At 60.2% G+C, this 56,078-nt stretch carries 57 protein-coding genes (2 of these 57 cut by a window edge); 38 read left to right on the forward strand and 19 right to left on the reverse strand.

Annotated features, from left to right (window positions below):
- Positions 1-39, reverse strand: partial view of a metalloprotease TldD gene (gene tldD, locus ACR0NZ_RS10875; RefSeq protein WP_267363048.1) — the beginning only. It extends 1,383 nt beyond the left edge of the window; the window shows 39 of its 1,422 coding nt (coding positions 1-39); its start codon is at positions 37-39; its stop codon lies beyond the left edge, outside the window.
- A gap of 176 nt (positions 40-215) precedes the next feature.
- Here tldD and coxB point away from each other — a divergent pair, with 176 nt between their 5' ends.
- The 11 genes from coxB (at position 216) to ACR0NZ_RS10930 (ending at position 10,174) form a co-directional block, all read left to right on the forward strand.
- Positions 216-1,127, forward strand: a complete 912-nt coding sequence (gene coxB / locus ACR0NZ_RS10880; protein ID WP_480473697.1) for a cytochrome c oxidase subunit II — start codon at positions 216-218, stop codon at positions 1,125-1,127.
- A gap of 88 nt (positions 1,128-1,215) precedes the next feature.
- Positions 1,216-2,166: a heme o synthase gene (cyoE, locus tag ACR0NZ_RS10885; protein ID WP_480518862.1), complete on the forward strand. Its 951-nt coding sequence runs from the start codon at positions 1,216-1,218 to the stop codon at positions 2,164-2,166.
- Positions 2,163-2,324, forward strand: coding sequence for a hypothetical protein (locus ACR0NZ_RS10890; protein ID WP_267363054.1), 162 nt, complete (start codon positions 2,163-2,165; stop codon positions 2,322-2,324). The genes cyoE and ACR0NZ_RS10890 overlap by 4 nt, the downstream gene beginning before the upstream one ends.
- Entirely contained in the window at positions 2,324-2,899 is a 576-nt protein-coding gene (locus ACR0NZ_RS10895; protein ID WP_480484379.1) for a cytochrome c oxidase assembly protein, read from the forward strand. Before ACR0NZ_RS10890 ends, ACR0NZ_RS10895 begins: the two co-directional genes overlap by 1 nt.
- Positions 2,900-2,921: 22 nt before the next feature.
- Entirely contained in the window at positions 2,922-3,737 is an 816-nt protein-coding gene (locus ACR0NZ_RS10900) for a cytochrome c oxidase subunit 3 (protein WP_480518864.1), read from the forward strand.
- 156 nt (positions 3,738-3,893) lie between these two features.
- Positions 3,894-4,571, forward strand: a complete 678-nt coding sequence (locus ACR0NZ_RS10905; RefSeq protein ID WP_480518866.1) for an SURF1 family protein — start codon at positions 3,894-3,896, stop codon at positions 4,569-4,571.
- Positions 4,568-5,956: a threonine synthase gene (gene thrC, locus ACR0NZ_RS10910; RefSeq protein WP_480518868.1), complete on the forward strand. Its 1,389-nt coding sequence runs from the start codon at positions 4,568-4,570 to the stop codon at positions 5,954-5,956. The genes ACR0NZ_RS10905 and thrC overlap by 4 nt, the downstream gene beginning before the upstream one ends.
- Entirely contained in the window at positions 5,953-7,215 is a 1,263-nt protein-coding gene (locus tag ACR0NZ_RS10915) for a M16 family metallopeptidase (protein WP_480473691.1), read from the forward strand. Before thrC ends, ACR0NZ_RS10915 begins: the two co-directional genes overlap by 4 nt.
- A complete protein-coding gene (locus ACR0NZ_RS10920) occupies positions 7,215-7,799 on the forward strand; it encodes a GNAT family N-acetyltransferase (RefSeq protein ID WP_209505614.1) in 585 nt (194 codons plus the stop codon). The genes ACR0NZ_RS10915 and ACR0NZ_RS10920 overlap by 1 nt, the downstream gene beginning before the upstream one ends.
- 102 nt (positions 7,800-7,901) lie before the next feature.
- On the forward strand, positions 7,902-8,720 hold the full coding sequence (locus ACR0NZ_RS10925; RefSeq protein ID WP_480495162.1) for an MBL fold metallo-hydrolase: 819 nt from the start codon (positions 7,902-7,904) through the stop codon (positions 8,718-8,720).
- A gap of 38 nt (positions 8,721-8,758) precedes the next feature.
- Positions 8,759-10,174, forward strand: a complete 1,416-nt coding sequence (locus ACR0NZ_RS10930; protein WP_480518871.1) for an FAD-binding oxidoreductase — start codon at positions 8,759-8,761, stop codon at positions 10,172-10,174.
- A gap of 42 nt (positions 10,175-10,216) precedes the next feature.
- On the opposite strand, the gene ACR0NZ_RS10935 is transcribed toward ACR0NZ_RS10930, so the two are convergent.
- Entirely contained in the window at positions 10,217-10,756 is a 540-nt protein-coding gene (locus ACR0NZ_RS10935; RefSeq protein ID WP_480473688.1) for an adenine phosphoribosyltransferase, read from the reverse strand.
- Positions 10,757-11,081: 325 nt separating this feature from the next.
- On the opposite strand from ACR0NZ_RS10935, the gene ACR0NZ_RS10940 reads away from it, so the two are divergent.
- Complete coding sequence (locus tag ACR0NZ_RS10940; RefSeq protein ID WP_209505622.1) at positions 11,082-11,255, forward strand: hypothetical protein; 174 nt, start codon at positions 11,082-11,084, stop codon at positions 11,253-11,255.
- Between the two features lie 8 nt (positions 11,256-11,263).
- Here ACR0NZ_RS10940 and ACR0NZ_RS10945 read toward each other — a convergent pair whose 3' ends face one another.
- The gene (locus ACR0NZ_RS10945) at positions 11,264-11,893 is read right to left on the reverse strand and encodes a LysE family translocator (RefSeq protein ID WP_480518873.1); all 630 of its coding nucleotides are present in this window, start codon (positions 11,891-11,893) and stop codon (positions 11,264-11,266) included.
- 251 nt (positions 11,894-12,144) lie between these two features.
- On the opposite strand from ACR0NZ_RS10945, the gene ACR0NZ_RS10950 reads away from it, so the two are divergent.
- A complete protein-coding gene (locus tag ACR0NZ_RS10950) occupies positions 12,145-12,993 on the forward strand; it encodes an alpha/beta hydrolase (RefSeq protein WP_480518875.1) in 849 nt (282 codons plus the stop codon).
- A gap of 2 nt (positions 12,994-12,995) precedes the next feature.
- Here the strand turns inward: ACR0NZ_RS10950 and ACR0NZ_RS10955 are convergent, their stop codons facing one another.
- On the reverse strand, positions 12,996-13,868 hold the full coding sequence (locus tag ACR0NZ_RS10955; RefSeq protein ID WP_480518877.1) for an S-methyl-5'-thioadenosine phosphorylase: 873 nt from the start codon (positions 13,866-13,868) through the stop codon (positions 12,996-12,998).
- Between the two features lie 66 nt (positions 13,869-13,934).
- Positions 13,935-14,495: an invasion associated locus B family protein gene (locus ACR0NZ_RS10960; RefSeq protein WP_480518879.1), complete on the reverse strand. Its 561-nt coding sequence runs from the start codon at positions 14,493-14,495 to the stop codon at positions 13,935-13,937.
- Positions 14,496-14,660: 165 nt separating this feature from the next.
- On the opposite strand from ACR0NZ_RS10960, the gene ACR0NZ_RS10965 reads away from it, so the two are divergent.
- Positions 14,661-16,295, forward strand: coding sequence for a SulP family inorganic anion transporter (locus ACR0NZ_RS10965; protein ID WP_480518881.1), 1,635 nt, complete (start codon positions 14,661-14,663; stop codon positions 16,293-16,295).
- A 135-nt stretch (positions 16,296-16,430) separates the two neighbouring features.
- On the opposite strand, the gene ACR0NZ_RS10970 is transcribed toward ACR0NZ_RS10965, so the two are convergent.
- Complete coding sequence (locus ACR0NZ_RS10970) at positions 16,431-17,036, reverse strand: flavin reductase family protein (protein ID WP_480473679.1); 606 nt, start codon at positions 17,034-17,036, stop codon at positions 16,431-16,433.
- 72 nt (positions 17,037-17,108) lie between these two features.
- Here ACR0NZ_RS10970 and ACR0NZ_RS10975 point away from each other — a divergent pair, with 72 nt between their 5' ends.
- From ACR0NZ_RS10975 to ACR0NZ_RS10995, 5 genes are all read left to right on the forward strand, one after another.
- Complete coding sequence (locus ACR0NZ_RS10975) at positions 17,109-17,603, forward strand: GNAT family N-acetyltransferase (RefSeq protein ID WP_480518883.1); 495 nt, start codon at positions 17,109-17,111, stop codon at positions 17,601-17,603.
- A 52-nt stretch (positions 17,604-17,655) separates the two neighbouring features.
- Positions 17,656-18,399: an EcsC family protein gene (locus tag ACR0NZ_RS10980; protein WP_480473676.1), complete on the forward strand. Its 744-nt coding sequence runs from the start codon at positions 17,656-17,658 to the stop codon at positions 18,397-18,399.
- Between the two features lie 140 nt (positions 18,400-18,539).
- Complete coding sequence (locus tag ACR0NZ_RS10985; RefSeq protein WP_480518885.1) at positions 18,540-19,001, forward strand: NUDIX hydrolase; 462 nt, start codon at positions 18,540-18,542, stop codon at positions 18,999-19,001.
- 72 nt (positions 19,002-19,073) lie between these two features.
- Positions 19,074-19,529, forward strand: a complete 456-nt coding sequence (locus ACR0NZ_RS10990) for a DUF1178 family protein (protein WP_480518887.1) — start codon at positions 19,074-19,076, stop codon at positions 19,527-19,529.
- A gap of 3 nt (positions 19,530-19,532) precedes the next feature.
- Positions 19,533-20,171: an SDR family NAD(P)-dependent oxidoreductase gene (locus ACR0NZ_RS10995; RefSeq protein WP_480518889.1), complete on the forward strand. Its 639-nt coding sequence runs from the start codon at positions 19,533-19,535 to the stop codon at positions 20,169-20,171.
- On the opposite strand, the gene ACR0NZ_RS11000 is transcribed toward ACR0NZ_RS10995, so the two are convergent.
- Entirely contained in the window at positions 20,165-20,521 is a 357-nt protein-coding gene (locus ACR0NZ_RS11000) for a hypothetical protein (RefSeq protein ID WP_480473671.1), read from the reverse strand. The two genes, ACR0NZ_RS10995 and ACR0NZ_RS11000, sit on opposite strands and share 7 nt — an antisense overlap.
- Before the next feature lie 165 nt (positions 20,522-20,686).
- Between ACR0NZ_RS11000 and ACR0NZ_RS11005 the strand changes: the two genes are divergently transcribed.
- The 6 genes from ACR0NZ_RS11005 (at position 20,687) to ACR0NZ_RS11030 (ending at position 29,497) form a co-directional block, all read left to right on the forward strand.
- Positions 20,687-21,925, forward strand: a complete 1,239-nt coding sequence (locus ACR0NZ_RS11005; protein WP_480473670.1) for an aspartate kinase — start codon at positions 20,687-20,689, stop codon at positions 21,923-21,925.
- Positions 21,926-21,971: 46 nt separating this feature from the next.
- Positions 21,972-24,215 carry a phosphoenolpyruvate--protein phosphotransferase gene (ptsP, locus tag ACR0NZ_RS11010; RefSeq protein ID WP_480518891.1) on the forward strand — a complete coding sequence of 748 codons (2,244 nt, stop codon included), beginning with the start codon at positions 21,972-21,974 and terminating at the stop codon, positions 24,213-24,215.
- A 149-nt stretch (positions 24,216-24,364) separates the two neighbouring features.
- Positions 24,365-25,810 (forward strand): glucose-6-phosphate dehydrogenase, encoded by a 1,446-nt coding sequence (gene zwf / locus ACR0NZ_RS11015; protein ID WP_480473668.1) that lies wholly within the window; start codon positions 24,365-24,367, stop codon positions 25,808-25,810.
- Between the two features lie 2 nt (positions 25,811-25,812).
- Positions 25,813-27,618 carry a phosphogluconate dehydratase gene (gene edd, locus ACR0NZ_RS11020; RefSeq protein ID WP_480495142.1) on the forward strand — a complete coding sequence of 602 codons (1,806 nt, stop codon included), beginning with the start codon at positions 25,813-25,815 and terminating at the stop codon, positions 27,616-27,618.
- A gap of 4 nt (positions 27,619-27,622) precedes the next feature.
- Positions 27,623-28,255, forward strand: a complete 633-nt coding sequence (locus tag ACR0NZ_RS11025) for a bifunctional 4-hydroxy-2-oxoglutarate aldolase/2-dehydro-3-deoxy-phosphogluconate aldolase (protein WP_480518893.1) — start codon at positions 27,623-27,625, stop codon at positions 28,253-28,255.
- A 51-nt stretch (positions 28,256-28,306) separates the two neighbouring features.
- Positions 28,307-29,497: a pyridoxal-phosphate-dependent aminotransferase family protein gene (locus ACR0NZ_RS11030; RefSeq protein ID WP_480518895.1), complete on the forward strand. Its 1,191-nt coding sequence runs from the start codon at positions 28,307-28,309 to the stop codon at positions 29,495-29,497.
- 126 nt (positions 29,498-29,623) lie between these two features.
- Here ACR0NZ_RS11030 and ACR0NZ_RS11035 read toward each other — a convergent pair whose 3' ends face one another.
- Positions 29,624-30,739: a pyridoxal phosphate-dependent aminotransferase gene (locus ACR0NZ_RS11035; RefSeq protein WP_480518898.1), complete on the reverse strand. Its 1,116-nt coding sequence runs from the start codon at positions 30,737-30,739 to the stop codon at positions 29,624-29,626.
- A gap of 90 nt (positions 30,740-30,829) precedes the next feature.
- Here ACR0NZ_RS11035 and ACR0NZ_RS11040 point away from each other — a divergent pair, with 90 nt between their 5' ends.
- Complete coding sequence (locus ACR0NZ_RS11040) at positions 30,830-31,900, forward strand: SMP-30/gluconolactonase/LRE family protein (RefSeq protein WP_480518900.1); 1,071 nt, start codon at positions 30,830-30,832, stop codon at positions 31,898-31,900.
- 66 nt (positions 31,901-31,966) lie between these two features.
- Positions 31,967-32,749, forward strand: coding sequence for a crotonase/enoyl-CoA hydratase family protein (locus ACR0NZ_RS11045; RefSeq protein WP_209505660.1), 783 nt, complete (start codon positions 31,967-31,969; stop codon positions 32,747-32,749).
- 140 nt (positions 32,750-32,889) lie between these two features.
- Here the strand turns inward: ACR0NZ_RS11045 and ACR0NZ_RS11050 are convergent, their stop codons facing one another.
- The 3 genes from ACR0NZ_RS11050 to ACR0NZ_RS11060 form a co-directional block, all read right to left on the reverse strand.
- Positions 32,890-34,053: a benzoate/H(+) symporter BenE family transporter gene (locus tag ACR0NZ_RS11050; protein ID WP_480518902.1), complete on the reverse strand. Its 1,164-nt coding sequence runs from the start codon at positions 34,051-34,053 to the stop codon at positions 32,890-32,892.
- A gap of 135 nt (positions 34,054-34,188) precedes the next feature.
- Positions 34,189-37,353 carry a valine--tRNA ligase gene (locus ACR0NZ_RS11055; protein WP_480518904.1) on the reverse strand — a complete coding sequence of 1,055 codons (3,165 nt, stop codon included), beginning with the start codon at positions 37,351-37,353 and terminating at the stop codon, positions 34,189-34,191.
- Between the two features lie 94 nt (positions 37,354-37,447).
- The gene (locus ACR0NZ_RS11060) at positions 37,448-38,347 is read right to left on the reverse strand and encodes a phytanoyl-CoA dioxygenase family protein (protein ID WP_480518906.1); all 900 of its coding nucleotides are present in this window, start codon (positions 38,345-38,347) and stop codon (positions 37,448-37,450) included.
- 164 nt (positions 38,348-38,511) lie between these two features.
- Here ACR0NZ_RS11060 and ACR0NZ_RS11065 point away from each other — a divergent pair, with 164 nt between their 5' ends.
- The 3 genes from ACR0NZ_RS11065 (at position 38,512) to ACR0NZ_RS11075 (ending at position 42,606) form a co-directional block, all read left to right on the forward strand.
- Complete coding sequence (locus ACR0NZ_RS11065; protein ID WP_480518908.1) at positions 38,512-40,803, forward strand: xanthine dehydrogenase family protein molybdopterin-binding subunit; 2,292 nt, start codon at positions 38,512-38,514, stop codon at positions 40,801-40,803.
- Entirely contained in the window at positions 40,781-41,857 is a 1,077-nt protein-coding gene (locus tag ACR0NZ_RS11070) for a DUF2235 domain-containing protein (RefSeq protein WP_209505670.1), read from the forward strand. The genes ACR0NZ_RS11065 and ACR0NZ_RS11070 overlap by 23 nt, the downstream gene beginning before the upstream one ends.
- A 131-nt stretch (positions 41,858-41,988) precedes the next feature.
- A complete protein-coding gene (locus tag ACR0NZ_RS11075; RefSeq protein WP_480518910.1) occupies positions 41,989-42,606 on the forward strand; it encodes a GNAT family N-acetyltransferase in 618 nt (205 codons plus the stop codon).
- A 95-nt stretch (positions 42,607-42,701) separates the two neighbouring features.
- On the opposite strand, the gene ACR0NZ_RS11080 is transcribed toward ACR0NZ_RS11075, so the two are convergent.
- Positions 42,702-44,063 carry an IS1182 family transposase gene (locus ACR0NZ_RS11080; RefSeq protein ID WP_480518912.1) on the reverse strand — a complete coding sequence of 454 codons (1,362 nt, stop codon included), beginning with the start codon at positions 44,061-44,063 and terminating at the stop codon, positions 42,702-42,704.
- A gap of 198 nt (positions 44,064-44,261) precedes the next feature.
- On the opposite strand from ACR0NZ_RS11080, the gene ACR0NZ_RS11085 reads away from it, so the two are divergent.
- Positions 44,262-44,936 carry a class I SAM-dependent methyltransferase gene (locus ACR0NZ_RS11085; protein ID WP_480518914.1) on the forward strand — a complete coding sequence of 225 codons (675 nt, stop codon included), beginning with the start codon at positions 44,262-44,264 and terminating at the stop codon, positions 44,934-44,936.
- A gap of 210 nt (positions 44,937-45,146) precedes the next feature.
- On the opposite strand, the gene ACR0NZ_RS11090 is transcribed toward ACR0NZ_RS11085, so the two are convergent.
- Complete coding sequence (locus tag ACR0NZ_RS11090) at positions 45,147-45,716, reverse strand: GcrA family cell cycle regulator (protein ID WP_267363457.1); 570 nt, start codon at positions 45,714-45,716, stop codon at positions 45,147-45,149.
- Between the two features lie 126 nt (positions 45,717-45,842).
- Between ACR0NZ_RS11090 and ACR0NZ_RS11095 the strand changes: the two genes are divergently transcribed.
- The gene (locus ACR0NZ_RS11095; RefSeq protein WP_480518916.1) at positions 45,843-46,646 is read left to right on the forward strand and encodes an ABC transporter permease; all 804 of its coding nucleotides are present in this window, start codon (positions 45,843-45,845) and stop codon (positions 46,644-46,646) included.
- On the opposite strand, the gene ACR0NZ_RS11100 is transcribed toward ACR0NZ_RS11095, so the two are convergent.
- The 3 genes from ACR0NZ_RS11100 to ACR0NZ_RS11110 form a co-directional block, all read right to left on the reverse strand.
- Positions 46,643-47,878 carry an MFS transporter gene (locus tag ACR0NZ_RS11100; protein ID WP_480519001.1) on the reverse strand — a complete coding sequence of 412 codons (1,236 nt, stop codon included), beginning with the start codon at positions 47,876-47,878 and terminating at the stop codon, positions 46,643-46,645. The two genes, ACR0NZ_RS11095 and ACR0NZ_RS11100, sit on opposite strands and share 4 nt — an antisense overlap.
- Before the next feature lie 106 nt (positions 47,879-47,984).
- Entirely contained in the window at positions 47,985-48,869 is an 885-nt protein-coding gene (locus ACR0NZ_RS11105; RefSeq protein ID WP_480473653.1) for a DMT family transporter, read from the reverse strand.
- Between the two features lie 52 nt (positions 48,870-48,921).
- Positions 48,922-49,287 carry a MerR family transcriptional regulator gene (locus tag ACR0NZ_RS11110; protein ID WP_480518918.1) on the reverse strand — a complete coding sequence of 122 codons (366 nt, stop codon included), beginning with the start codon at positions 49,285-49,287 and terminating at the stop codon, positions 48,922-48,924.
- A gap of 74 nt (positions 49,288-49,361) precedes the next feature.
- On the opposite strand from ACR0NZ_RS11110, the gene ACR0NZ_RS11115 reads away from it, so the two are divergent.
- From ACR0NZ_RS11115 to ACR0NZ_RS11130, 4 genes are all read left to right on the forward strand, one after another.
- Complete coding sequence (locus tag ACR0NZ_RS11115) at positions 49,362-49,619, forward strand: zinc ribbon domain-containing protein (protein WP_480495119.1); 258 nt, start codon at positions 49,362-49,364, stop codon at positions 49,617-49,619.
- Between the two features lie 245 nt (positions 49,620-49,864).
- Positions 49,865-51,052 (forward strand): acetylornithine transaminase, encoded by a 1,188-nt coding sequence (locus ACR0NZ_RS11120; protein WP_480473651.1) that lies wholly within the window; start codon positions 49,865-49,867, stop codon positions 51,050-51,052.
- 75 nt (positions 51,053-51,127) lie between these two features.
- Positions 51,128-52,054 (forward strand): ornithine carbamoyltransferase, encoded by a 927-nt coding sequence (argF, locus tag ACR0NZ_RS11125; protein WP_480518920.1) that lies wholly within the window; start codon positions 51,128-51,130, stop codon positions 52,052-52,054.
- Between the two features lie 58 nt (positions 52,055-52,112).
- Positions 52,113-52,457, forward strand: coding sequence for a 5-carboxymethyl-2-hydroxymuconate Delta-isomerase (locus ACR0NZ_RS11130; RefSeq protein WP_480518922.1), 345 nt, complete (start codon positions 52,113-52,115; stop codon positions 52,455-52,457).
- 28 nt (positions 52,458-52,485) lie between these two features.
- Here the strand turns inward: ACR0NZ_RS11130 and ACR0NZ_RS11135 are convergent, their stop codons facing one another.
- Together ACR0NZ_RS11135 and ACR0NZ_RS11140 are read right to left on the reverse strand one after the other, a co-directional pair.
- Positions 52,486-53,082, reverse strand: coding sequence for a ferric reductase-like transmembrane domain-containing protein (locus tag ACR0NZ_RS11135; protein ID WP_480518924.1), 597 nt, complete (start codon positions 53,080-53,082; stop codon positions 52,486-52,488).
- A gap of 3 nt (positions 53,083-53,085) precedes the next feature.
- Positions 53,086-53,574, reverse strand: coding sequence for a peptidase associated/transthyretin-like domain-containing protein (locus ACR0NZ_RS11140; RefSeq protein ID WP_480518926.1), 489 nt, complete (start codon positions 53,572-53,574; stop codon positions 53,086-53,088).
- A gap of 273 nt (positions 53,575-53,847) precedes the next feature.
- Here ACR0NZ_RS11140 and ACR0NZ_RS11145 point away from each other — a divergent pair, with 273 nt between their 5' ends.
- Together ACR0NZ_RS11145 and ACR0NZ_RS11150 are read left to right on the forward strand one after the other, a co-directional pair.
- A complete protein-coding gene (locus ACR0NZ_RS11145; protein WP_480518928.1) occupies positions 53,848-54,843 on the forward strand; it encodes a pirin family protein in 996 nt (331 codons plus the stop codon).
- Between the two features lie 45 nt (positions 54,844-54,888).
- Positions 54,889-55,863, forward strand: coding sequence for a 2-dehydropantoate 2-reductase (locus ACR0NZ_RS11150; RefSeq protein ID WP_480518930.1), 975 nt, complete (start codon positions 54,889-54,891; stop codon positions 55,861-55,863).
- A 9-nt stretch (positions 55,864-55,872) separates the two neighbouring features.
- Here ACR0NZ_RS11150 and ACR0NZ_RS11155 read toward each other — a convergent pair whose 3' ends face one another.
- Positions 55,873-56,078, reverse strand: the final stretch of a protein-coding gene (locus ACR0NZ_RS11155; protein WP_480473642.1) for an inorganic phosphate transporter. The gene runs 1,273 nt beyond the window's last position; 206 of the gene's 1,479 nt are visible here — the last part of the coding sequence; its start codon lies beyond the right edge, outside the window; the stop codon is at positions 55,873-55,875.

Consider the following 56,078-nt stretch of genomic DNA (forward strand, 5'->3'; position numbering starts at 1 on the left):
CAGGGCGCTCTCAAAGGGGCGAAACGGGGCTTCAGGCATGGGTAGCGACCTTTCGGGTTTGATCCAGATCAAAAATAGCGTCTGTTTGACGCAAGCATTTTGCTTTATCTACCCGCTGGAATATGGTTTTTAACGCGGCCAAAGACAACGGGAGAGGTGCGACCGATTCACACCTTTCCGTCAGGGACGCAAAGATCAAACGATCAGGACAGAACATGAAGAATGCTTTGATGCTTTCAGGGTTTATGACAGCCCTCTCCAGCCTACCCGCCATGGCTCAGGAGCTTGAGATTATTGGCAAGCCGGTAGACGGCGGCATGGGCTTTCAGCCCGCGGCCACCAGCCTTGCCACAGGAATCCAGAAGCTGGACAGCATGATTCTTGTGATCATCACCGCGGTCTGTCTGCTGGTTGCAGCTTTGCTGGTCTATTGCATCGTGCGCTACAATCAGCGCGCAAATCCGACCCCGGCACGTTTCTCGCACTATACCCCTGTTGAAATCGCCTGGACCCTGGGTCCGATCTTGATTCTGGTGTTTATTGGCGCGTTCTCGTTGCCAGTTCTTTTCAAACAGCAGGAAATCCCGGAAGGTGACATCACCATCAAAGTCGTCGGCAACCAGTGGTACTGGACCTACGAATATGTTGATCACGATTTCGCATTCGACAGCTATCTGCTGGGCCATCCGGCGACCCTGGACGAGGGCGCACGCCCCGCAGATGCGGATGTAACGCCGTTTGTTCTGGATGACGCAATGCGCGCCAAGCTGATCGATGCAGGCTACAGCGATGATGAATGGCTGCTGGCCACGGACACCGCAGTAGTCGTTCCGGTCGGCAAGGTCATCGTGATGCAGGTGACTGCATCCGACGTGATCCACTCGTGGACCATCCCGGCCTTTGGCGTAAAGCAGGACGGTGTGCCCGGACGTCTGGCCGAGCTGTGGTTTCAGGCCGACAAGGAAGGCATCTATTTTGGTCAGTGTTCGGAACTGTGTGGCAAGGACCACGCCTATATGCCGATTACCGTCAAGGTCGTAAGCCAGGAAGTCTATGACGAATGGCTGCAGGGCGCGATCGAAGAATACGCGGGCCTGCCGCAAAGCTATCAGGTCGCCTCGAACTGAGCGCGATAGGGGCGGGTTGAACCCCGTCTGACACAAAACTCAGACTGCGCGGGCGATCCGCGCAGTTTTCGCCCCAAAAGGACCGGAAATGACCGACGCAAGCATCAATGCCAGCACAGTGACCGCCCGGGCGGACGAGGCCGGCTTTGGCGATTACTTCGCCCTGCTGAAGCCGCGCGTGATGTCGCTGGTCGTGTTCACGGCATTGGTCGGTTTGTTGGCGGCGCCTGTTCCTGTCCATCCCTTCGTCGGTTTTTGCGCCATCCTGTTCATCGCTATCGGCGGCGGAGCATCAGGCGCGCTGAACATGTGGTGGGACGCGGATATCGACCGTGTCATGAAGCGCACCAAGTCCCGCCCGATCCCTTCTGGCAAGGTCGAGGAAGGCGAGGCGCTGGCCGTTGGTCTGGCTCTGTCGGGTCTGTCGGTGATCATGCTGGGCCTTGCGACCAACTGGTTCGCAGGCGCGTTTCTGGCCTTCACCATCTTCTTCTATGTTGTCGTCTACACGATGTGGCTGAAGCGTTCGACGCCGCAGAACATCGTGATCGGTGGCGCAGCTGGCGCGTTCCCTCCGGTGATTGGCTGGGTGGCCGCCACGGGATCGATGTCGGTCGAGCCTTGGCTGATGTTTGCCCTGACCTTCATGTGGACGCCGCCGCATTTCTGGGCGCTGGCCCTGTTCATGCGCTCGGACTATGACGACGCGGGCGTGCCGATGCTGACCGTCACCCACGGTCGCCGGGCGACACGTGTCCATATCCTAGTCTATACAGCACTGCTGGCCCTGCTGGCCGTCGGAACTGCATTTTCGGGCATTGGCGGCCCGATCTATCTGACCGTTGCATTGGTTCTGAACATCCTGTTCCTGCGGGGCGCGTGGAAAATCTCGCGCCGGACCGAGGACGATTCCGAGGCCGATAACTTCAAGGTTGAACGCGGTTTCTTCAAGCTGTCGCTGCTGTATCTGTTCCTGCATTTCGGTGCCGTTCTGGCCGAAGCCTTGCTAAAACCCTATGGTCTGGGGGGATGGTCATGAGCCTTCGCAAAGACCACGAGCTGCATCAGCGCCGGTTCAGCCGCAATCTGGGTGTGGGCCTGACGCTGGCTGCCTTTATCGTGATTATCTTTGGCCTGACCATCGTCAAGGTCTCGGGCACTGATTTCAACAGGGCGACGCAAGAGGTTCAGAACTGATGGCGTTGTCCGGTCCTCAGAAAACGGTTGTCCAGACCGTCGGCGTGGTTGTCCTGATGGGCAGTCTCGCCTGGGCATCGGTGCCGTTTTACAACTGGTTCTGCCGGGTGACCGGATTTGGCGGCACCACTGGTGTTGCCGAAACCGCCCCCGATACCATTCTGGATCGCACAGTTACCATCCGCTTTGACGCGTCCAAGGCCAAGGATATGGAATGGGAGTTCAAGCCGGTCGTGCGCGAGATGGATGTGCGCATCGGCGAAACCGGCCTCGCCTTTTACGAGGCCTATAACCCGACAGACCGCCCCATTGCCGGGCAGGCGTCTTACAACGTGGCCCCCTATTCTGCGGGTGGGTATTTCCAGAAGATTGCCTGTTTCTGCTTTGAAGAACAGGTGCTGCAACCTGGCGAACGCGTTGAGATGCCAGTGACGTTCTTCGTCGACCCGGAAATGGTCGAGGATCTTGAAGCCAAGTATGTTCATACGATCACGCTGTCGTATACATTCTACGAAATTGACCTGCCCGAGGGCTATGCCGCCCTCGATGCGCAGGCAGATACAAACACGAACTAACGCCTGTAGGTGAGGGACGCTGATGGCACACGCTAAAAACCACGATTATCACATTCTGGCCCCGTCGATCTGGCCTCTGATCGGCGCCGTCGGCGGCTTTGTCATGCTGTTCGGAGCCGTTCTCTGGATGCAAGGCATCACGCCCTTCATGTTCTGGGCCGGTCTGGCAGCGGTGCTTTATACGATGTTCGCCTGGTGGTCGGATGTGGTCGCAGAAAGCCGTCAGGGCGATCACACGCCTGTTGTCCGCATCGGTCTGCGTTACGGCTTCATCCTGTTCGTCATGTCCGAGGTGATGTTCTTTTTCGCCTGGTTCTGGTCGTTCTTCAAACATCGCATGTACCCGATGTACGACTATACAGGCACCGAATACATCCAGCCGGATATTCATGCGGTTGACCCGTTCCACCTGCCGCTGATCAACACTCTGGTCCTGTTGCTGTCAGGCTGTGCGATCACCTGGGCGCACCATGCACTGGTGCATGACAATGACCGCAAGGCGCTGATCAATGGTCTGGCCATTGGCATTGTGCTGGGCATCGCCTTTACCTTCTTGCAGGGCTATGAATACGCCGAACTGCTCAAGCATGAAGGCTGGGAATTCGGCGGCGACCAGTTCTATTCCAACTTCTTCATGGCAACGGGTTTCCACGGCGCACATGTGATCATCGGGACGATCTTCCTGACCGTCTGCCTGATCCGCGCGCTGAAGGGTGACTTCACCCCGGAAAAACACGTCGGGTTCGAAGCTGCGGCTTGGTACTGGCACTTCGTCGACGTTGTCTGGCTGTTCCTGTTCTTTGCCGTCTACATCTGGGGCCAGGCTCCGCTGATGTAGCGCCGGTCAGGCCGATCAATTGCAAAAGCCGCCCCAAGGGGCGGCTTTTTCTCTATGCGGGGCGCAAGATTGCGCCCCATACAATTGCGTGGTTGCAATTCAGCCCGCACGCCCCTTAACAAGACGCCGGTTCCTGAAAAGAAGTTTGGTCCTGACATGCGCCGTATCCTGTTTCTGCTGATCTTCGGCCTCGCCGGTTTGGGCGTGCTTCTGTCGCTGGGCATCTGGCAGGTGCAGCGCCTGGCGTGGAAGCAGGACGTTCTGGCCGAGATCGAAGATCGGATCTCGGCCACGCCGGTTTCCCTGCCGCCGCAGGTTTCGGTGGATCAAGACAAATACCTGCCGGTAACGGCGTCGGGCGAGATGGAGCCTGCGGAGATCCATGTTCTTGTATCGCTCAAACAGGTCGGTGCGGGGTACCGCATCATTCAGCCGTTTCGCACCGGGGGCCGGACCATTCTGATTGACCGGGGTTTCATCCCGACCACGGCCAAACAGACCGGGCGGCGCAACGGGCAGATGGAGATCACCGGCAATCTGCACTGGCCGGACGAGGTTGACAATTACACGCCCGCACCTGATCTCGATGCCAATATCTGGTTCGCCCGCGATGTGCCCACGCTTGCGGCTGCACTGGGCGCGGAGCCTGTTCTGCTGATCGCCCGTTCGCAAACCGATCCGAATGTGACACCGCTGCCGGTGGACACGGCGGGCATACCAAACGATCACCTGCAATATGCAATCACCTGGTTTGGTCTGGCTCTGGTCTGGGCCGCGATGACCGGGTACTTCCTGTGGCGCAGCCGTGCCAATTCTGAAAGTGACGCGACATGAAATATATCTCGACCCGCGGGCAGGCGCCCGAACTGACGTTTGAAGAGGCGATGTTGACCGGGCTTGCCCACGACGGTGGCCTGTATCTGCCCGCCGAAATCCCGGTGATGTCGCAGGACGAGATCGCGGCGCTGGCCGGATTACCCTATGAAGAAATCGCATTCCGCGTGATGTGGCCCTATGTCAGCGGCTCATTCGCCGAGGCTGAGTTCAAGGCGATCATCGCCCGTGCTTACGAAGGCTTCGGCCACGATGCCCGCGCGCCATTGAAACAGCTGAACGAGAACCACTTCCTGCTGGAACTGTTCCACGGCCCCACACTGGCCTTCAAGGACTTTGCCATGCAGCTGATCGGCCAGTTGTTCCAGGTGGCGCTGAAACGCCGTGGTGACCGTGTGACCATCGTCGGCGCGACCAGTGGGGATACCGGTTCAGCAGCGATCGAGGCGTTCCGCGGGCTGGACGCGGTGGATGTGTTCATCCTGTTCCCGCATGGCCGCGTGTCCGAGGTGCAGCGTCGACAAATGACGACGCCTGCGGACAGCAATGTACATGCTCTGGCCGTGGATGGCGATTTCGACGATTGTCAGGCTGCGCTGAAAGACATGTTCAACGATTTCGACTTCCGCGATGGCGTGAAACTGGCGGGTGTGAACTCGATCAACTTTGCCCGCGTCTTGGCGCAGATCGTTTATTACTTCTCGGCCGCCGTCAGTCTCGGCGCGCCGCATCGCAAGGTCAGCTTCACGGTGCCAACCGGCAACTTTGGCGACATCTTCGCAGGCTATCTGGCCAAGCGTATGGGGCTGCCGATTGACCGCCTTGTGGTGGCGACCAACCAGAACGACATTCTGCATCGCTGCCTGACAGGCGAGGGGTATTTCAAGGGTGAAACCATCCCTTCGATCAGCCCGTCGATGGATATTCAGGTCAGCTCGAATTTCGAACGCGCGCTCTATTATGCCTATGGTGAAGATGGCGGGGCCGTCGCACAATTGATGGATGAGCTGAAAAAGGGTGGTTTCAATATCAGCCAGGGTGCGATGGAAGCGCTGCGTGAGTATTTCGATTCGGGCCGTGTGTCCGAAGAGGAAACGTTGGCCACGATCAAATCCACGCTGGCGCACAGTGCCGAACTGGTCTGCCCGCACACCGCCGTGGGCATCAAGGTTGCCGAAGAGCACCGCGCGGCAGACGTTCCGATGATCACGCTGGCCACCGCGCACCCGGCGAAATTCCCGGCCGCGGTCGAGAAGGCGAGTGGCGAACATCCGCCTCTTCCCTCCCGCATGTCTGATCTGTATGAACGTCCGGAACGGGTGACCCGCATCGCCAATGATCTGGTTGCCCTTGAGGATCATATAAAAAGGCACATCGCTGAGTGACTGTCAGACAAGACCAACTGAAGAACGGGTTTCGTATCGTCAGTGAGCACATGCCGGGGCTGCAATCAGCGGCCATCGGCATCTGGGTAACCGCCGGTGGGCGGCATGAGCGGATCGAGCAGAACGGCATCGCGCATTTCCTTGAGCATATGGCGTTCAAGGGAACCGAGCGCCGTTCGGCCTTGCAGATTGCCGAGGCGATCGAGGATGTGGGCGGCTATATCAACGCCTATACCTCGCGCGAGGTGACGGCGTATTATGCACGCGTTCTGAAGGACGACGTAGCGCTGGCGATGGATGTCATCGGCGACATCGTTCTGAACCCGGTTTTCGATCCGCGCGAGATCGAGGTCGAGCGGGGCGTGATCCTTCAGGAAATCGGTCAGGCCCATGACACGCCCGACGATGTGATCTTTGACTGGCTGCAGGAGCAGAGCTATCACGACCAGCCCCTGGGCCGGACGATCCTGGGCCCAACGGAGCGGGTGAGTGCCTTCTCGCGTGAGGATCTGTCGGGCTTTGTGACGGAACATTATGGCCCCGAACAGATGATCCTGTCTGCAGCAGGTGCTGTGGATCACGATATGCTGATGAAACTGGCCGAAGAGATGTTTGGCCATCTGCAATCCCGTAAGGGTCTGATCCCCGAGGTTGCACGCTTTACAGGTGGCGAAGCCCGGCAGGTAAAAGAGCTGGAACAGGCGCATTTCGCTCTGGCGCTGGAAAGCCCCGGCTATCGCGACGATGCGATCTATACGGCGCAGATCTATTCGACCGCATTGGGCGGTGGCATGTCTTCGCGCCTGTTTCAGGAAGTGCGTGAAACACGTGGGCTGTGCTACACGATCTTTGCGCAGACCGGTGCCTATGCCGATACCGGAACAACCACGATCTATGCCGGAACTTCGGCCAATCAAGTGGCCGAGCTGGCGACGATCACGATCGATGAGATGAAGCGCGCCGCCGAGGACATGAGCCCCGAAGAGGTCGCCCGTGCCCGCGCCCAGATGAAGGCCGGGATGCTGATGGGGCTGGAAAGCCCGTCGAATCGGGCTGAGCGTCTGGCGCGGCTGGTGCAGATCTGGGGACGGGTACCTTCGCTGGAAGACACGGTCGCCAAGATCGATGCGGTCAGCACCGAAGACGTGCGCGCCTTTGCCGAAACCATGGCTGTTCAGGCCCCGGCGGCGCTGGCGCTTTACGGACCGGTCGCAGACGCACCGACATTGGCGGACTTGCAGGAGAGGCGTGCAGCGTGATGCTGTTGGGCAGACGCAAGCTGAAACTCGAGACCGCGCGGCTCAGCTTGCGCCCGCCTGTACATTCCGATTTCAATGATTGGGCAGCGTTGCGGCGCGCCTCAAAAGGTTACCTGACCCCGTGGGAGCCGATCTGGGCCAAGGATCACCTGAGCCGCAAATCCTTTACCAATCGGGTCTACTGGGCTCAGCGCTCGGTCGCGAGTGGCACAGCAATCCCGCTTTTCCTGTTTCGCCGTGAAGACAATGTGTTGGTCGGGGCGATCACGCTGGACAATATTCGGCGCGGCCCTGCGCAGGCCGGAACCCTGGGTTACTGGACCGGTGAATCCTTTGCCCGTCAGGGATACATGCGCGAAGCGATCGGCGCGATGGTGCATCACGCCTTTACCCGTCTGGATCTGAGCCGGATCGAAGCCGCGTGCCTGCCGGAAAACCGCGCGTCGCGCGGTTTGCTGGAAAGCTCAGGCTTCAAATATGAAGGCGTGGCGCAGTCATATCTGCAGATCAACGGGCGATGGCGGACGCATGTTCTCTATGCCAGCCTGCGGTCCGACCGGCGCGGCAAGACAGACGCGGGCTAGGGGGCTCTGCCCCCGTCGCGGCAAGCCGCACCTCCCCCGGGATATTTTTGGCCAGATGAACAAGGGGCATGACTTGGTGGCGAACTGCGCTACACTTCGGGTATGCGCTGGTTGGTTGCGGCATTGATGGTGATTTCGGGCGGGGCCGTGGCGCAGGAGCGGCGGCCGAGCCATTGTATCGCTATCGCCGATGCTGCGCCGGGGATCGAATATCTGCACAAAGCTGCGTGGCAGGACCCGGTACCGGAGTTTTCGGTGCGCATCAGCTATGTTGCGCATGCCGCCTTTATGATCCAGACCCGTGGCGGGTTGAATGTGGTGACCGATTTTACCGGGTTCATCGGGGGTGCCGATCTGATTCCCGATGTGGTGACAATGAACCATGCTCACGACACCCATTGGACGGCGCATCCCGACCCGGCGATCCCGCATGTCCTGCCAGGATGGGGAGAGTTCGGGCAGGGGATCGAACATTACCTGGATCTGGGCGAGATGCTGATACGCAATGTCCCGACCGATATCCGCTCGGCCTATGGCGGAGTTGAGGAGCGCGGCAACTCGATCTTCGTGTTCGAGGTCGAAGGTCTGTGCATCGGTCATTTGGGACATTTGCATCATGTACCTTCAGACGAACAGTTTGCTGCGCTGGGTCGGTTGGATGTGGTCATGGCCGCCGTCGATGGCGGAACAACCATGCCCTTGCCTGACATGATCTCGGTTCTGAAGCGGCTGAAAAGCTCGGTGATCATTCCGATGCACTGGTTCTCGGAGTTTTCGCTGGATCGCTTCCTCGTGGATATTCGGGATGAGTTCCCGGTTGAACGTGACGGCGTGTCCGAGATCACCGTCTCACTGCGTGACTTGCCGGACCGTCCAACGGTTGTCGTGCTGGAGCCGCGCTATCTGATTGATCTGGAATAAGGCTTGCCGTGGAGGAATCGGTTGGGCATTGAAAGCGTATGAGTTTGAACCCCGCTGATGACCGCATTGCCACGCTGATCCGCTCGAAACTGGGCGATCAGGTGTTGCGCCCGGTGGCCGACCGGTATCTGGAAGAGCCGCGCGGGCGATTTGCCGGACAGGCTGGCCTGCTGGCCTTGCCCCGCACAACCGAGGAGGTCTCGGTACTGGTGCAGGTGGCGTGCGGGGAGCGCGTTCCGGTGGTGCCTTATGGTGGTGGAACCGGTCTGGTCGGGGGGCAGGTGATGCCGCACGGGCCAGCGCCCCTTGTGATTTCGCTGGAACGGATGACAGCCATCCGGTCCGTCTATTCCACTGAAAATGTGCTGATTGCCGAGGCCGGCGCCATTTTGCAGGACGTCCAAGCCGCGGCTGAAGCGCAAGACCGCCTGTTTCCCTTGACACTGGCGGCGCAGGGATCCTGTCGGATCGGGGGCAACCTGTCCACCAATGCGGGAGGCGTCAACGTCTTGCGATATGGCAATGCGCGCGACCTGTGCCTTGGGCTCGAGGCCGTTCTGCCCAACGGTCAAATCTGGCACGGTCTCAGCCGGTTGCGAAAGGACAACACAGGCTATGACCTGCGCAACCTGTTGATCGGGGCAGAGGGCACGCTTGGGATCATCACTGCAGCTGCGCTCAAGCTGTTTCCCCGGCCTGCCGCGATCGGGACGGCGATGTTTCAGGTGGCGTCACCCGAAGCCGCCATTTCCCTGCTGGCTCTGGTGCATGATCGCGTGGGCGAGGCTGTCAGCACTTTCGAACTGATCCACCAGCAAGGGTTAGAGTTCTTGTCCGAGGTTCTGCCGGACGTCCGGCAACCGTTTAAGACACCGCCAGAGTGGAGCGTTCTGATCGAGTTGGGGCTGGCTCCGGGGCAGTCTCCGTCCGACGCGCTGGAGGATATCTTTGTCCGGGCGCAAGCACTTGGGCTGGTTCAGGATGGCGTGATTGCACAAAGCGAGGCGCAGCGCGGTGAGTTGTGGGCCGTGCGCGAGCGTATCCCCGAGGCCAACCGCCTGATCGGCTCGGTGTCGAGCCATGATATCTCGATCCCGATCTCAGGAATTCCGGATTTTGTGCGCCAAGGGGAAAAGGTGATTTCCGGTCTCGGGCCGTTCCGGATCAATTGCTTTGGCCATCTGGGGGATGGCAATCTGCATTACAATGTCTTTCCCCCGGAGGGGCAGCGCCGCGCGGAATTTGAAGGTCAGAGCGCCGTGGTCAAGCGGGCCGTGCATGATCTGGTCCACGCTTTTGACGGTTCTGTCAGCGCGGAACATGGCGTGGGCCGCATGAAAACGAGCGATCTGGAACGCTATGGCGATCCGGTAAAGCTGGATGCGATGCGGGCCATCAAAGCGGCGCTGGACCCCCATGGCATCATGAACCCCGGCGCGGTTCTGAAGGCGTGAACCTGGCCTTGACCCCTGTTTCACTATCCGAAGCTTGCCGCGTTAAAGCCCTTCGAATTCGCACAGGACATGCACGTCCATGCCCATATCTTCCAGTAGCTTGCGACCACCGAGGTCAGGCAGGTCGATAATGAACGCGCATGAGACGATCTCACCGCCCAAACGCTCGATCAGTTTGATGCCCGCCGCCGCAGTGCCGCCTGTGGCCAGCAGGTCGTCAACGACAAGGATTTTTTCGCCCGGTTGGATAGCGTCATCGTGGATCTCGACGATCGCTTCGCCATATTCCAGCTTGTAGTCCTGGCTGATCGTTGTGCCGGGCAGCTTGCCTTTCTTGCGGATCGGCACGAAACCCAGGCTCAGTTGATGCGCAATCGCACCCCCAAGGATAAAGCCCCGCGCCTCAAGACCGACAACCTTGTCGATGCGTTCCCCGGCATAGGGGTGCAGCATCTGGTCAATGGCCATCCGAAATCCGCGCGGGTCGGCAAACAGCGTCGTCACATCGCGAAACAGGATTCCTTCATGCGGGAAGTCGACAATCGTCCGGATGTAGTCTTTGACAGTCTTGTTCCTTGACATGAACCAACCTTTTTCCGCTTCAAATACCAAAACGTGTTTGGCCCAAGAGGGTTAGCCATGCAAGGAACAATTCATTCGCGCGATCACCAGCGGCGCTAAACCACAGCCTTGGGCAGCCCGTAATACCGGTGAAGTGTGACAGGTGGCAAAGACAAGTGCGGTTTACGCCAATTGCGTTGATTTCGCAAAAGAAAGGCTCGTGTGGTTCGAAGGTTCATTGCCATTTCCGTTCCGGTGCTGTTAAGTGCCAGATAACGACAATCACTATGCTATGTATACACAATGCATCGCCTAAAGTAACAAGCATTTGCTAGGAGCAACGCGCGTGCCAAAGAAAGACGGCAAGGGATCGACAAAGAAAAACAGCCAGCTGGTTCTGCGCCTGGACAAGGATGAACGCGACGCGTTTGTCGAGTTGTGCAGGGAGCTGGATACGTCTGCGGCCCGCGAAATCCGCCGGTTTATCCGCGGGTTCATGAAGGAAAACGCCGAAAACTGAAAAAGGGATCAGGCCGGACGGCGTAGAACTGCCGTAACGACACCCATCCCGATCAGGCTCAGCCCGCCAAACCGCGTCATCCCGGTGATCACGCTGGCACGGCCAATCAGCCGCCGCAACCGGTCGGCCAGCAACGCATAAGCCAGGGCATTCAGCCAGGCCAGTCCGACGAAAGTGGCGATCAGGATGGCAAATTGCGGTCCCAGAGGTTCAGCCGGGCGCAGGAACTGTGGCACAAAGGCGATGAAAAAGGCGATGGATTTCGGGTTCAGCGCGGTCACGGCAGCGGCGTGCCCAAACACATTGCTTGCCGTCACATCGCGGTCGGTATCGACCGCGTTCAGTCCGCCGGACGGTGCGCTGCGCAGCAGTTTAATCCCAAGCCAGACCAGATAGGCCGCACCGACCCATTTGAGGACGGAAAACAAGGTGGCCGAGGCCAGAACAAGCGCGCCCAGTCCCAACAAAGATGCGGTCATCGCCACAAGATCCCCCACAGCGACCCCTGTGGCCGAGGCCACGGCAACACTGCGCCCCTTGGACAGCGCATAGCTCAGCACCAACAGCACGGTCGGGCCCGGGATCAGCAGCAAAGCGGTGGAGGCGGCGACAAAAGCCAGCCAGAGTTCAAGCGACATGGTGTCTCCTGTAAAGGTGTCGTCACACCAAGCCCTTGTATGATGCCAACGTCAAGCATCTGCCTTGATCGTTTGGCTGTTTTTGAGGCGACAAGATCGAGCACCTGTGCGTTTCTCGCATCTGAATCGCAAAGCTCATAGATTTAGGCAGTGTGACAAGGACTTGAAGTTTGGATGAAGCTTTGCTCATTCATCTTGAAACGGTCCTGAACCTGCCCAGACTAAAAGGCACAACATTGCAGGAGGTAAAGGTGCAGATCCAAAGTACAGATGCCAATTCGTTGAAGCGGATCAATCGCATCAAACGGTTGCTGCTTGGCCTCATGCTGGCCGGTGGCGTCGTGTATGGGATCATCGTTGGATACATGTACTTCAACCAGCAATCGCTGCTTTACAAGCCAGATGGTGAATTGCCTGATCCAGCCTCGGTTTCTTTGGCGGATATCGATGTGCTTTCACTGCCTATGTCCGATGGTACGGTTCTGACGGTTTGGGCCGCGCCGGCAGCCGTCGAAGGTGCCCCGACCGTATTGTTCTTTCACGGCCAGAGCGGCAATCTGAGCGACCGCGCGGCCCGATTTCAAGAGATACTGAACAGCGGCTACGGGCTTCTGGCGCCCAGCTTTCGCGGGTTTCCGGGAAGTACAGGCGCGCCGTCCCAAGCAGGTTTGATCTCGGACGGATTAGAGTTGTTTGACCATTTGCGTAGGGCCGGAGAGCCAGTTGTTCTACACGGCCAAAGCCTTGGTACAGGAGTGGCTGCGGCGGTTGCGGCGCAACGGCCCGAGGCCGAGATGCTGGTGCTGGAAGCGCCATTTACTGCGACTGTGGATGTGGCGGCTGAACGCTATCCTTGGTTGCCCGTAGCGTCACTGATGCGCGACCAGTTTGCCACCCGCGACATCATCGGGACAATCGAGATGCCGACGTTGATCTTCCACGGCACAGATGATCAAACCGTTCCAGCGCATCACGGCGCGCGCCTTGCCGAGATGGGCGGTGAGAGGGTCGAGTTTTTCTCGATTCCCGGCGGAACCCACAACGACTTGTGGTCATACGGCCTGTGGCAGACCGTTCAAGACCGCCTGCCACAGAACTGATTTCAGAGAATTCGCCCGGCCACCGCGTCCAGCTTGGCCAGCAGCGCCGGATCGCGCTTTTCGGGTGCGGTGAGGATGGCATATTCCAGCGCCCGGTCACAGCCATGCGGGCAGGGCGCGCGGTCAGCCCCCAACAGGGCGGGAAGGCCCTTGACCAGTGCACGGCCCTTGTCGGCATTGCCGGTCAGGGTCGCAATGATGGTGGTCACATCCACCTCACCATGTTCCGGGTGCCAGCTGTCATAATCCGTAACCATCGCGATCGAGGCATAACAAAGCTCGGCTTCGCGAGCGAGCTTGGCTTCGGGCATATTGGTCATGCCGATCACGTCGCAGCCCCATTGCTCGCGATACATCTTCGATTCCGCAAGAGAAGAAAACTGCGGCCCTTCCATCGCCAGATAGGTGCCGCCGCGATGGATCGTGATACCGGCAGCCTTGCCTGCGGTCTCACAGGCGTCCGACAGGCGCGGGCAGGTCGGATGCGCAACACTGACATGGGCGACGCAGCCTGTGCCGAAAAAGCTCTTGTCGCGCGCAAATGTCCGGTCGATGAACTGATCGACGATGACAAAATCGCCCGGTGCCATGTGTTCGCGAAACGACCCGCAGGCCGAGACCGATATCACATCCGTCACACCAAGCCGTTTCAGCGCGTCGATATTGGCGCGATAGGGCACATCGGTGGGCGAATGCACATGCCCGCGCCCATGGCGCGGCAGAAAGGCCATCGCTACACCGTCCAGCGACCCGGTCAGGATCTGATCCGAAGGTGTCCCCCAAGGGGTATCGACGCTGACCCATTCCGCATTTTCCAGCCCATCGATGTCATAGATGCCTGATCCGCCGATAACGGCAATCCTGGTTTGGGTCACTGTCCTGCTCCGCCTGAGATACTGATATTGAATTTGTGCGGGTTCGACCCGAAATTGACAAGAGGTCTATTCCTGTTTCGCCAGCAGGTTACGCTGTTGAGATTGCGTGTTGAAATCCGCCCAGGCGGCTCCAAACTCATCCAGCGGCCACGTCAGGTCTTGCGATTGACCATGCCTGTCACGAAACTCAAAACGATACGCATCCCCGTTCAGCATGGCGTCCAGCAGGCCGTCGGCGCGATGATCCTCGAACGTACAGCTTAACCCTGTCAGGCAACCGGGGCGCCGCGTGCGCCAGATCACATCCTGATCTTTCTCTATGCGGAATCCAGAAGGGTTGAAGAAGGTACCCGGCTCAATTCCAAACTCGATTTTGAATCCATCTGGCTCAGGTGTGATGAACATGAACTGCGCCGCAAATTTCGGACGCAAGGAAAACACCTCAGCGCGCCTTATGTAACAGCGCTGCACCAAAGCACCGGCTTCTTCACGCTCGTCACAAATCGAATTCCAGATGCCGAAAATTTCATGGTGCGTGACACGCCAGTTTCCGGCGGTGTCATTCCCTTGCAAATCCTGTGCAAAGGCGGGCAGGGCCGATAGAAATATGAGGGCAATCCAACGCATGAACTCACATTTGGGTGCTTGATCCGGGTGCCGCAAATCACGTTGCCGAGAGGCAAGTTATGCGCTGTGCGCATGGCTGCATCCCACCTCCTGCGGTGGCTTAACAGCGGCGCGCCCGCTACAACGACCCCTTCGCGCGAACATAATATCCTATAGGACTGTCCAATGCCCCGAGCCTTGCTGGCAAGTTTTGCCAACCGTATCGCCATACCCGATCTGCGCTGGGTGCCGGATGAGGGGCTGACCTTCTCTCGCCTGCGGATCGAGCTGCTGTCCGGCTTGACCGTGGCCCTCGCGCTGGTGCCCGAGGCCGTGGCCTTTGCTTTTGTGGCAGGCGTGCATCCGCTGGTGGGCCTCTATGCCGCGTTCCTTGTGGGGCTCATCACCGCGTTGATCGGCGGGCGACCCGGCATGATCTCGGGAGCGACGGGCGCGCTGGCGGTCGTCATGGTGGCTTTGGTGGCCGAACATGGGGTCGAATACCTGTTCGCGACGGTGGTTCTGATGGGGATCCTCCAGGTTATCGCCGGGGCGATGCACTGGGGCCGCTTCATCCGACTGGTGCCGCACCCGGTGATGCTGGGCTTTGTGAATGGCTTGGCCATCGTGATCTTTCTGGCCCAGATGGGCCAGTTCAAGGTGCCGGGTACCATGGAAAACACCGGTCACGGCATGGGTGGTGGAGAATGGCTCTCGGGTGCGCAGCTATACACCATGCTAGGCCTTGTGGCACTGACAATGGCGGTGATCTGGGTGGTGCCGCGCATCACGCGTCTCATTCCAGCACCTTTGGCCGGTATTCTGGTTGTCGCTGCGCTGGTGATCGGTCTGGGGCTGGATGTCCCGCGCGTCGGTGATCTGGCCTCGATCGAAGGTGGCCTGCCTGCCTTCCACATCCCGATGGTTCCGCTGAACTGGGGCACGCTTGAGATCATCCTGCCCTACGCCGTCATTCTGGCTGCGATTGGCCTGATCGAATCCCTGCTGACCCTGAACCTTGTGGGCGAGATCACCGGCAAGCGCGGCGGGGCTTCTCAGGAATGTATCGCGCAAGGTGCGTCGAATATCGTGACCGGCTTTTTCGGTGGCATGGGTGGCTGCGCGATGATCGGTCAGTCGATGATCAACGTGAAATCCGGTGGCCGGACCCGCATCGCGGGGATCGCTGCGGCGCTGTTTCTGCTGACCTTCATCTTGTTTGCCTCACCGCTGATCGAACAGATCCCGCTGGCCGCGCTGGTTGGGGTGATGTTCATGGTGGTGATCGGCACCTTTGCGTGGAACTCGTTCAAGATCCTGCGCAAGGTTCCACTGACCGACGCCTTTGTCATCGTTCTGGTCACTGTCGTGACGGTGATGGAAGACCTCGCGGTGGCGGTTGTTGTCGGCGTCATTGTCTCGGCTCTGGCCTATGCTTGGAACAACGCCAAGCGCATCCACGCGGTCACCCGCGACTCGGCGACCGAAAAAGGGGCGAAGGTCTATGAAATCCAGGGACCGCTGTTCTTTGGGTCATCGGATGGCTTTATCGAACTTTTCGATGTGCCGAATGACCCGGAAACCGTCATCGTCGATTTCGCTGAAAGCCGTGTGGTGGACCAGTCGGCATTGCAAGCCATCGAAAACATCGCGGCCAAATACGAGGCCGCGGGTAAACGCGTCATGCTGCGCCACCTGAGCCGGGATTGCCACAAGCTGTTGAACAAGGCAGGCCACCTGATGGTCGACAGTGATGATGACCCGGATTATGAACTTGCCGTCGATTATTCGGTCCGTACCGGCATTCTGGGCGGCCACTGATCCTTTTGCGAGGCTCTGCCTCGCGCTCCGGGATATTTGAAGCCAGATGAATGAAGGATCCCTGCTTCATCTGGCCAAAAAATATCCCGGGGGAGCCGCCCGGAACGGGCGGTGGGGGCAGAGCCCCCGACAACCTCAATCATCCGGGCGATTGAGCGAGAACAGCTCGGACACGACCGAATAGTCCCGGTATCCAAGCCGCGCCAGAGGTTTGAACGAGGTTACGTCGAACTTGCCCTCCCGGATGTGGTCGTCGAGCAGATGCACGCCTGTCACTTCGCCAAACACGACGCGGTTGGCCGCGCCGGGCAGGGTCACGATCTGGGTGAGCTTGCATTCCAACGCCGCCGGGGCACCTTGTACACGGGCACAGGGGATGGTTTCGCATTCGACCGGTGTTAATCCGGCATGGGCAAACTCGTCCACCTCCTTCGGAAGGCTGGCCGAGCTGGCGTTCATGGCATCCTGATGCGCATTGGCCACTACATTCACGCAGAATACGCCAGTCGCCTCGATATTGGCGATACTGTCCTTGCCGCCGACCTGATCGTGTTTCGTGCCGGTTGTGGCAAACATCACCTGCGGTGGTGAGTAAGCCACCCCGTTGAAAAAGGAATAGGGTGCCAGATTGTTGATCCCATCCGCATCACGGGTCGAGATCCAGCCGATCGGGCGTGGCGTGATAATGGCATTGAATGGGTTGTGCGGCAGGCCGTGGCCGTCTTCAGGGCGGTAGAACATCATATCTCCAAGCGTTTGCCCAAGGCGTAACGAAGTGCTAGGGCGATTTCCAGCAAGGAAAAGAGGGCAAACGTGCAGCAATTCGGGATCAGGCCGGAAGAGCCGAACGATTGGTGGGAAGTCGAGGCCCTATACGATCTGTGCTTTGCGCCGGGCCGTGAGGCGTTGTCGTCCTACCGGTTGCGCGATGATGTGCCGCCGGTAGCTGGTCTGTCTCTGGTCGCGCGCGACGGTCAGGGCATTCTGGCCGGGGCAATCCGCTTCTGGCCTGTCCATGTCGGCGAACACGATGCATTGTTGCTGGGGCCCGTTGCCGTGCACCCTACTCATCAGGGCGAGGGTCTGGGCGGGTATCTGATCCATGCCGGTGTTGAAGCCGGGCGCAAACTCGGATGGCAGCGGGTCATGCTGGTCGGTGACGAACCCTATTACAGACGATTTGGTTTTGCGCGGCTGCAAGGTGTCGAGATGCCGCCGCCCACCAACCCGGACCGGGTGCTGGGGCTGGAACTGACGCCCGGGGTCTGGTCCGGAGTTCATGGGGCCGTCACCCGCTGGACCCGCTGACCTATTGAATCGACACGGTTCAACGCCGATGTTGATAGGCAGGAGGACGCACATGCAGAACGTGGTTCTTGTCGAAAACGTGGATGCCGAGGCTGAACTGGATCGTTTGGCGGGTTATTACCGATCTGCCGGAGGGGCCGGTGTCAAACTGCTGAACAAGCTGGGCGGATCAGCCGAGTCACTGCTCGAGCAATTGCCCGAACCAGTTCGGAACGGCCTGACAGGGGCTACCGAGCAGGCGTTGTGGTTTGCGATGCACGCGGCTCAGGGGTCCCGGCTTGCGATCCCTGATCAGCAGCCCTGGGTCAATACCGCGCTTGCCACGGCCATGGGTGCGGCCGGTGGGCTGGGCGGTGTATCAACAGCCCTGATGGAGCTGCCTGCAACAACCGCCATGCTGCTGCGTGCCATTCAGGGGGCCGCCGCGCGCGAAGGTTTCGACCCGTCCGCCGAGAACGTGAAGTTCGATTGTGTGCGGGTTTTGTCCGCATCGGGTCCGCTGTCGCATGATGACGGAGCGGATTTCGGCTTTTTCTCGGTGCGCCTGACACTGACCGGTCCGGCCATGCAGCGTCTGATTGCTGCCGTGGCACCACGCTTTTCGATCGTGCTGGGGCAAAAACTGGCGGCACAGTCCGTCCCGGTGCTCGGCGCATTGGCTGGTGGTGGAACGAACTATGTCTATTCGCGCTATTACCAGCAGATCGCGCGTGTGCATTTCGGCCTGCGAAGACTGGCGGTTGACGCCGATATCTCGCATGACGAGCTGGTGAAGCAGCTGTCAGCCCGCATGTGATCAACAAATGCTCCGTCACGCCAGACTCGGCGGACACCACTTCATATGGTAGTTTTTCAAGGGGTGGGCGCTAAATAGGCGTGTCATGCGCGCCTATAAGGCCAACGGGTCCGTTGCCCGAACAAAAGGTGCGTCGCGCAATGAATGCAAGACCGGTGCCGCGTGTATTGACTGAGACTGCGGAACACCCTGTTTTGCGGCAATCCTCTGCCCTGTGTTATCGGATCCGGCATGGCCAGCCAGAGGTTTTGCTGATCACGACGCGCCGGGCCCAGCGCTGGATTATCCCCAAGGGGTGGCTCATCCCCGGGCTGACCCCATCAGAAACCGCAGTGCAGGAAGCTTGGGAAGAAGCGGGCGTGACGGGGCGATGCAGCACAGCGGGGCTGGGGCAGTTTCTGCACCTCAAGCATAGCCCAAATCAGCCCCCGACCTTGATACTGGTTGATGTTTTTGCGCTGCATGTACAGGTTATGTCGCAGGATTTCCCTGAACAGCACGAGCGCAGGCGCAAGTGGTTTGCGCCTAAAAAGGCAGCTCAAAAGGTCGGATCACCCGAGCTAGCCGATTTGTTGAGCGACTTTAAGACATATACACATTAAGATAGTTCCAGAGAGGCTTGATATTGTCAGTCTGGTCGGTATCTATTCGCCAATCGCAATTTTGGACTGAACATGATTCAATACGCGTTGAAATGCAGTGAAGGCCACACATTCGACAGCTGGTTTCAATCCGCAGAAGCCTTTGACAAGCTGGCCTCTGCCAGGATGGTGACCTGCGCGATCTGCGGATGTACGCAGGTTGCGAAGGCGATCATGACACCGCGTGTCCGTCCGGCCCGGAATGCGCAGGGAAAACCTGAAAACGCGCCTGCAACCAATGAACAGATCAACGTCGCCACCCCTTCGCCTGAGATCGCGAAGGTTCTGGCCGAGTTGCGCCGCCATGTTGAAAAGAACTCGGACTACGTTGGCAAGGATTTTGCAAGCGAGGCGCGCAAGATGCATCTGGGAGAGGCGCCAGAGCGTTCGATCTATGGTGAAGCCAGACCGGATGAAGCGAAATCGCTGATCGAAGATGGCGTGCCGGTGGCACCGCTGCCGTTTCTGCCCAGCAGAAAGACCAACTGATCCATGCATGTCGTGATCACCGGTGCCAATCGCGGTATCGGCCGCACCCTTGCCTCGCGCTACGACACCTGCGGTGACGTGGTCACTGGAACCGCGCGCGATGGCAGCGCGCAGGTGCGTCTGGACGTGGCGGACCCTGCTCAACAGACGGCAATGGCCGAACAGCTGAAAGGCCAGCCCGTTGATCTGCTGGTCTGCAATGCCGGGGTCTATCTGGACAAGGGGCACACGATCGACGGCTACCCCGCCGAAATGTGGGCGCAAAGCTTTGCCACCAACGTGACCGGCGTTTTCCTGACCGTTCAGGCCTTGTTGCCCAATCTGCGTGCCGCAGGCGGCAAAGTCGCGATCATCTCGTCGCAGATGGCGTCTCATACGCGGGCACCGGGGGGCAGCTATATCTACCGTGCCTCCAAGGCGGCGGCGCTGAATCTGGGGCGGAACCTTGCAACGGATCTGAAAGCCGACGGGATCGCCGTTGGCATCTATCATCCGGGCTGGGTACAAACCGACATGGGCGGCGCGGCCGCCGATATTGATGTCGATCAGGCTGTTTCGGGCCTGATGGAACGCTTTGAGGCCCTGTCGATCAGCTCAACCGGCTGTTTCGAGACCTATGATGGACAGGCGCACGCTTACTGACGGGACAGTGCCGCTTTGGGAATTTCATAGACTTCACCGGGTTCAATATAGATAACCATCAAATCACCGCGCGTTTCATACGACATCTTCGAGGTGGAACTGCTGGAGTCTGGCACGCCTTCCTTGAAATAGATGCGGCGCACCTCTCCTCCACCAAGAGCAACCGCAAGCGTTATCGTGCCGTCGTCATGGCGGCGCAATTCCGCATTGCAGCTTTGCATCGGGTCACCGGCATTTGCGGCGCAGGGCACTTTGCCCAGTGCATTCTTTCCGTCCGTTCCGGCCACACTGGCAACCTGGGCCAGTACGGGCGACGACAACAAAGTAACGGCAAGGGCTAGGCGAAACATGGGGAACCTCTTGATTTGGTTGTTACTCGCAGGCTGACACCGCACCTGCGCAATGTAAAGCGGCCCTGTGCCACAGGCGGGTCCTGTTTGCGCTCTTGCTCTTGGGGTGCCCCTCGCTTATGAGGCTCGGGACCTCTAATCCAAGGCGCGGAGACATTTGCCCCCATGCCCGTACTCGTTATGAAATTCGGCGGCACTTCGGTCGCCAACCTGGACCGCATCCGCCGCGCTGCCAAGCGTGTTGGTGTCGAAGTTGCCAAGGGCTATGACGTGATCGTCATCGTCTCGGCCATGTCGGGCAAGACCAACGAGCTGGTGGGCTGGGTGAACGAGACGTCGCCGCTTTTTGATGCACGCGAATACGATGCTGTTGTATCTTCGGGCGAAAATGTCACCGCTGGCCTGATGGCTCTGACATTGCAGGAAATGGACGTTCCGGCGCGCAGCTGGCAGGGCTGGCAAGTGCCGCTGCTGACAACCAGTGCGCACAGCCAGGCGCGGATCGAAGACATCCCGACCACAAACATCAACCAGAAATTCGGCGAAGGCATGAAAGTGGCCGTTGTGGCCGGGTTTCAGGGGCTCAGCCCCGAAGGCCGCATCACAACGCTGGGCCGGGGTGGCTCGGACACCACTGCCGTGGCTTTTGCCGCGGCGTTTGGTGCGGAACGCTGCGACATCTATACCGACGTGGATGGTGTCTATACCACCGATCCGCGCATCTGCGAAAAGGCCCGCAAGCTGCACAGGATCTCGTTCGAGGAAATGCTCGAACTGGCGTCGCTGGGCGCCAAGGTGCTGCAGACTCGCTCGGTCGAGCTGGCAATGCGCTACAAGGTGAAACTGCGCGTTCTTTCAAGTTTCGAAGAACAATCCGACGAGGCCGGTACGCTGGTCGTTGACGAGGAGGATATCATGGAATCCAATGTTGTGGCCGGTGTGGCCTATTCCCGTGACGAGGCCAAGATGACCGTCGTTTCGGTGGCGGACCGTCCCGGTATCGCCTCGACCATCTTCACCGCGCTCAGCGATGAGGGCGTCAATGTCGACATGATCGTGCAGAACATCTCGGACGAGGGACGCACGGACATGACCTTCTCGTGCCCCACCGATCAGGTGGTCCGTGCCGAAAAAGCGCTGCTGGCGATCAAGGACAAGGGCGAGCTCAACTATGCCGAACTGGTCGCCGATACCGGTGTCTGCAAGGTTTCGGTGGTGGGAATCGGTATGCGCTCGCAATCGGGTGTCGCGGCCAAAATGTTCAAGGTGCTCTCGGATGAGGGGATCAACATCAAGGTCATCACAACCTCCGAGATCAAAATTTCCGTTCTTATCGACAGGAAATACATGGAACTTGCCGTTCAGGCACTGCATGATGCCTTTGAACTGGACAAGGCGGCCTGAGCTGATCGGCCAAGGGTTTCGCCTGACACACTGAATTGGTTGGGCCATGGCAGACGGCACGGAAACAGAATCCCGCAAGCTGCTGGGGCGGTTGCGCGAGGCGATGGCCAGCGAAGCCGCTGGGCAGGAGCGCCTTGATCAGATCACTCATCTGATCGCCGACAGCATGCGCAGCGAAGTGTGCTCGATATATCTGTTCCGCGATGATGAGACCCTGGAACTCTGTGCGACCCAAGGGCTTGCGCCGGAATCGGTACACCAGACCCGGATGCGCCTGGGCGAGGGGCTGGTGGGCCGGGTCGCCAAGACCGGCAAGGTGGTCAACACCCCGGACGCGCCGTCTGAAAAAGGGTTCCGGTATATGCCGGAAACCGGGGAAGAGCGGTTTTCGTCCTTTCTCGGCGTGCCGGTGCAGCGCCTTGGGGAAAAGCTGGGTGTTCTGGTTGTCCAGTCCCGCAAAGCGCGTGAATTTTCCGCCGACGAGATCTATGCGCTGGAAGTGGTGGCCATGGTGCTGGCCGAAATGGCCGAACTGGGCGCCTTTGTTGGCGAAGGCGCGGCCCTGTCGCCACGGCACCAGCAATCGGTTCTGCTGCGCGGCGGCCCGGCGCAGGAAGGTTCCGCCGAAGGCCATGTCTGGCTGCATGAACCCCGCGTGGTCGTCACCAATCCGATTGCCGAAGACCCGCACCGGGAACGCGAACGTCTGAATGAGGCAGTGGAAGAGCTGCGCGTCGGCGTCGACAAGATGCTCGAAATTTCCCGGGATGGTGACACCGAACAGCTCAAGGTGCTGGAAGCCTACCGGATGTTTGCCAATTCCAAAGGCTGGATGCGCCGGATGGAAGAGGACATTGCCCTGGGGCTCAGCGCCGAAGCCGCAGTCGAGAAAGAACAATCCCAGGCGCGCGCCCGGATGGGGCAGGTGTCTGATCCCTATCTGCGCGAACGGCTGGCGGATCTTGACGATCTCAGCAACCGTTTGCTGCGCATTCTGACCGGGCAGGGAAAAACCGACAGCGCCGATCTGCCACCCGATCCGATTCTGGTCGCGCGCAATATCGGCCCCGGCGACCTGTTGGAATACGGTCGGGCGCTGAAGGGGATCATCCTCGAAGAAGGTTCAGTCGGCAGTCACGCCACCATTGTGGCCCGTGCGCTGGCGATCCCTCTGGTGGTCCATGTGGGCCGGATCACGACCGAAGCGCTGAACGGCGACCACGTGCTGGTGGATGGCGATCAGGGCGTTGTTCACCTGCGTCCGGAAGACAGCGTGGTCAGCGCCTTCCGCGACAAAATCGCGATGCAGGCCAAGGCACAGGAACGCTATGCCTCGATCCGCGAAACCCCCTGTGTCACTCGCGACGGAACGCGTATCAATCTGGTGATGAACGCGGGTCTGATGGCCGACCTGCCATCGCTGGGAACGTCAGGTGCCGAGGGTGTTGGCCTGTTCCGAACCGAGCTGCAATTCCTGATCCGCAATAAGATGCCCAAACGGTCCGAGCTGGTCACTCAGTACCAGCGGGTTCTGGATGCCGCGGGCGACAAAAGGGTGGTGTTCCGCACGCTCGATATCGGGTCGGACAAGGTACTGCCCTATATGAAACACGTGGCCGAACCCAACCCGGCCCTGGGTTGGCGCGCCATTCGTGTCGGTCTGGACAAACGCGGCGTGATGCGGATGCAGTTGCAGGCCCTTCTGCGCGCCGCCAATGGTCGCCCGCTGACCGTCATGTTCCCCTTTGTCGCGCAGGCCGAGGAATATCGCGAAGCCCGCTGGGAAGTGAACAAAACCATCGAACGCGAAAAGCGACTGGGCCACGTTCTGCCCGAAACGCTTGAAGTCGGCGCGATGCTGGAAACCCCTTCACTGGCCTTTGCGCCGCAAAAGTTCTTTGACGAGGTCGATTTCATCTCGATCGGTGGGAATGACCTCAAGCAGTTCTTTTTTGCCGCTGACCGCGAAAATGAACTGGTCCGCCGCCGCTATGACACGTTGAATGTCAGTTTCCTGAGCCTGATGGAACGCATTGTCGAACGCTGCGGGCTTTCGGACACTCCGCTCAGTTTCTGTGGCGAGGATGCGGGCCGTCCGGTCGAGGCGCTGTGCCTTGCGGCCATGGGTATTCGCACCCTGTCTATGCGCCCGGCGTCGATTGGTCCGGTCAAAAGCCTGTTGCTGCGGTGCGACCTGATGGAGGTGCGAAAAATCATCGCCGACGCGCGCCATCGCGGCGAACAATCCGTACGTCCGGCCGTGATGGAATGGCTGCGCAGTCAGGTATAGCCCTCAAAACCTCGCTTTTTGGGGAAACTATGCTTGATTTTTTCGCGCAGGCTTTCTATCACGCAGGCAATGTTAGCGGTAACAGCGTGCCGCAGAGCCGTTTCATGCCGTGCTGAACTGATATCGGCAAACTCGAGAAGGAGCCTGTGATGGTTTCACGCGTAATTCCGGTAGAGCCGTTCGATCTTGTGTTGTTCGGCGCGACCGGGGATCTGGCGCAACGTAAGATCTTGCCGGGCTTGTACCATCGGTTCGAGGTCGGCCAGATGCCCGATGGGGCGCGGATCATCGGCACGGCGCGCTCGGATATCGACAGCGACGAATTTCGCGATCAGGTCCGCGCATCGATGCAGGAATTCGCACCAAAGTTCAAAAAGGACACGCTGGACCGGTTCCTGTCTCATGTTGAATACGTGCCGGTGGATGCACTGGGCGATGCCGGATGGTCCGATCTGTCCAAGCTGCTGCGCCCCGACGTGGTGCGGGCCTTTTACCTGTCGGTGGGTCCCAGCCTGTTTTCGGGCATTGCGCAGCGCCTGCATGACGCCGGTCTGGCCACGCCGGACAGTCGCATCGTTGTTGAAAAGCCTTTCGGTCATGACCTTGCCTCGGCCAGGGCGCTAAACGAAGGCTTGCGGGCGTGTTTCAAGGAACACCAGATTTATCGGATCGACCATTATTTGGGCAAGGAAACCGTGCAGAACCTGATGGCGCTGCGCTTTGCGAATTCCCTGTTCGAGCCGCTTTGGAATTCGACCCATGTCGACCATGTGCAGATCACCGTGGCGGAAACCGTCGGGGTCGAAGGGCGCGGGGCCTATTACGATCAATCCGGCGCGATGCGGGACATGATCCAGAACCATCTGGTGCAGTTGCTGTGCCTAACCGCGATGGAACCTCCGTCAAAGTTCTCTCCCAACGCGGTGCGTGACGAGAAGGTCAAGGTGATCGAGGCGCTGGAACCGGTCGAACCCAGGGATATCGCCCGTGGTCAATATCGCACGGGCAAGGGCGGTGACGGATACCTTGATCACGTTGGCAACCCCGCCAGCCGCACCGAAAGCTTCATTGCGCTCAAGGTCCATATCGGCAACTGGCGGTGGGCCGGGGTGCCGTTCTACCTGCGCACAGGCAAACGCCTGCGCGCACGTGCCTCTGAAATCGCGGTGTTCTTCCGCGACCCGCCACACACGATCTTTCCCAATGTCGGCCCGTTGCACGGCAACGTGCTGGTGATCCGCCTGCAACCAGACGAAGGCATCACCCTGCGCACGACGATAAAGGAACCGGGGCAGGGCGGGTTCCGCCTGTCCGATGTTGCTCTGGACATGAGCTTTGCCGACGCGCTGGGTGATGACTCGCAATCCCCGGACGCATATGAACGCCTGATCATGGATGTCATCCGGGGCGATCAGACCCTTTTCATGCGCGGGGACGAGGCCGAGGCCGCCTGGGCCTGGGTCGATCCCATCATTCACGGCTGGGAACAGCGCGGGGACAAACCCGCCAAGTACGATCAGGGCAGTTCAGGCCCCGAAGAAGCACTGATGCTGATGCATCGTGATGGGCGTCGCTGGCGTCAGATCGGAGGGTAATCATGGTTCACTCTGTCATTTCCGACGTCACCAAACGGATCATCGACCGCAGCGCCGATCTGCGCGGCCCCCATATCGACCGGATGGAACAGGCCAGATCCAAAGGTCCCGCCCGTGCGCACCTGTCCTGTAGTGGTCAGGCCCATGCCTATGCGGGTGCGGGTGAAGACCAGCAATCCATGGCCACCGGCACGGCGGGCAATCTGGGCATCGTCACCGCCTATAACGACATGCTGTCCGCCCATCAGCCCTTTGAAAGGTACCCCGCCCTGATCCGCGATGCGATCCGCGCCGCCGGAGGTACTGCTCAGGTCGCAGGTGGCGTGCCAGCCATGTGCGACGGTGTCACCCAAGGTGAAGCAGGGATGGAATTGTCGCTGTTTTCACGCGACGTGATTGCTCTGGCAACTGGCATTGCGCTCAGCCACAACACCTATGACGCGGCAGTCTTCCTCGGCGTCTGCGACAAGATTGTCCCCGGTCTGATCATCGGCGCGCAGGCGTTCGGGCATCTGCCTGCCGTGTTCCTGCCCGCAGGGCCAATGACCAGCGGTCTGCCCAATGACGAAAAGGCCAAGGTTCGCCAGAAATTCGCTGCCGGAGAGGTCGGGCGCGACGAACTGATGGCCGCCGAAATGGCCGCCTATCACGGCCCCGGCACCTGCACTTTCTACGGCACCGCCAATACCAACCAGATGCTGATGGAGTTCATGGGCCTGCACCTTCCGGGCTCCAGCTTCGTCAATCCCAACACGCCCTTGCGCGACGCGCTGACACAAGAGGGCGCGCGCCGCGCCCTGTCGCTCAGCGCGCTGGGAAACAGCTATACCCCGGTTTATCAGGTGCTCGACGAACGGGCCTTTGTGAACGGTATCGTCGGCCTGATGGCGACCGGAGGCTCGACCAATCTGCTGATCCACCTGATCGCCATGGCGCGCGCCGGGGGCATCGTGCTGGATTGGCAGGATTTCTCGGATATCTCCGCCGTGGTCCCGCTGGTCGCACGGGTCTATCCCAACGGTCTGGCCGACGTGAACCACTTCCACGCCGCAGGCGGGCTTGGGTTCACGATCGGCACGTTGCTCGAAGAAGGCTTGCTGCACCCCGATACGCTGACCGTCGCCGGTCAGGGCCTGCACAATTACACGCGGGAGCCCAAGCTAATCGATGGTGAGCTGACCTGGCAAGACGGCGCTGGCCACAGCCTGAATGACAAGATCGTCCGTCCTGCCCGCGACCCGTTCCAGCCCACTGGCGGCCTGTCGCGCCTGACCGGCAATCTGGGCACAGCCGTCATGAAGGTCTCGGCCGTCGCCCCCGAACATCAGGTGGTCGAGGCTCCGGTCCGCGTTTTCCACGACCAGGACGCGGTTAAGGCAGCCTTCAAGGCGGGCGAGTTTACCGGTGACGTCATCGTCGTCGTGCGCTTCCAGGGTCCCAAGGCCAACGGGATGCCGGAACTGCACTCACTGACGCCCATGCTGTCGATCTTGCAGGGCCGGGGCCAGAAAGTGGCGCTGGTTACCGATGGCCGCATGTCTGGCGCTTCCGGCAAGGTGCCCGCCGCCATCCATGTTGTCCCCGAAGCGCTCGACCGTGGCCCCATTGCATACCTTCAGGATGGTGACATCCTGCGCGTCGATGCGGTCAGGGGTGATCTGGAAATCCTCACCGCTGGTGTGCTGGACCGCGCGCCCGTCACCGCCGACCTGTCCGCCAATCAACACGGTGCAGGGCGCGATCTTTTTGATACGTTCCGCCAGAATGTCGGCTCGGCCGACACCGGTGCCAGCATTTTCGGAGTTTAATCTCATGTCCAAATCCCAACGTACCCGCGAGATCTGCGCACTGGCCCCGATCGTTCCGGTTCTGGTTGTCGATGACGTCGCGCAGGCCCGCCCGCTGGCCGAGGCATTGGTCGCAGGCGGTCTGCCAGCGCTCGAGGTCACCTTGCGCACGCCCGCCGCGCTCGACGCGATCCGCGCGATGGCCAGGGTGCCCGGCGGCGTGGTCGGCGCAGGTACGCTGGTCACACCCGAAGACGTCCGCGCCGCCAAAGAGGCGGGCGCGCAGTTTGGCGTCTCTCCGGGCGCAACCGACGCGCTCCTTGCGGCGTGCGAGGCCGAGGGCCTGCCGCTGCTGCCCGGTGCGGCCACGGCCAGCGAAGCGATGGCATTGCTGGAAAAAGGCTATGACATGCTGAAATTCTTCCCGGCCGAGGCCTCGGGCGGCGCGCCCGCACTCAAGGCAATCGGTGCGCCCCTGCCGCAGATCAGCTTTTGCCCGACAGGCGGGGTGTCGATGTCCAACGCCCGCGACTACCTGTCCCTGTCCAACGTGGTCTGCGCCGGTGGCAGCTGGGTCGCGCCCAAGCAGATGGTCGAAAGCGGTGACTGGGCCGGGATCGAAACACTTGCGCGCGAGGCGTCGAAGCTGGCGGATTGACGCCGCGAAGCCCCTCAGTAATGTGGGCGTCAACTCAGACAGGTTGACCCCATGACACAGACATCTGCCCTCTCTCATGGGCGAACTTATTTGGCAATCCCGGGCCCGTCGGTAATGCCGGACGCGGTCCTGCAGGCGATGCATCGTCCGTCGCCCAATATCTACGATGGCGCGCTCATCGACATGATGCCCGCCCTGACCCGTGACCTGCGTCGGGTTGCACGCACAGGCCATGACGTTGCCATCTATATTGCCAATGGTCACGGCACGTGGGAGGCCGCTCTGTCAAACGTGATCGCCCCCGGCGAAACCGTTCTGGCTCCTGCCTCGGGCCGGTTCACCCATGGCTGGGCCGAGATGGCCGAAGGCATCGGGGCAAAGGTGCAGCTGATCGATTTCGGCACCTCATCCGCCTGGGATCTCGACCGAATTGCCGACGCTTTGCGCGCGGATAAAAGCCACCAGATCAAGGCCGTTCTCGCGGTTCATGTGGACACATCAAGCTCGATCCGCAACGATATCCCGGCACTGCGCAAACTGCTCAACGATCTGGACCACCCGGCGCTGTTGATGGCCGATTGCATCGCCTCGCTGGGATGCGACCGGTTCGAGATGGATGAATGGGGCGTCGATGTCACGGTCACCGCTTGCCAGAAAGGCCTGATGACCCCCGCAGGCACAGGCTTCGTCTTTTTCAACGACAAAGCACAGGCCAAGCGGGCCGCCATGCCGCGTGTGTCACGATATTGGGACTGGCAGCCGCGCGCCAATCCCGACCTGTTCTACCAGTATTTCGACGGTACCGCGCCGACGCATCACCTCTATGGTCTGCGCGCCGCGCTCGACCTGATCCATGCGGAAGGGATCGAACAGGTCTGGGCCCGCCATGAACGTCTGGCTACTGCCATCTGGGCGGCCTGCGAAACATGGGCCGAAGGCGGCGCGCTGCATCTGAACGTTGCCGACCGCGCCCACCGCAGCCATGCCGTTACCGCCCTGCGCCTGAACGGGGGGCGCGGCACGGCCCTGCGCGCGTTCACTGAACATCAGCTGGGCCTGACGCTGGGCATTGGTCTTGGGATGGAGGACTACGACAGCTGTTTCCGCCTCGGACATATGGGCCATGTCAACGGGCAGATGGTGATGGCGATGCTGGGCGGTATGGAAACGGCCATGGCCGCGCTTGATATCCCCCGTGGCAAAGGCGCGCTCGAGGCCGCCGCTGCCGTCCTGGCCGCCTGATACACTTCAGACGAACAGCGCTGATCCGCCCCTTCATCTGGCCAAAAATATCCTCGGGGGGAATCGCGCTTTGCGCGATGGGGGGCAGACAGCCCCCCTTTGACCCGATGGCAAGACAGACCAGAGCTAGCCCGTCTTTGTCCGCACCTCCGCTAGCGCCTTGGGCAAGGCGGCCGCAAAAGCATCCAGATCTGCTGTTTCACCACAGCTTACCCGGATGCACCTGTTCTGGGGCGTTGCAAACGGCATCCGGACAAACAGGCCCCGCGCAACCAGAGCCTCCAGAACCGCTCGGGCAAAATCCCCATCCCGCCCGCAATCAATCGTCACGAAATTGGTGGCCGAGGGCAGCGGCTCCAACCCGTTTTCGCGGGCAATCGTTGCTATCCGCTCACGCGCCTCGGCGATTTGCGTCTGAATATGCTCCAGCCACGCACCATCCTGCAACGCGGCCAGCGCCCCGGCCTGCGCCGCGCGGTTCATGCCGAAATGATTGCGCACCTTATTGAAGGCTGCAATCAGGTCGGGCGCTCCCATGGCATAGCCAACCCGTGCGCCCGCCATGCCATAGACCTTGGAAAATGTCCGCATCCGGATCACGCGAGGGTCGTCTGCGCTGACGGGTGCCGCTGTCCCAACTGGCGCGCATTCCACATAAGCCTCATCCAGAATCAGCAGGCACCCGTCGGGCAGGGCGTCCATCGCCGCCACGATATCCGCGCCGGAATGCCAGCTGCCCATCGGATTGTCCGGATTGGCCAGATAGACCAGCTTTGCACCCACCTCGGCCGCCTTCGCAAACAGGGCCGCCGGGTCTTCGTGATCCCCGGCATAGGGAACCTTGTGCAAAACGCCACCGAACCCGGCGACATGATAATTAAAGGTGGGATACGCCCCGTCCGAGGTCACAACCGCATCCCCGGGCCCTACAATCAGACGCACAAGATAACCCAGAAGCCCGTCAATCCCTTCGCCCACAACGATATTTTCGGAGGTTACCCCATGATACTCGGCCAAAGCATGGCGCAGATCGTGGTTCTCGGGATCACCATACATCCAGATATCAGACGCGGCCTGCTCCATGGCCCGGATCGCGCGGGGCGAGGGGCCAAACACGCTCTCGTTGGCGCCAAGACGGGCAATGAACGCCGCGCCGCGCTGACGCTCTTGCGTTTCGGGGCCCACAAAGGGCACGGTGGCGGGCAGGGATTGGGCAAGCGGGGTGTATCGTGGTCCTGTCATGCCTGCAGATAACCCCAAGCCCGAGCTTCGGGCAAGCGCGCACATCATCCCGCGCGTCAGAACGTATTGAAACACAAGTAAGGAGCGCAAATGCGCATACTGTCTGCCATTGTTCTTCTGGGCCTTGCCTATCTTCTGTTCTGGCCCGTTCCCGTTATCCCCGTCGCCGTTGAGATGCCGGAAGATGCCGGTTTCACAGGGGATTTCGCCGAGAACACCGTGCTGGACGCCGCGCAGCTGATCCACTTGCCCGATGGGGAAACCGGCCCCGAAGACATCGCCATCCTGCCCGACGGCGCGGTCTATACGACCAGCCGGTCTGGCACGCTCTATCGCATTGACGGGGCCGACCCTGTTGTGGCCGACCAACTCGGTGGGCGTCCTCTGGGTCTCAGGGCCGGACCGGATGGCGCGCTTTACATTGCCGACAGCTTTCGCGGCGTGATGCGCTGGACCGGGCCGGGCACGCTTGAATCCGTGGTGGCCGATATCGACGGTGCGCCCGTGGTCTATGCAAACCAACTGGACGTGGCGCAGGACGGCACGATCTATTTTTCGAACTCTTCCGACCGGTTCGATCCCGAAACCATGGGCGGGACCAAGCCGACTTCGGTCCTGACCATCTGGGAACAATCCGATACAGGCTATGTCGCCCGTCACACACCCGATGGCCGCACCGAAAAGATTGCCACTGGGTTCGTCTATACCAATGGCATTGCGCTCTCACCTGACGCAGATTTCCTGCTGATCGCCGAGACCGGTCGCGCACGGGTACACAAGCTGTGGCTCAGCGGGCCCAAAGCCGGTCAGCAAGAGGTCTTGCTGCACAACCTGCCCGGCTATCCCGACAATCTCGAAGCACAAGGTGATGGCACCTACTGGATGGCCTTCGCCAGCCCGCGTGTCCCGTCCGAGGCACTGATGCCGTACCCCTTCCTGCGCAAGGTGGTCTGGCGGCTGGGTCCGGCTGTACGCCCGGCACCGATCCATCGGGGTATGCTGGTGCAGTTTGATGGTGAAGGCACGATCCTGCGCACGCTTCAAGACCCTCAAGGCCGTATTGGCATCACGACAGGGGGCCGGATCGTGGGCGATCAGTTCTATGTCATGACGCTCGATTCCCCCTGGTTCGGGCGGATGCCTGTCAGCGATCTGCCCTGACGTCGCAGTGGAATTCGGCGTCCCGTCCGGGCATGGTCGCCGCAACTGAATTTCGGGAGGTCCCCCATGTCACGTGTATCCGTCACCTATCAAGACCATGTTGCCCATGTCACCCTGACCAGAGGTGACAAGATGAATGCGCTGGATGACGCGATGGTCAAGGCATTGCTCTCTGCCGGGCAAGAGGTCGCCGCCTCGGACGCCCGCGCCGTGGTTTTGTCGGGCGAGGGGAAAAGCTTCTGCGCTGGGCTCGACATGGCGAGCTTTGCAAAGATGGCCCATATGGATCCCACCGAATGGCTGATGACCCGCAGCCATGAGGATGCCAACGAGATGCAGGAGCTGGCCCTGATCTGGCGTCGCGTACCGGTGCCGGTGATCTGCGCCATTCAGGGCGTCGCCTATGGTGGTGGCCTGCAAATTGCGCTGGGCGCGGATATCCGTATCGCGCACCCCGAGGCGAAACTGGCGGTGATGGAGATGAAATGGGGTATCATCCCCGATATGGGTGGCATGGTTCTGTTGCCCCGGCTTGTGCGTTCGGACGTTCTGCGTCTGCTGACCTACACGGCCCGGCCCATCGGTGCGCAGCAGGCGATGGATTGGGGGCTGGTCACGCAGCTTTCAGATGATCCGCTGACCGAAGCTCTGGCCATTGCCGAGAACATCGCCGGTCAAAGCCCCTCGGCCATCCGTGCCGCCAAGCGGCTGATCGAAGTGGCCGAAACCCAGCCCCGCGCGGATGTTCTCAAGGCGGAATCCGCCGAGCAGGTTGAGCTGATCGGCAAGCCGCATCAGATGGAGGTCGTGATGGCGCAGATGCAGGGCCGCAAGCCCGAGTTCAAGTGATCACCGCATGAAAGCCGCCGAGCATCGCGAGCCATGTTGTAACGCATCTCAAAATCGGCGTTTTCCGTCATCACGGCCTTACGTTCTGCCGAACCAACCAAGGGGCGATTAATCCCGGCAAGGGCAGGATGCGAAAGCGGCTACCGGATTCTGTTGCTCACCAGATAGGCCAGCCCGCCGACCAGCAGGCCCCAGACCGCCGCGCCCAGCCCAAAGACCGAGATGCCCGATGCGGTGATCGCAAAGGTCAGCATCGCGGCCTCACGCTCGACCGGAACCTCAAGTGCTGCGAAAATCGAATTGGCCAGCACGCCGATCAGGGCGACACCGGTCAGTGTCCCCATCAACAGCGGATCGGCATGGGATGCAAAGCCGGTAATCGCCGCGGCAAAGATACCGAATACACCATAGAACACCCCACCCATGATGGCCGACCAGTACCGTTGCGCGGGATCGGGGTGGCTGTCCTCGTTGGAACACATCGCAGCGGTGATCGCCGCAAGGCAGGTGGCAGGCGCACCAAACGGAGCCGATAACAGGCTCGCCCCACCCACCGATGAAAACAGCCTGCCCGGAGCCGGGGTATAGCCAAAGCTGCGCATCACCGCGATGCCGGGAATGTTCTGGGTCGCCATCGTGACGATAAACAGCGGGATGGCGATTCCGATGGTCGAGGCCAGCGAGAAACCGGGCATGGTCCAGACCGGTGCCGCCAGCCATCGCGCCGGGGTCACCGAGGTGTCGCCTGCGTTCAGTACCACAACCAGCGCGGCGGCGGCAACGGCCGCCGGAACGGCGAACAGCCGGTTGATCCGGCCTGCGATGAACCATGTCAGGATCACCGGCAGGGCTTGCGCGGGCAATTCGACTGCGGCCTGAAAGGGCAGAATGCAAAGCGGCAGCAGAACGCCCCCCAGCATGGCCTGTGCCAGAGTCGTCGGAATGGCGGCCGCTAGCCGCCCCAATGGCCGCCAGAGCCCGGCCAGAACCGTCAGCGCCCCTGCACACAGGAACGCGCCCGTTGCCTCGGAAAACCCCAGCGCCGGAGTCGCGGACACCGCCAGCAGCGCCGCCCCCGGTGTCGACCAGGCGACGCTGATCGGTTGCCGGTACCACAGGCTCAGCACAATGGCGGTCAGTCCCATTGCGATGGCCGCCATCATCAGACCCGAGGCCGCCTGCGCCGGAGACGCGTCCATCGCGGCCAGCCCCTGCAACACGATAGGAAAGGAACTGAAGAACCCGACAATGGCGACAACCAGCCCGGTCGAGACTGTCTGGAGCGGTGGGGCAAACTGTGTCATGACAGCCTCGGGCGGTTGGGGTTGGTGATTGCTAACAAGCGGCGGCAGGGGCGGGCAAGGTCTGAACGCGCAAAAGAAAACCCCGCCGGATCAGCGGCGGGGTTTGGGGTATGAGTATTTTTGAAAAGGTGAAGATCAGGCGATCTCGGCCAGACGGGCCAGCGCCTCGTTCAGCTTGGCTTCTTCTTCCTCGCGGGCGGCGAGGTTGGCTTTGGCTTCCTCGACCACCTCATCCGGGGCCGAGGCCACGAATTTGGGGTTGTTCAGACGCCCGCGCAAGCCACCCAGTTCCTTGGCCAGCTTGCCCTTGGCTTTCTCCAGCCGCTCCTTTTCCGCGCCGATGTCGATGATATCCGCCAACGGCAGGCCGAAGCTCGCACCGGGGGCCGCGATGGAGATCGTGCCTTTGGGCAGCTCATCGGCCTTGGTCAGGCTGTCGATCCGGGCCAGACGCTTGATCAGCGCCTCGTTTCGGTCCCATGCGGCTTGGCCGTTGGCGTCGATCTCGGTCACAAGCATCGGCACGTAGAGACCCGCAGGCACCCGCATCTGCGCACGGGCCGAGCGGGTGTTCTCGATCACCGAGATCACCCAGTTCATTTCACGATCCGCGTCGGCGTCGACCAGTTCGGTACCATAAGTCGGCCAGTCGGCATGGACGACCATTTTGGCGCGGTTGCCGGTCAGGCCCCACAGCTCTTCGGTGATGAAGGGCATGATCGGGTGCAGCAGGACCATGCACTGATCCAAAACCCAGCGCATGGTGGCCCGGGTTTCGGTCTGAGCCTCGGCGTCGTCGCCCTGTAACAGAGGTTTCGACAGTTCCACGTACCAGTCGCAGACCTTGCCCCAGACAAAGGCATATAGCCCGTTCGCCGCATCGTTGAAGCGATAGCTTTCCAGCGCCGCGTCGACCTCTTCCCGCACGCGGGCGGTTTCACCGATGATCCAGCGGTTGACGGCGGCCTTGGGCTTCAGGTCTGCCACATCCTGTTGCGGAACGGCGTCGGTAAAGACCTCGTTCATCTCGGCAAAGCGGACGGCATTCCAAAGCTTGGTGCCGAAGTTGCGATAGCCGGTGATGCGTTCACGCGACAGTTTCAGCACGCCGCCAATCGCCGCCATCGAGGCGTTGGTGAACCGCAGCGCGTCGGCGCCAAATTCGTCCACGATTTCAAGCGGGTCAATGACGTTGCCGGTGGTCTTGGACATCTTCTTGCCCTTCTCGTCGCGGACGAGCGAGTGCAGGTAGACGGTGTGGAACGGAACCTCGTTCACCACGGCCAGCTGCATCATCATCATCCGGGCGACCCAGAAGAACAGGATATCCGCGCCGGTGACCAAAACGCTGGTCGGGAAATAGCGGCGCATCTCCTCGGTATCCTCGGGCCAGCCCAGCGTGCCGATGGGCCAGAGGCCGGAGGAGAACCAGGTGTCGAGGACGTCGGGGTCGCGCCAGATGACAACTGTTTTTGCGCGCTCAGAAATCCGTAGCGGGCCGCCTCCAGAGATAAAATCTTCGCGCCCCGTTCTATGAGACACCTTTCTTTCATAGCTTTGGGAAGCGATTTCAAAATCTTCCGAATACACCTTGCGAGCAGCATTCTTTGCATCTTCCTCTGAAGAGGCGCAGAACTCAATTTTCCTATTTTGCGCGACGATACGAAAGTCTTCCTTTAGTTCGTCAGGAATTGGCAATGTTCCACCGACGGGGAAGCTTCTAGTGAACGCCAATACACGTTCATGGCTTTCTACGTCATCTGGGTGTGGCCCATACCAAACCGGAATCTGATGCCCCCACCACAGCTGGCGCGAGATGCACCAGGGCTCGATGTTTTCCAGCCAGTGGTAATAGGTCTTCTCGCCCGACTCGGGGATGATCTTGACCGTGCCGTTCCTGACCGCGTCCAGCGCGGGGGCGACGACCTTTTCGGCGTCGACGAACCACTGGTCTGTGAACATCGGCTCGATGACGACTTTCGAGCGGTCGCCGAAGGGCTGCATGATCGGCTTGCTCTCGACCAAAGGCACCAGAGCCGCCGGGTCGTCATCCTCGCCCAGTTTGGTGCCCAGACGCGGATCATCCGCGCGGGTCATCACGGCCAGACCGTCAGCAGTGATTTCCTCGACCACCTTCACACGCGCCTCGAACCGGTCCAGTCCGCGCAGGTGATCCGGGATCAGGTTGATCGCGTCGATCTCATTCTCGGTGAACGCTTTGCCGCGCGCGTATTCCTGCGCCTTGCCCGCCTCTTCGGCGTAAGGAGCGCCATCAGCCCGCATCGCGCCCTTGGTGTCCATCAGGCGGTACATGGGAATGCCGCCGCGCTTGGCCACCATGTTGTCGTTGAAGTCATGCGCGCCGGTGATCTTCACCGCGCCCGAGCCGAAATCGGGATCGGGATACTCATCGGTGATGATCGGGATCTGGCGGCGATGCTCTTTCGGGCCAACCGGGATTTCGCACAGTTTGCCGACGATGGGCGCGTAGCGCTCATCCGACGGATGCACGGCCACAGCACCGTCGCCCAGCATGGTTTCCGGGCGGGTCGTCGCGATCGAGATATAATCCCGTTCTTCGCGAAAGATCACATTCCCATCTTCATCTTTTTCCAAATACTCATATGTCTCGCCGCCCGCCAAGGGGTACTTGAAGTGCCACATGTAGCCCGGCGTTTCAATATTCTCGACCTCAAGGTCCGAAATCGCCGTCTCGAAATGCGGGTCCCAATTGACCAGTCGCTTGCCGCGATAGATCAGGCCCTTTTCGTACATGTCGACAAAGACCTTGATAACAGCATCATGGAAGTTGGGTGAGTTTTCGTGCCCGGTGCGTGGGTCACCTGGCGCGCCCGCCATGGTAAAGGCATTGCGCGACCAGTCGCAGGAATTCCCCAACCGCGTCATCTGTTCGATAATCTTGCGGCCGTATTGCCCCTTCCAATCCCAGACCTTGGCCAGAAACTCCTCGCGCGCGTAGTCGGTGCGCTTCTTGCCCTCTTCGGCCATCAGTTTCTTTTCAACCTGCATCTGCGTGGCGATGCCGGCGTGGTCCTGACCAGGTTGCCACAGAGTGTCGAACCCGCGCATCCGGTGCCAGCGGATCAGAATATCCATCAGTGTATGGTTAAAGGCATGTCCCACATGCAGCGCGCCGGTCACGTTGGGCGGTGGCAGCATGATGCAAAAGCTCTCATCACGCGAACGGTTCGCGCCTGCCTTGAAGGCTCCGGCCTGTTCCCAGGCCTCATAGATACGGGCCTCGGCCTCGGCCGCGTTGAATGTCTTTTCCATCGCCATGGGATGCGTCCTGCGTCAACAAATTCGGGTCAGCGCCTGCAATAGCGAATGGAGACGGGAAGGGGAAGGCCCTGCGCGGCGACGATTGCCGATGTCACCCCGTGCCGGTCGCCTCGTTTCCGTACAGGTGCGTGCTTTGCGCCGCGCCTTGTGTCATCGCCTTGGCCTGATCCTCTCGAATGCGGGCATGAAGCGCCAAGGCTGGCGGCGAAAACAATTCGGTCGGTGGTTCGATGAGGATGAAATTGCCCACCCGGTCTTCGCCCCGCGCCAAGACCGCGTAATCGCGGTCCGCCACTTTTTGCTGTGCGTTCGGGTTCAGATACCGGATTGCCAGCCCGATCCGCCGATCGTCCGACATATTGGGTCCCGAGCCATGGATTGTGAGGCCATGGTGCAGCGACATTTGACCCGGCTGCAATTCGATATGCGTTTTGTCCTCGTCTGCCACATCGACAGCCACCTCCTGCCCGCGCGACAGCAGGTTGTTGTCTGAAAACGTGTCGTTATGGGGCAGGATCGGGTTTTTGTGGCTGCCCCTGACAAAGTCCATGCAGCCGCTTGCAATCGTGGCAGGCGACAATGCGATCCATGCGGTCATCTGATCCGGTGTTTCGCCCATCCCCCAATAGGTCAGGTCCTGATGCATTCCCACCACCTGAGTCGTGCGTGGCTCTTTGATGAACAGTTCCGCAGACCACAGCAGCAAGTCCGGCCCCAGTATTCCTTCGACGACGTCCAGAACTCTGGGGTCCAGTGCGATACGGGCGACCAGCGGCATCACCACATGGGCGTTCAGGCGCTTGTACATGTTCAGCGGCAGCGGAAGGTCGGCCACACGCCATGTCTTCTCGATCTGCTCCAGCTCGGCCCGAAACTGTGCGGTCTCATCCGGCGAAAAGACTGTGATGGGAAAGGCAAACCCGTCTTGCCAATACGCGTCGATCGATGGGGCGTCCAGACGGCCCTGTGACAGGGAAATGGGTTCGGGCATGGAGGACCTCCGGCAGGCTGCATTTTCAAACAGCCTACGAATCCCTCTGCGGCTCCTGCAATCCTGTTTACGACATCGGTGTCGCCACACGCTTTCATGCAAGGCGCTGGACATAAGCGAACGCAGGGCTAGTGTCGCCATCAAGGCAGTGACAGGAGCATCCCATGGAAAAATTCGGCAAAAGCCAGCCGGTCAAACGGACCGAGGATCAGAGGTTCCTGACCGGGCAGGGGCGCTATATGGACGATGCCGTGCCCGGCAATGCGCTGTTTGCCGCTTTCTTCCGTAGCCCTGTGGCCCATGGCGATATCACCGCGCTGGATATTGAATCCGCGCGGGATGCCGACGGGGTACGGCTGGTCATGACACTGGACGATCTTGCCGCCTCGGGCATCGATACGGTGATGAATGCCGCAACCTTGACCAACCGCGACGGAACCGGCTCTGCCGCGCCGGATCGGCATATGCTGGCCAGGGACCGCGTGCGCTTTGTGGGCGAACCCGTGGCCGTTGTCATCGCTGATACGCTGGCGCAGGCACAGGACGCGGTCGAGCTGATCTGGATAGATATCCGGGAACGCGCTGCCAAGCTGGACGTGAACGCGGGGGGTGAGGCCCTGCACCCGCAAGCGCCGGACAATCGCGCGTTTGACTGGGGCTTGGGTGATGAAGCCGCGACCAAAGCCGCCTTTCAGGCCGCCGCCCATACCGTCTCGCTGAACGTGCACGACAACCGCGTCATCATCAGCTCGCTAGAGCCGCGGGGCTGTCAGGCCGACTGGTCTGGCGGGCGTCTGCACTTTTCCTATGGCGGGCAGGGTGTCTGGGCGATGAAGGCACAACTGGCGCAAAAGCTGAAACTCGATGCGGATGCGATCCGTGTCACCACCCCGGATGTGGGGGGCGGGTTTGGCATGAAGGTGATGCCATATCCCGAATATTTCTGCGTGGCCGTGGCCGCGATGAAACTGGGCCAGCCCGTGCACTGGATGTCCGACCGGTCCGAGGCAATGCTGTCCGATCACCACGGCCGCGATCTGACCTCGCTGGCCGAGCTGGCCTTTGATGCCGACCACCGGATCACCGCCTACCGCGTTCACAGCAAAGTCAACCTTGGTGCCTATAACAGCCATTTCGCGCAGGCGATCCAGACAAGCCTGTTCAGCAAGGTGCTGATGGGGGTCTATGACGTTCAGACCACCTATCTCCGGGTCGAGGGGTTCTATACCACGACAACACAGGTTGACGCCTATCGCGGTGCCGGACGTCCCGAGGCGATCTATGTGCTGGAACGCGTGATGGACCGCGCGGCACGCGAACTGGGCGTTGACCCGTGGGAGTTGCGGCGCAGAAACTTCATCAAACCCGGCCACTTCCCATACACCTCTGCTACGGGTGAAACCTATGATGTCGGCGATTTCGACATGGTCCTGCGCCGTGCGGCCAGCCAGACCAGCGGGTTCAACGCCCGCAAGGCCGCCGATGCCGAACGCGGTCTGATCCGGGGGCAGGGTCTTTGTTACTATATCGAAAGTATTTTGGGGGACCCTTCCGAGAACTCGAAGGTCGAGTTTTGCGCGGATGGCACGGTGAACCTTTATGTCGGCACACAATCGAACGGGCAGGGGCACGAGACGGTTTATGCCCAGTTCCTGTCCGATCAGACTGGCGTCCCGATGGACAGGATCACCGTCATTCAGGGCGATACCGACCGGCTTGGCCATGGCGGCGGAACCGGTGGCTCGCGCTCGGTGACGGTGCAAAGTACCGCGACCCTCGCCACCATTGACAAGATGATCGCCGCATTCACGCCTTATCTGGCCGATAAGATGGGGGTCGAGGACAGTGATGTGCGATTTGACCATGAAACATTCCGCGCGCCGGGCTCGAACCTGACGCCGACCCTGACCGAAGCCGCGGCTATGGCGCGCGCCGACGGGCGCTTGGACTTGCTGACGCATGAGTCCCGCGCGCAACTGGATGCCCGCAGCTATCCCAATGGCGCGCATGTTGCCGAGGTCGTGATCGATTCCGTCACCGGCGAAACCCGTGTGGACCGCTACACCGTGGTTGATGATTTCGGAAATCTTATCAACCCGATGCTGGCCGAAGGGCAGGTGCATGGCGGGGTGGTTCAGGGCATCGGGCAAGCGCTGTCGGAGCATGTGGTGCATGATGATCACGGACAACTGCTCACGGCATCGTTTATGGATTACGCCTTGCCCCGCGCGGTGGACGTACCCATGATAAAGTTTACCTCGGCGCCGGTGCCGTCAACTTCCAACCCGATGGGGATGAAAGGATGCGGCGAGGCCGGCACGGTGGGCGCTCTGGCCGCTGTGGCAAACGCGGTTCAGGACGCGCTCTGGGATCACGGGGTGCGGCAGGCGGATATGCCTTTCACACCTCACAAGGTTTGGGAATTGCTGACGCATGAATCTGTCGCGGCTAAGTAGGAAGGTTCTGGGATGGCTCGGGCGGCCCTTACGGTCCGAGCACTCCGCCGAAACGCGGCACCGCGAGCCGATCAGCCACGTCATTATCCTAGATGGCACCATGTCCACCCTCGAACCGGGGTTCGAAACCCATGCCGGTCAGACCTATCGCCTGTGCTGCGAAATGGGCAGCAAGGTGTCGGTGTTCTACGAGGCGGGCGTGCAGTGGGAAAGCTGGAAATCCACCATGGACGTGATGATGGGCCGGGGCATCAACCGCCAGATTCGCCGCGCCTATGGCTATCTGGCGTCGCGCTATAAGCCCGGTGACCGGATTTACTTCATCGGCTATTCCCGTGGCGCCTACGGCGTGCGCAGCTTGGCCGGGGTGATCGATATGATCGGCCTGCTCAAGGCCGAACACGCGACCGAGCGGAACATCCTGCAAGCCTACCGCCATTATGAATGCAATGTAAGCGGCACCGCCGCCCGCGATTTCCGCCGCAAGTTCTGCCATGACAACGTCAAGATCGAGATGGTCGGTGTCTGGGACACGGTCAAGGCGCTGGGCCTGCGCCTGCCGCTGCTGTGGCGCTGGGCCGAGGATCGTCATGCCTTTCACAACCACCAGCTGGGCCCGGCAACGCTCCATGGTTATCACGCGCTGGCCCTCGACGAAACGCGCGAGGTGTTCGAGCCGGTTCTGTGGCGATGCAAGCCCGAGTTCAATGGCCATGTGGAACAGGTCTGGTTCCGTGGCACCCATGGCGATATCGGCGGCCAGCTGAACGGCTATGAAGAGGCCCGGCCGCTCAGCAATATCTCGTTGATCTGGATGCTGGACAAGGCCGAGATGCACGGGCTGCCGATGCCCGAAGGCTGGCGCACCCGTTTCCCGACGGATGCCCATGCGCAATCGGTTGGAACCTGGCGCGGTTGGGGCAAGATCTTTCTGCTGCGCAAACACCGCAAGGTCGGGCGGGATCAGTCAGAACGCCTGCATGTCTCGGTCGCGCCGGATGAACTGCCGGGCTGGGTGGCGATGCCGAACCTGCCGACACATCCCGCGCAGTGAAAGGCAACCATGTGCCAGTGACTCCACGATCACCGGCACTTCAATGTCAGGTTCGAGCCCGGAGCAGTCATCCTTCGTTGCTTAAGCAGGAAAATAAATTGCGCATTTGACAACAAGTGTTTGCGGCCCTCATGCTAAAACTTAAAAATCGAGGTGGAACGACCAAAGGTAATTCCATGTTTAGATCATCAACCCGAAGTGAAGCAGAAAGTTTGTTAAGCGGACTTGCTCTTGGATTTTCTGCGGACCCATTCATGCGTTGGCTGTATCCTGAACCTGCCGATTTCCTTACCCACTTCCCGCGAGTAATGGACTTCTTTGGAGGGCGGGCATTTGAACAGGGCAGCGCGTTTCGAAACGATGATTTCACCGCTGGCGCACTTTGGCTTCCGCCAGGCATTTACCCCGATGAAGAACGGCTTGTCGCCTGTTTTGAGCAGACGGTCTCACCAGAAAAGCATAATGCGTTGTTCGAAACCTTTGGGCAGATGGACAATTATCATCCGGATGAGGACTGCTGGCATTTAGCTTTTATTGCGGTCGATCCATTTCGCCAAGGAAAAGGGTTGGGGTCCGCCTTGCTTGAATGCTGCCTCAAACGCTGTGACGAAGATGGAAGACCTGCTTACTTAGAGTCGACAAACCCTACAAATCTATCGCTGTATAAGCGCTATGGTTTTCAAGAGATGGGTCTAATCAAAGCCGACCAAGCCCCACCCCTGTTTCCGATGTTTCGAGCCGCCCAATAGCGATAGATCAAACGGCTGCATTGTCCGGATGCTGTTGAAAAAGTCGATGTGTAAGCGCGGCGGAAATAGCGGCTGAAGTCTTCCTGCTCGGCTCTTCACGCCGAGATTGGTCTGAGCTTTGCAAGTTTGCGGAGGTTCTGGACTGTTGCTGCGAGGTGGAACTCATCCTTGGCGCCGTTTGGTCCTCTAAGGCGGAGGCGGTCGAGGCCGATGATGCGTTTGAGGTGGGCGAAGAGCATCTCTACCTTCTTTCTGGCGTAGCTGGAGACGACATAGGCATCGGTCTTCGCGATATCCCGTGCTTTTTGGCGGGCGTCTTCATGCCTGGATCGGGCGATTTTCCGGGTCGCCTGGTTGGGCGTGCATCGGGGCTTCAGCGGACACGCCGCGCATTCCTGTTTCCGGGCGTAGTATTTCTTGAAGCCATCCTTGCCGAACGCCGGGCGCCCCTTTGAGATGTTCCGCCAGTACGGCTTCAGCTCCTTCCCGCCGGGACATTTGTAAGCATCGGTGTCCGGATCGTAGGTGAAGTCGGTGGCAGGAAACGCGCCGTCCTTGCGCTCGGACTTGTCGAAGACCGGGATGTGGGGTTCGATACCTTGCTCTTTCACAAGCCAGCCAAGCATCTCCGCCGCACCATAGGCCGTGTCTGCGGCCAGCAGCCATGGGTGCAGGTCGAAACGGTCTTGGGTTCTCACCAGCATGTCTCGCACGGCACCCACTTCCGCCTGACGTATCGGCGCAGTCGCTTCGACATCGACGATGATCGCATGGTCCAGATCGACCAGGTAGTTGGTGCTGTAGGCAAAGAAGGGCCTGTCGCCATTGGCTCCGGTCAACCGCGCGGCCGGGTCGGCGGGCGAGATCGCCTTCGGCTTTACCGGTGTCGCAGCGCCGAAGGCCGCATCATCGAGCGTATCAAGGTATTCCTGCGTCGCCCGGTTTGCAGCATCTGCTGCAGACCATTCCGAGAAGTCCACCTTCGTATAGCGGCTGGCATCAGCCTTGATGAGCGAAGCATCTGCTCCAAAGCTCTCGCCGCCGACCAGTCCCTCGGCAATGCAGCGCGCCAGCACCTGCTCGAACAGATTCCGGAAGAGGTTGCTGTCCCGGAAACGTCCATGTCGGTTCTTGGAAAAGGTGGAATGATCGGGCACCGGATCGGCCAGATCGAGGCGACAGAACCAGCGATACGCCAGATTCAGATGCACCTCTTCACACAGCCGCCGCTCTGACCGGATACCGAAGGCATAGCCCACAATCAGCATTCGGATCATCAGCTCGGGATCAACCGAGGGCCTGCCTGTTGAACTGTAGAACGGCGCGAGATGTCGGCGCATGTCAACAAGGTCTACAAACCGGTCGATCGCGCGCAAAAGGTGATCCGTCGGAACGTGATCCTCAATACTGAACTCGTAGAACAGCGCACCCTGCGCAACTTGCCTCGGTCCCATCATCAGCAACTCTCCTGCAACTCAAGAGAATTGAATCAGCAGCCAAAGCATCGCTCAAGCAGAGTTTTTCAACAGTATCTCCGCTCAGCGGACCCCCATGAGATTAACAGAGAATGCCCGGTTCGAACCCATTCGGACTTTACTATGTTTCTGTGCTAGTTTGGAAATGTTGTGCGCGCCGTCGCATTGGAGGTTATCCACATGGCACACATTGCGCTGTTGCGGTCCATGTATTCGATGAAGGGTCGCCCAGTTGTTGATATCGGAGCGGGGGATGGCGTGTACTCAAAGCAACTTCATGCGGAGGGTGCACATGTAACCGCCATCGAAGTTGACCCCGCCAAAGTATCGAATGCGAAATCAAACTTGCCACCCGACGTTGATGTTCGACTAGGAACGGCAGAAAACTTGCCTTTGGAAACAAACTCACAGCAGTTGGCCTGTTTCTTCTTTTCTCTACATCACGTGCCAGCCAATCTGCACGAAGCCGCCTTCGATGAAGTTCGCCGGGTTTTGAGGCAAAACGGTCGATTGCATGTGGTCGAACCTTATCCGTATGGAACAATGTTTGACGTAGTTCGGATGGTCGAAGACGAGACGTCTGTGCGTACAAACTCCCACAACGTTTTGAATCGACTCGATAAAGACCAAAGCTACAGCTTGTTGGCCAAAAATGAGTATGTTTTGACCCGGGAGTACCCAACTTTTGAGTACTTTTTGGATAAGATCGTGCGACCTGATCCTGACCGGTATTCACAGTACGAAGCAGTGGCTTCCGATATGCGGCAAACTTTTGAAAGCGTCATCGAAAGCGTCGATGGCAAGCGCGTCCTACATCAACCGTGCGCATCATATCACTACCAAGTTTTCACCTAGAGTTTTGACGGCCCAGTGTCCTAATTGTCCGCAAAGTTGACGCTCCGAACTAAAACACCCTCGCAGCATTCAGCGAGGGTGTTTTCTAAGTAAGAGCCCGTTACGCCTTGCGTCGTTCTGGACTATGCAACGCCTCCGGTAAGAGGCGTGGCGAAACGCCTGCGCCTTTTTCACGTTCCATAGACAAGATTTAGGTTCTTGTGTTCGCAATTACCGCCGCCGGTCGCGGCGCGAACTCATGGGTTGGAAGGCCACGCCCACATGCGCCTCGCAATAGGGTTTGCCTGCCTCAACCGGCAGGCCGCAGAACCAGAAATCCTCGGTCGCGGGGTCGCCCACGGGCCACTTGCAGGTTTTCTCGGTCAGTTCCATCAGCGTCAGCTTCTTGGCTTTCTTCTCGATCTCGTTGACCTTGGCCAGCGCCTCGGGGCTGATCTCGTTGGCCGAGGGCTGCGGCGGCAGCGGCTGACCAGCCGGGATGATCTGGCGGCGGGCCGGAACGGCGGGTTTCGCCTCGGCAGCAGCAGCCGGGCGCGCCGGTTCTGTCTTTGGCATGGGTCTGGGCTTGGCTTCGGCCTTGGGCGCGGGTGCCGGTTTCTCTTTCGGTTCGGACTTGGCCGGGGCTGCGCCTGCTGTCCGGTTGGACAGGCCCAGGCGGTGGACCTTGCCAATCACCGCGTTGCGGGTCACGCCACCCAGTTCCTTGGCGATCTGGCTGGCCGATTGGCCTTCGCCCCACATCTTCTTCAGCAGTTCTACGCGCTCGTCTGTCCAGGACATCGTCAGCCTTTCAAAAGCGGAAAGCGGCCCCGGATTCGGGCCGCCTTGGGAATTCGTCTCAGCCCCCTATTCTAAACACTGCGGCTCGAGTTACAAGCTGTCTTCGAATCAGGTTGAGGGCAAAGCATGCAGAATCCCGCAGAACAGACCGAACGCAGCTTTGGGGCGGTCAACTGGATGGGGCTTTACACGCTGGCGCAGCGCGAAATCCGGCGCTTTCTTTCGGTCTGGACCCAGACCGTTCTGGCGCCTCTGGTCACGGCCGGCCTGTTCCTGCTGATCTTCACAATCGCCATTGGGCCTAGCCGCCCTGACGTCATGGGCGTGCCGTTTGTGGTGTTTCTGGCACCGGGGATCCTGATGATGACGGTGATCCAGAACGCCTTTGCCAATACCTCCTCTTCGATGGTGATTGCAAAGGTGCAGGGCAATATCGTCGACACTCTGATGCCGCCGCTGTCCCCGCTCGAGATCCTGCTGGGGTATCTTGCCGGTGGCATCGCCCGTGGCCTGATGATCGCGCTGGTGATTTCGATTGCGTTGCTGGTTTTGCTGTCCATCGCGCCCCAGCACCCGTTGATTGCGCTGATCTTTGTTGTTCTGGGTGGCGCATTCATGGGCGTGCTGGGCCTCTTTGCCGGGATCTTTGCGAACAAGTTCGACCAGATGGCCGCGATCACCAACTTCATCGTCACACCTCTGGCCTTCCTGTCGGGCACCTTCTATTCGGTCGAGGCGCTGCCTTCTGTCCTGAACCGCCTGACCCACCTGAACCCGGTCTTCTACCTGATCGATGGGCTGCGTTACGGCATGATTGGCGTGTCCGACAGCTCTCCGTGGTTGGGCATGGCGGTTTGTGGTTTTGCCACGCTGGCCATCGGGCTGATCACCTGGCAAATGCTGCGCACCGGCTATCGGCTTAAGGCTTAACCGGGCTCTGCCAGCCTATCGGGCGACAGGGCAGGCTTGGGTTCGCCCAGCCGCGGATGCAAGCGGGCCGAGACAGCCCATGCCCCAAACAAAGCAATCCCGCCTGCCGCGAACACACCGGCCACCGGTGCCGCCAGCAAGACCAGAGCTGCAATACCGGGCGTCAGAATGCCCGAGACATCGCGGTAACTGGAATAAATCGCCGACATCTCGGTTCGCTCAGACGGTTTCACGGCCATAAGGAAGGGCAATCCGGCGCAGATATCCAGAACGATCAGCCAGACAGACCCCAGAACCAGCGCAGCGACCGAGGCGACAGGCCATCCCGCGACCAATCCGGCTGCGAAAAAGCAGCCCCCGGCAGAAGCAAACCCGATGCGAACAGCAGACCTGAGCGACCGCGTCTGGACCCAGCGCAGGATCAATGGGGCGGCCAGCAGCATGGCGTTTGTGCACGACAGAAGGATGCCGCCCAATTGTTCTCCCAGCCCGTTTTGGATGGCGAAGATGGGCAGGTAAACGACATATATCCACCAGCCGCAGGACCGGATCATTGCAAACAGATATCCGGCGACCAATCTGGGTTGAACAAAGAACCGGGGAAGAAAGGCCAACGGGTTGTTGGCCGGACCACGGGCCTTGGTGATCAGCTTGCCATTGCCCAGACGCATGCGCCAGAACTGCGCCAGCATGACCAGCGCTGCACCGGCACTGATGACAAACGGGGCAGGGTGCCACAGCTCCATCAGCAGGACACCGGCCATTGGGCCGCCCGTCCATCCCAAAGCGCTGTAGAACATGCGGCTGGTCTCGCACCGGCCAAGTTCGATCTTGCTGATGTAATCCAGCACATAGGTGTTGAAGCAGATGAAAGTGACAACCGTGGCCATGGTATTTAGGGCCAATGCGCCGACCACGGCCTCGGGGCTGCCCTCGATCGCCAGCGATGCACCACAGATGAACATGACACAACCGGTGGAATAGGCCCATCTGCGCGGTACAAAACGGATCAGGAACGGCACCATCAACCCGACCAGCAGGGACAGGATGCCAATCAGGAAATACAGGAATGACACGGACGAGGCATCGCCCAGCGCCCGGTACATCGCCAGCGGAAAGACTGAAATCAGGATGCCACGCACGATGGCTTCAATCCCGGCCAGAATCCCAAAATCGCGAACTGATGGGGCAGGCGCGTGGCGGACCCATTCAGGTATTCGGCGTTCATGCATGACAAACTCGCAAATCAACTCAGCCCAGAATGCGCCTGCTGCTTTGCCGTTCATGGGGGTTTGCGACACAAAGGTCGCCCCTGAACCGCAAGGACGGTTTTTTCTGTCAGGTCCGGCGGTTTACTGCCTCGCGCCAGACCAGGATCAGCCCTCCGGTCAGAATCGTGACCGCGCCAATCAGACTGATCCGGTCGGGGATCACATCAAACACCGCAAAATCGTACAGCGCGGCGAAAATCAACGTGGCATAGCTGATCGGGGCCACGAATGACGCGTCCGCCCGTGCCATGCCGTTGATGAAACAAACCTGCGCGCAGGCCATCAGCAGGCCGATCCCCACCAGTGCAACCCATTGCTGCGGCGTAGGCATTTGAAACACAAAGCTGACCGCGACCGTAGCGATCACCAGCCCCATCGTGTTGTTGATCAGCAGAATCTGGATCGGAGCCTCGCGCCCCGACAGTTTCTTGATAAAGATCAGCTCCATCCCGATAAACGCCGCCGCAGCCAGCGCCAGAAGGGCGGCGGGCTGAAAACTTGCAGGTGTCGGGCGCAGCAGGATCACCGCACCCACAAGGGCCACGGCCGCCGCCAGCCAACGCCACCGGCCGACCCGCTCCCCCAATAGCGGAATGGCCAGTACCATACCAAAGACAGGGTTCAGAAAGGAAATCGCCGTCGCATCCGCCATCGGAATGAACGCAACAGACGCGAACATCAACGTCACCCCGGCCCAGCCAAAGCTGGTTCGCCCGACATGCAGCCCCCAATGGGGCCGTCCCAGCCGGGGGCGAAGCACTGCGACCGCCGACAGGATGGCAAACAGAGCAAACAGAAACCGCCCGTGACTGATCTGCATCGCGTGCAAGGGAGGCCCGAGTGTCTCCGTCCCCAACGCCTTGGCCAACAGCGTCGTCGCCGCGATAAAGGCGGTCGCGACAAAGATCAGCCCTGCGGCCACAGCAGGATTTTGCGCCTTCGGGGTGAACATGGGCGAAAGCGGTGCGCCAAAACGGGGGCCTTGGCAAGACGCAAATCTGCGCTCAGCGCAAAACCGGAGGGGCAGCCAGCGCCGCCTTGGCTTGTTTGAGGCTGTTCAAAAACCGCTCTGCCCGTGCGATCCGTGCTTCGACCTCGTCAATCCGGTCCTGCAAAAACGCCTCGCCGTCAAAGCTGTCGGGATCGGCGGCTTCCAACTGCCCCAGCAACATGACCAGCTCTGCAATGCTGATGCCTGCCGCCTGTGCATCTGCAACTTGCTCCAGCGTGATCAGCGCGTCTTCGGGATAGTCGCGATAGCTGTTGGTGTTGTCCGGCCCCGGAGCTGACCGGATCAGCCCTTGGCGTTCATAAAACCTCAGCGTGTCACGGCTCAGCCCGCTGCGCCGCGCAAGTTCCCCGATCCGCATGTTTCAAAACCGTTGACTCAACTCCATGGTTTTGATCCTATGTCAGACAGTTATTCTCTGCAAGGACAAGCACCATGGGTCCCAAATGCCAAAGTTGCGGCATGCCGCTGTCAAAAGACCCCCAGGGCGGCGGGTCCGAAGCTGGCGGCGGGCGCAGCACGCGTTACTGCTCGCTGTGTTACGAAAACGGTGCGTTCCGCCATCCCGACGCATCGCTGGAAGAGTTTCAGTCTCACTGCGTCGATGCCCTTGTCGCCAAAGGCATGCCCCGCATCCTTGCCTGGGCTTTCACCCGCGGCATGGGCAAGCTCGACCGCTGGCGCTCGGCGTAATGATCCGGTGGCAATTTTGACCCTGCGGCAATAATAGGGTTTTCAGGCTGTCTTTTCACGTCTATAGAGCGGCCATGATCAAACGCGCACATATCCAGTTGCTCCGACGCCGACGCCGCTCTGCGTAATCGGCCTGTTTGATCCCATGTGCCTGCCAAATTGGCACAATTCTCACCAAATCTGTTGACGAAGCGGGCCTTAGTGTATCACTCACGAGGCTCAAACGACCCGAAAAGGATGATCCCATGATCCCGTCCGTTCTGCCGACCTATAACCGCGCGCCCTTGTCATTTGTAAAGGGCGAAGGCGCCTGGCTGACTGAAGCGGATGGCCGACGTTTTCTGGACCTCGGCGCAGGGATCGCGGTGAACGCGCTGGGCCATGCCCATCCGGCGCTGGTGGCCGCCCTGACGGAACAGGCCCACGCGCTGTGGCATGTCTCGAACCTCTACAACATCCCGCAACAGCAGGCACTGGCAGACAAGCTGGTCGAACACACCTTTGCGGATACGGTATTCTTCACGAATTCCGGCACCGAAGCCTGTGAACTGGCCGTGAAGATGGCCCGCAAGTATTTCTATGACAAAGGCCAGCCCGAACGGGTTGAGATCATCACCTTCGACGGCTCGTTCCATGGCCGGTCGTCGGCGGGCATCGCAGCGGCCGGGTCCGAGAAGATGACCAAAGGCTTTGGCCCGCTTTTGCCGGGCTTTGTCCACGTCACCTTTGGCGATCTCGACGGTGTCACCAACGCCATCACCGAAAATACCGCAGCCATCCTGATCGAACCGATTCAGGGCGAGGGCGGCATCCGCCCCGTGCCCGATGCCGAGCTCAAGGCCCTGCGCGCCATTTGCGACGAACACGGTCTGCTGCTGATCCTGGACGAGGTGCAATGCGGCGTCGGTCGTACCGGCAGGCTCTTCGCCCATGAATGGGCGGGGATCACCCCGGATATCATGATGGTCGCCAAAGGCATCGGCGGTGGTTTCCCCCTCGGCGCCGTGCTGGCAACCGAAGACGCGGCATCCGGCATGACCGCAGGCACGCATGGCTCCACCTATGGCGGCAACCCGCTGGGCTGTGCCGTGGGCTGTGCGGTGATCGATCAGGTCGCCACACCCGCCTTCCTCGAAGGTGTCAACCGCAAGGCTGGTCTGTTGCGCCAGAAACTCGAAGGTCTGGTTGCCGATCACCCCGAGGTTTTCGAAGAGGTGCGCGGATCGGGCCTGATGCTCGGCCTGAAATGCAAGGCGCCAAATATCGACGTGGTCAATGCGGGCTATGACAATCTGGTCATCACCGTCCCTGCCGCCGACAACGTCATCCGCCTGCTGCCGCCCCTGACCCTGACCGAGGATGACATCGCCCAGGCCATGATCCGCCTCGAAAAGGCCGCCAATCAGATCGAAACCCAGCTCGCAACTGCCTGAGTTTCATCTTTTCCCAAATACTCCGGGGGTGTGGGGGCTGGCCCCCACCGCCCGACCAGCCAAAAGCGAAGCGATATGAATCACTTTCTCGACATCCACAAAACCGATGCCACCGCGTTGCGGTCCATGATCGATCAGGCGGGCGCGATGAAACAGGCGCGTCTGGGCCGTCCCAAGGCCGCCCCTGACGACGAACAGCCGCTGAAAGACCGCATGGTCGCGCTGATCTTCGAAAAGCCCTCGACCCGGACGCGCGTGTCCTTTGACGTCGGTGTACGCCAAATGGGCGGCCAGACCATGGTGCTGTCGGGCAAGGACATGCAGCTGGGTCACGGCGAAACCATAGCCGATACCGCCCGTGTGCTGTCGCGTTATGTCGACATGATCATGATCCGCACCTTCGATGAGACCATCCTGACCGAAATGGCCGAATATTCCGACGTGCCCGTCATCAACGGCCTGACCGATCGTACCCATCCCTGCCAGATCATGGCTGACGTGCTGACGTTCGAGGAACACCGCGGCCCCATCGCAGGAAAGAAAGTGGTCTGGACCGGTGATGGCAACAATGTCTGCGCCTCGTTCCTGCACGCGGCGGGTCAATTCGGCTTCGATCTGACCTTCAGTGGCCCGGCCCAGCTTGATCCGGAAGAAGAATTCTTGGGGTTTGCCCGCCAGAAGGGTTCCAGAGTCGTCATCGAACGGGACCCACACAAAGCGGTCGAGGGCGCGGATCTGGTGGTTGCCGACACCTGGGTTTCGATGCATGACAGCCAATCCGCCAAGGAACGTCGCCACAACATGCTGCGCCCCTATCAGGTCAACGCGGAACTCATGTCACATGCCAAACCCGACGCGCTGTTCATGCACTGCCTGCCCGCGCATCGTGAGGAAGAAGCAACCTCCGAGGTCATGGACGGCCCGAACTCGGTCATCTTCGATGAGGCCGAAAACCGCCTGCACGCACAAAAGGCCGTAATGCGCTGGTGTCTGGGCGTTTAGGATCAACTTGCAGTTTCGAGAGGGCCATCAGGCTCTCTCATGACCCCCGGAGCATTCAATGCCTCACGTTACCCTGGAATTCTCCAAATCTCTGGACGACACCCATGATTTCAAGATGATCTGCGAGCGGCTGCATACCGTTCTCGCAAAACATGATGAAATCGACGCCTCAGCGCTCAAGATCCGCGCCGCGCCGATTGCCCATTCCTACATCGGAACGCAACCGCAGACCTTCGTGCATGCCACGCTGCTGTTGATGCGCGGCCGGGATGAGGCCACGCGGGCCGAGCTTAACGCCATCATTCTGGACGTTCTGGCCCAGACCATGCCCGAGGTCGGCAGCATCACCGTGCAGGATGTCGAGATGACCCGCGCCACCTATGCAAAGCGTTTGGCTGGTTGACGCGGACCCGGCAGCGTTCCTCGGTGGTTTAACGCCGATGCACCCCCCAAATCCGCAACTTGGCGAGTGTTCCCACGCTCACCAATACCACCAGCGCGCACAGAGCGACCTTGGTCATCGTCTCCATCGAACCTTCGATCAGCAGTGCGTGAATGACGCTACCCAGAATGGTTACCATGGCCAGTCCTGCATGGCCCAGGCGCCAGACCCGAAACCGCAAGTTTAGTCGCTGCCGAAAATTCCCCATTGCCGCCGCCGCAAAACCCGCCCACATGGCGATGACCCCCCATGTCGAAAAAGGTGTTGCAGACACGAAAAGCAATGCGTCCGCCACATCAGGCGGGCTTGTGATCCACAAGCCGGTCACATGGATCATAATGCTTGCAGCAAGGGCCAAGCCACACCGCCTGTGCCAATGGCGGCTGTTGACCGGAGAAAGTCCGGGCAACCAACGCCCGGCCAGCAAGGGTTGCAGCAGAAGAAGACACATCCCGATGATGCCTGCGAAACCGGCGACGATGTAAACCGGCTCTCGCCACGCCAGATAGGGGCTGAAAGCCGCTGCTACGACCGGTACCAGAAGTGCGGCGATCAATGCCGCCCAGATCGCAACGCGCTTTAACACCTGTCAGACAGGTTGCAGCACGAAATGTGCAGCAAGGGTTTTGTCCTTCGCACTCGACATCACAGGGCGCAGGAACACAGTCTCAAATTCGCCGCTGTCATAGGCCAGATGCCCGTGCGGTTGACCAAAAGCAGGCACAATCTGAGGCATTTCCAACCGGAATTCTCCGTTCGCATCGGTTAGTGTCGCCCCATGGCTGCGCTGGTCACGTTCATGCCCCTCGGTCGTGTGGGCCCATATCTGGATGCGCTGGCCGGGCAGGGGGGCTCCGTCGCCCGCGCGCCGCACGGTGCCGGTCATCCAGAACCCGCCGCCGCCGATGCGCTTCACGATCGGCGCACCGGGCCTGTAATTGTTCGACCCGCCCCGCATCGACGGTGTCGGCGCAAGACCGGCGGCGTGCGCAGGTGTGAAAATGCCGATCATACCGGCTGCAAGTGTACCAATCCCTGTCGCAACAAACTTGCGGCGGTTGATTTCGAGTCGGGCCATTGCATCCACTCCTGTCGGTTGAATCCCATCTTCGACTGGCTTCCCTGAACCGGCGACACCCGATGTCTAAAGATAGCACGATTGTTCATGATTCCGAGAGTCGCGAAGGAGCGTGCCAAATACGCCATTCCACGCCTTTGTGAGTATCTGCAAATCGCTCCAGGGACTTCACGATCATTGTGCAAAAATGCACTTTTCATGCGATACTTTCCCAATACCTTCAGCATGGGCGAACATGAAGCCGTCTCGCAGGACCAAAAAAGGAGATCAGGATTGAGTTGGAACCCCACCCATGACCCCGAATGCGCCTCCGAAAAAAATGCGCTGGAAACGCTCATCATTCCCCGCGCCCGCGATCTGGGCGGGTTCGAGGTGCGCCGCGCGCTGCCCTCGGTCAAACGCCAACTGGTTGGCCCGTTCATCTTCTTCGATCAGGTCGGCCCGGCAGAATTTGTCACCGAAGGCGGCATTGACGTGCGTCCGCACCCCCATATCGGGCTGGGAACCGTCACTTACCTCTATCAGGGCGAATTCGAACATCGCGACAGCCTCGGCACTCACCAGATGATTTACCCCGGCGAGGTCAACTGGATGGTTGCAGGCCGTGGCGTGACCCATTCCGAGCGCACCAGCGAAGAAACGCGCGGTAAAGGCCACAAGCTGTTCGGCATTCAGACCTGGCTTGCCCTGCCCGAAACGCATGAGGATATGACCCCCGAGTTCGAACACCACAAGCAAGGCGCGCTGCCCCATATCCAAGACAAGGGCGTCAGCGCACGGCTGATTCTCGGCACTGCTTATGGCGAATCCAGCCCCGTGACGATGCTGTCCGAGACCTTTTATCTGGATGTTGAACTCGCCCCCGGCGCGACTTTCCCGCTGCCCGACGACCATGAGGATCGCGGTGTCTATGTCACGCAAGGATCAATCGAGATTGCTGGCGACACATTCGACGAAGGCCGCATGATGGTGTTCCGCCCCGGTGACAGGTTGTCGGCCCGAGCGGGTCCGCAGGGTGCGCGGCTGATGCTGCTGGGCGGCGCTACCCTGAATAAGGATCGCTATATCTGGTGGAATTTCGTGTCATCCTCGAAAGAAAAGATCGAGACGGCGATTCATGAGTGGAAAAGCGCCGATTGGGTCAGTGGCGCGTTCCACCTTCCGGCAGGGGATAACCGCGAATTTATTGCCATTTCGGAACAGCTTGAGCGCACAAAGCCCCGGCTGGCCCGCCCGCGAGCGGCGTCAGGGGCGGGTGGGCTTGTGTAACCGTCCGTTTGCGGTGATCCTTTCTGGTATACCAGAGGGGGTATCATGAAACTTGTCATCGCAGGCGCGGGCAGCATCGGCTGCTACTGCGGCGGTTTACTGGCCCGCTCGGGGCATGCGGTGACCTTGCTGGGCCGTGCCCGTGTACTGGACCCCATCCGCGAACATGGGCTGACGGTCACGAATTACGATGGCCTCAATTACCATGTTGCGGCGGAAGCCCTGACACTCAGCACGGATCCCGCCTGCCTGGATCAGGCCGAGCTGGTCATTGTCACCGTCAAATCCGGGGCAACGGCGGATATGGCCGGTCATATCGCGGACGCCGCCTGTCGGGATGCGCCCGTCCTGTCCTGGCAAAACGGGATCGAGAATGCGGCGACCCTGCGCAAGGCGCTGCCCGGTCGCGATGTGCGCGCGGGAATGGTCCCCTTCAACGTGGTCCCGAACGGCCCCGCCACCTATCACCGGGCCACATCAGGCGAAATTGTGATCCAGAACGGCCCCGGCGACCTGGCCACCGCCCTCAGCAGCCCGGACCTGCCCGTTATCGCAAGTGACCGGATCGAGGCGGTGCAATGGGGCAAGCTGGTGATCAACCTGAACAACGCGCTGAACGCGCTGTCAGGCCTGCCGCTTGTGGATCAGCTGCTCAGCCGTGACTGGCGCAACCTCATGGCCGACCAGATGGCCGAGGCGCTGTCCGTTCTCAAGGCGGCCGGGCATCCGGTGGCCTCGACAACGCCGCTTCCGGCGTGGCTGACGCCGCATATCCTGCGCCTGCCGACACCTTTGTTCAGCCGGATCGCGGCGCGGATGCTCACCATCGACCCCACCGCCCGGACCTCGATGGCCTATGACCTGATGGCCGAGCGGCAAACGGAAATCGACAGCCTTCAGGGCCATATCATTCGGCTGGGACACGAGACCGGGGTGCCCACCCCCCTGTGCACAAAAGTGTCTGACCTGATCAAACACGCGCCTGATCATCCGCTGTCCCCGGAACAGATCAGGCTCTGATCCCGGTCGTCAGACGAGGCCGGTCAGTATCCAGAAAATCACGGCCGACATGGCGGCGGCGGCGGGCACGGTCACGACCCAGGCTGCAATGATCGTCATGAAATGCGACCGCCGCACCAGCTTGCGCCGCCGGAATTCTTCGGGGGCCAGCTTCTGCGCTGTCGCGTTTCTCCCATTGTTCTGCTTCCGCCTGCGATCCGACTGCCATTCGCGAT

The organism is Ruegeria sp. AE3, assembly GCF_056542225.1.

Coding starts and splice junctions, on each gene's coding strand:
- coxB (WP_480473697.1), top strand. CDS start 216: ATGAAGAATGCTTTGATGCTTTCAGGGTTTATGACAGCCCTCTCCAGC.
- cyoE (WP_480518862.1), top strand. CDS start 1,216: ATGACCGACGCAAGCATCAATGCCAGCACAGTGACCGCCCGGGCGGAC.
- ACR0NZ_RS10890 (WP_267363054.1), top strand. CDS start 2,163: ATGAGCCTTCGCAAAGACCACGAGCTGCATCAGCGCCGGTTCAGCCGC.
- ACR0NZ_RS10895 (WP_480484379.1), top strand. CDS start 2,324: ATGGCGTTGTCCGGTCCTCAGAAAACGGTTGTCCAGACCGTCGGCGTG.
- ACR0NZ_RS10900 (WP_480518864.1), top strand. CDS start 2,922: ATGGCACACGCTAAAAACCACGATTATCACATTCTGGCCCCGTCGATC.
- ACR0NZ_RS10905 (WP_480518866.1), top strand. CDS start 3,894: ATGCGCCGTATCCTGTTTCTGCTGATCTTCGGCCTCGCCGGTTTGGGC.
- thrC (WP_480518868.1), top strand. CDS start 4,568: ATGAAATATATCTCGACCCGCGGGCAGGCGCCCGAACTGACGTTTGAA.
- ACR0NZ_RS10920 (WP_209505614.1), top strand. CDS start 7,215: ATGCTGTTGGGCAGACGCAAGCTGAAACTCGAGACCGCGCGGCTCAGC.
- ACR0NZ_RS10925 (WP_480495162.1), top strand. CDS start 7,902: ATGCGCTGGTTGGTTGCGGCATTGATGGTGATTTCGGGCGGGGCCGTG.
- ACR0NZ_RS10930 (WP_480518871.1), top strand. CDS start 8,759: ATGAGTTTGAACCCCGCTGATGACCGCATTGCCACGCTGATCCGCTCG.
- ACR0NZ_RS10935 (WP_480473688.1), bottom strand. CDS start 10,756: ATGTCAAGGAACAAGACTGTCAAAGACTACATCCGGACGATTGTCGAC.
- ACR0NZ_RS10945 (WP_480518873.1), bottom strand. CDS start 11,893: ATGTCGCTTGAACTCTGGCTGGCTTTTGTCGCCGCCTCCACCGCTTTG.
- ACR0NZ_RS10960 (WP_480518879.1), bottom strand. CDS start 14,495: ATGCGTTGGATTGCCCTCATATTTCTATCGGCCCTGCCCGCCTTTGCA.
- ACR0NZ_RS10965 (WP_480518881.1), top strand. CDS start 14,661: ATGCCCCGAGCCTTGCTGGCAAGTTTTGCCAACCGTATCGCCATACCC.
- ACR0NZ_RS10970 (WP_480473679.1), bottom strand. CDS start 17,036: ATGTTCTACCGCCCTGAAGACGGCCACGGCCTGCCGCACAACCCATTC.
- ACR0NZ_RS10980 (WP_480473676.1), top strand. CDS start 17,656: ATGCAGAACGTGGTTCTTGTCGAAAACGTGGATGCCGAGGCTGAACTG.
- ACR0NZ_RS10985 (WP_480518885.1), top strand. CDS start 18,540: ATGAATGCAAGACCGGTGCCGCGTGTATTGACTGAGACTGCGGAACAC.
- ACR0NZ_RS10990 (WP_480518887.1), top strand. CDS start 19,074: ATGATTCAATACGCGTTGAAATGCAGTGAAGGCCACACATTCGACAGC.
- ACR0NZ_RS10995 (WP_480518889.1), top strand. CDS start 19,533: ATGCATGTCGTGATCACCGGTGCCAATCGCGGTATCGGCCGCACCCTT.
- ACR0NZ_RS11000 (WP_480473671.1), bottom strand. CDS start 20,521: ATGTTTCGCCTAGCCCTTGCCGTTACTTTGTTGTCGTCGCCCGTACTG.
- ACR0NZ_RS11005 (WP_480473670.1), top strand. CDS start 20,687: ATGCCCGTACTCGTTATGAAATTCGGCGGCACTTCGGTCGCCAACCTG.
- ptsP (WP_480518891.1), top strand. CDS start 21,972: ATGGCAGACGGCACGGAAACAGAATCCCGCAAGCTGCTGGGGCGGTTG.
- zwf (WP_480473668.1), top strand. CDS start 24,365: ATGGTTTCACGCGTAATTCCGGTAGAGCCGTTCGATCTTGTGTTGTTC.
- edd (WP_480495142.1), top strand. CDS start 25,813: ATGGTTCACTCTGTCATTTCCGACGTCACCAAACGGATCATCGACCGC.
- ACR0NZ_RS11025 (WP_480518893.1), top strand. CDS start 27,623: ATGTCCAAATCCCAACGTACCCGCGAGATCTGCGCACTGGCCCCGATC.
- ACR0NZ_RS11030 (WP_480518895.1), top strand. CDS start 28,307: ATGACACAGACATCTGCCCTCTCTCATGGGCGAACTTATTTGGCAATC.
- ACR0NZ_RS11035 (WP_480518898.1), bottom strand. CDS start 30,739: ATGACAGGACCACGATACACCCCGCTTGCCCAATCCCTGCCCGCCACC.
- ACR0NZ_RS11040 (WP_480518900.1), top strand. CDS start 30,830: ATGCGCATACTGTCTGCCATTGTTCTTCTGGGCCTTGCCTATCTTCTG.
- ACR0NZ_RS11045 (WP_209505660.1), top strand. CDS start 31,967: ATGTCACGTGTATCCGTCACCTATCAAGACCATGTTGCCCATGTCACC.
- ACR0NZ_RS11050 (WP_480518902.1), bottom strand. CDS start 34,053: ATGACACAGTTTGCCCCACCGCTCCAGACAGTCTCGACCGGGCTGGTT.
- ACR0NZ_RS11055 (WP_480518904.1), bottom strand. CDS start 37,353: ATGGCGATGGAAAAGACATTCAACGCGGCCGAGGCCGAGGCCCGTATC.
- ACR0NZ_RS11060 (WP_480518906.1), bottom strand. CDS start 38,347: ATGCCCGAACCCATTTCCCTGTCACAGGGCCGTCTGGACGCCCCATCG.
- ACR0NZ_RS11065 (WP_480518908.1), top strand. CDS start 38,512: ATGGAAAAATTCGGCAAAAGCCAGCCGGTCAAACGGACCGAGGATCAG.
- ACR0NZ_RS11070 (WP_209505670.1), top strand. CDS start 40,781: ATGAATCTGTCGCGGCTAAGTAGGAAGGTTCTGGGATGGCTCGGGCGG.
- ACR0NZ_RS11075 (WP_480518910.1), top strand. CDS start 41,989: ATGCTAAAACTTAAAAATCGAGGTGGAACGACCAAAGGTAATTCCATG.
- ACR0NZ_RS11080 (WP_480518912.1), bottom strand. CDS start 44,063: ATGATGGGACCGAGGCAAGTTGCGCAGGGTGCGCTGTTCTACGAGTTC.
- ACR0NZ_RS11085 (WP_480518914.1), top strand. CDS start 44,262: ATGGCACACATTGCGCTGTTGCGGTCCATGTATTCGATGAAGGGTCGC.
- ACR0NZ_RS11090 (WP_267363457.1), bottom strand. CDS start 45,716: ATGTCCTGGACAGACGAGCGCGTAGAACTGCTGAAGAAGATGTGGGGC.
- ACR0NZ_RS11095 (WP_480518916.1), top strand. CDS start 45,843: ATGCAGAATCCCGCAGAACAGACCGAACGCAGCTTTGGGGCGGTCAAC.
- ACR0NZ_RS11100 (WP_480519001.1), bottom strand. CDS start 47,878: ATGCATGAACGCCGAATACCTGAATGGGTCCGCCACGCGCCTGCCCCA.
- ACR0NZ_RS11105 (WP_480473653.1), bottom strand. CDS start 48,869: ATGTTCACCCCGAAGGCGCAAAATCCTGCTGTGGCCGCAGGGCTGATC.
- ACR0NZ_RS11110 (WP_480518918.1), bottom strand. CDS start 49,287: ATGCGGATCGGGGAACTTGCGCGGCGCAGCGGGCTGAGCCGTGACACG.
- ACR0NZ_RS11115 (WP_480495119.1), top strand. CDS start 49,362: ATGGGTCCCAAATGCCAAAGTTGCGGCATGCCGCTGTCAAAAGACCCC.
- ACR0NZ_RS11120 (WP_480473651.1), top strand. CDS start 49,865: ATGATCCCGTCCGTTCTGCCGACCTATAACCGCGCGCCCTTGTCATTT.
- argF (WP_480518920.1), top strand. CDS start 51,128: ATGAATCACTTTCTCGACATCCACAAAACCGATGCCACCGCGTTGCGG.
- ACR0NZ_RS11130 (WP_480518922.1), top strand. CDS start 52,113: ATGCCTCACGTTACCCTGGAATTCTCCAAATCTCTGGACGACACCCAT.
- ACR0NZ_RS11140 (WP_480518926.1), bottom strand. CDS start 53,574: ATGGCCCGACTCGAAATCAACCGCCGCAAGTTTGTTGCGACAGGGATT.
- ACR0NZ_RS11150 (WP_480518930.1), top strand. CDS start 54,889: ATGAAACTTGTCATCGCAGGCGCGGGCAGCATCGGCTGCTACTGCGGC.